Origin of the sequence: Acinetobacter sp. MYb10, from assembly GCF_002980175.2 — a bacterium.
Lineage (GTDB): Bacteria > Pseudomonadota > Gammaproteobacteria > Pseudomonadales > Moraxellaceae > Acinetobacter > Acinetobacter guillouiae.
Genome location: NZ_CP058272.1, coordinates 2882600 through 2940270 on the forward strand (window position 1 = coordinate 2882600; position 57671 = coordinate 2940270).

Here is a 57671-nt window from a genome sequence, read left to right on the forward strand (position 1 = left end):
TCGATAATGCCCAATGATTTTATATTCATGCAAAATATCATTTTCACGTGTTCCAGAACCAATGTTATGAATAACCAAAGGTGTTTTTGATAACATTGTGGTTTTATTTGAAATGATACCAATGTGGGTTAAACCTTTACCTAAATCCCATGCCACGATATCACCTGCTTGATACTTTTGATCATTCACTTGATAACCTTGACGCTGAAAATAGGTCATGATATTTGGAACCCGTCGATGATCAATATTTCGATCGGTTGCTTTTAAACCCCATTTTTGTGGATATTTTTTAAAATTGGCTTTCATATCTTCATGAATACGTTGTTGCAGATCTATACCTTGATGGCGTAAGGCGCGAATAACCACGTCTGTGCATACGCCTTTGATCAATGGAACATCACCCATTGGATAGGACAATTGAGTATAAGCAGGATCATAATAAAGAGTTTTCCAGATCTGAGAACGTGCATCATTTACCAATTTTTCAGATTGAAATGCCCAAATTTGCACACTCTGTAAGCAAAGCAAAACTATTAAAAATAATGAATTGAAAAATTTTATTATCATTTATTAACTCTATATATAAAATTCAAAGAAATAAGGAGCCGTAGCCCCTTAGAATATTAACTTATTGTTTGATCACAAGTAAGCGCTCTTCCTGCATATCACCAATTGCAGACTGGATCCCCTCACGACCTAAACCCGAATCTTTCACGCCACCATATGGCATATTATCAACTCTGAAGGTGGGTATATCATTGATAATTACCCCGCCTACATGTAGATGATCCCATGCATAAAGCATCTTATTGAGATTTTGAGTATATACACCAGCTTGTAAACCAAAGCGACCTTGGTTAATCAGTTCGATACCTTTCTCAAATGTTTTATATTTTTCTAAAATTGCCACAGGGCCAAATGCTTCATTTTGATAAATTTCAAGAGATTCATCGACATTTTCAAGCAAAGTTGGCTCGAATAAAACGCCTTTTAAAGTGCCACCAATTAAGATTTTCGCACCCTTTTTCTCCGCTTTATCTACCCATTTTTTTAAACGAATCGCTTCTGCCTCCTTGATCATTGGGCCCACTATCGTGGTTTCTACATGTGGATCTGCAGCAGATACTTTTTTCAATTTTGCTAAGATTTTTTTTCTAAATTCTATATAAATATCAGCATGGACTAAAATTCGTTGCACACTAATACACACCTGCCCCGCATGCCCATATGCACCACCAATCACTCGATCAATCAATGCATCACTTATTTCTGTATCAGGTTCAATTAAAACAGCTGCATTACCACCCAATTCGAGGGTTACTTTTTTACGACCAGCACGTGCTTTCATATCCCAACCCACTTGATCAGAACCTGTAAAGCTGAGCAGCTTAAAGCGATCATCCGTCACTAACACATCAGCATGTTCTCGTGGACAAGGCAAAATTGAAAATGCGCCTTTTGGTAAATCTGTTTCAGCCAAAATTTCTGCGATTTTTAATGCGGAAATTGGTGTCAAACTTGCTGGCTTTAATACAAATGGACAACCCGCTGCAATTGCTGGTGCAATTTTATGTGCTGTTAAATTCAAAGGAAAATTAAACGGACTGATCAGAGACACTGCACCAATCGGCACATGTTGTACCATTCCCCGATATGCAGAAGCCGCAGCGGTTACAGCCAAAGGCATTAAATGACCATCATTGATTGTGGAGACTGCATCTGCCGCTAGCTGGAAAGTATTTATCAGCCTTTCAACCTCAGCTGCTGCTGCAAGTTTAGGCTTTCCACCTTCGATAATTAAAATTTGGGTTAATTCTTCACGAAGCTCTTTAAAGCGCTGAACACAATGTAACAGTATTTTTTGCTTCTGAAATGGCTTTAAAGCAGCCATTTCTTTCTCAGCTTTCACGGCTGCGCTGATGGCTTTTTCTAAAATTTTTGCATCCGCTAAAGCCACTTTTGCATAAATTTTCCCCGAAAATTTATCATGAACTTCAAGCCATTGTCCTGATTTAACCGCTTTATTGGCGACATAAAGTGGGAATTCAATCACTGCTTGATCAATAGAATCACTCATCCTACACCCTCGATTTAATCTTTTTAATAATGCAAAATTTGATAAACCCCTATATCATGCCTTCTGTTAATACAGTATTGAAATGTATTTAAGTAACAAAAATATAGGATGAAAAATTATTTCATCAAGAAGGACATATGAAATCTATTCAATTACCCTTATTTATCGCTGCATTAGGTCTAAGTTCATTTGCTCAAGCTGATTTTATTGGTTTAAAAGGTGATGTGAATTACTGGTCTTACAATGGAAAAATTGAAAATACTAAGCCACTAAATGGTAATAATGATATTGATCGTGATAATGGCATTCAAGCTTCGATTGCTTTTGAACATCCTGTTCCTCTTTTACCGAATGTAAAAATTAAATACACCAATTTAGATAGCTCAACTAACAATAATGATGGTGCATTTAGCTCAAATACAATTGACCTTACTAATACTGATTATATTTTATACTATGAAATACTCGATAATATTGTTAGTGCAGACATTGGTTTAGGCTTAGCAAATATTAATGGTGATTTTAAACAATATGATGCAATTCAATCTATGGATTATACGATGTCTGGTAATTTACCTATTGCTTATGCCTCTATCGGTGGGAAGCTCCCATTTACAGGTTTAAGTACCAAAGGAGAAATTATCGTTGGTAGTGATGGAGATGCAACACTGACAGATGTACAAGCAGAACTTCAATATAATTTTGTGCAAAGTTTACTTTTAGACCTTGGTGCTAAAGTAGGATATCGCTATATGAGTATTGATGCTGATAAAGATGACATCAAATATAAATTAGATTTTAAAGGGCCTTATATTGGTTTAAATGCCCATTTTTAATAGAAAATATCCGTTTATGATCATGTAAGCTTTTTCTTACATGGTCTGCCGATTTATGCGTATAGGCAGAACAGCTAAATTTTAATATTATAAACACATTAGGAAACAGGAAGTTTCCATTAAAAACAAGAATAAGATAGGACGATAACGCAGGATAGCGAAAGGTACGACAGGAGTTATACCTCAGAACCAATACAAAAAACCTCAGGCATGGATGTCTGAGGTTTTTTTATTTTGAATAGACTAAAACAATTAAAGTAAAAAACTTACCACTTCATAAAAGCCATTCCTTCAATAGCATCAATTTGAATCAGTTCAGTTTGTTTTTGAACCAGTTTAACCGCTTCATGCAAACTTATTGTTTTTGTATAAGAGCCTTTTTGATCAGGAACAGGAATATCTGCATCTAATGAATAATCATCATTGACGATAAACTGTAAAGTACGATCATTTTTATCAACGATCCCTAAAAAGTTTTCTGACCTGATTAACACAGATTGCATTAGGTCTATGATTTCATCGATAGATGCATACTGATTATGAGTGGGTAAAACCTCTTCACCAGCATAATCTGTAAAGAAAAATTGGAAAATCAACATATTATTAACTGTTTTTATCGTAATACTTTAATTTTTAACATAAAGAAACGACTGGTTCAATAGCTCGACTCTTTCTATATCCCTTACTTCAATGATGATCATGATGAGGAATACAGAAAATAAGTTCAGTTTCATCAATACATAAGCTTAATCAGTGATCAATTTTCTCAATATAAATAGATCTCTTCATTTCGCTATAAACACCGTGCATAAAAAAACACCCCGCTCTCGTTAAAGACCGGGGTGTTTTAGATTTAAAAGCTGGCGATGACTTACTCTCACATGGGTAACCCCACACTACCATCAGCGCTAAGAGGTTTCACTTCTGAGTTCGGGAAGGGATCAGGTGGTTCACTCTTGCTATTGTCGCCAGCAAACTGTTATGGACTTGTTCGGGTCTTATTTAAATGCCTTACTTCGTACCAAATGAGTTTAACAGAACATTTGAGTTGGGTATTGTAACTAGCTTTTCAACTAAATCAAGTATGTTTGATCTTTTATGAATCAAATGATGCTTCATATACAACTGCTTGGGTGTTGTATAGTCAAGCCTCACGAGCAATTAGTATTGGTCAGCTTCATGCGTCACCGCACTTCCACATCCAACCTATCAACGTCGTAGTCTTCAACGGCTCTTTAGAGGACATAAAGTCCTAGGGAAATCTTATCTTGAGGTAGGCTTCCCGCTTAGATGCTTTCAGCGGTTATCCCTTCCGAACATAGCTACCCGGCGATGCGACTGGCGTCACAACCGGTACACCAGAGGTTCGTCCACTCTGGTCCTCTCGTACTAGGAGCAGATCCTCTCAAATTTCCAACGCCCACGGTAGATAGGGACCGAACTGTCTCACGACGTTCTAAACCCAGCTCGCGTACCTCTTTAAATGGCGAACAGCCATACCCTTGGGACCTGCTTCAGCCCCAGGATGAGATGAGCCGACATCGAGGTGCCAAACACCGCCGTCGATATGAACTCTTGGGCGGTATCAGCCTGTTATCCCCAGAGTACCTTTTATCCGTTGAGCGATGGCCCTTCCATACAGAACCACCGGATCACTAAGACCTACTTTCGTACCTGCTCGACTTGTGGGTCTCGCAGTTAAGCGCGCTTTTGCCTTTATACTCTACGCGTGATTTCCGACCACGCTGAGCGCACCTTCGTACTCCTCCGTTACTCTTTAGGAGGAGACCGCCCCAGTCAAACTACCCACCAGACATGGTCCTCGTCCCGGATAACGGGACAGAGTTAGAACCTCAATATTACCAGGGTGGTATTTCAAGGATGGCTCCATAGCAACTGGCGTCACTACTTCAAAGCCTCCCACCTATCCTACACAAGTAAGATCAAAGTTCAATGTCAAGCTGCAGTAAAGGTTCACGGGGTCTTTCCGTCTAGCCGCGGGTACACCGCATCTTCACGGCGATTTCGATTTCACTGAGCCTCTGCTGGAGACAGCGCCCCCATCATTATGCCATTCGTGCAGGTCGGAACTTACCCGACAAGGAATTTCGCTACCTTAGGACCGTTATAGTTACGGCCGCCGTTTACTGGGGCTTCGATCAAGAGCTTCGCTTACGCTAACCCCATCAATTAACCTTCCAGCACCGGGCAGGCATCACACCCTATACGTCCACTTTCGTGTTTGCAGAGTGCTATGTTTTTAATAAACAGTTGCAGGGGCCTGGTTTCTGTGGCTGCCAATAGCTCAAGGAGCAAGTCCTATCACCGTCAGCAGCGTACCTTCTCCCGAAGTTACGGTACCATTTTGCCTAGTTCCTTCAGCAGAGTTCTCTCAAGCGCTTTGGTCTACTCGACCTGACCACCTGTGTCGGTTTAGGGTACGATTCCTGTGTAACTGAAGCTTAGAGACTTTTCCTGGAAGCATAGTATCAGCCACTTCGCTAGTAAACTAGCTTGCTATCAGCTCTCAGCATAGAGCACCCCGGATTTGCCTAAGATGCATGCCTACTGCCTTTCACCTGGACAACCAACGCCAGGCTGACTTAACTTTCTCCGTCCTCTCATCGCATTACACAGAAGTATTGGAATATTAACCAATTTCCCATCGACTACGCCTCTCGGCCTCGCCTTAGGGGTCGACTCACCCAGCCCCGATTAACGTTGGACTGGAACCCTTGGTCTTTCAGCGAACGGGTTTTTCACCCGTTTTGTCGTTACTCACGTCAGCATTCGCACTTCTGATACCTCCAGCATACTTCTCAATACACCTTCATCGGCTTACAGAACGCTCCCCTACCACGTATACATAGTATACATCCGCAGCTTCGGCATATAGTTTTAGCCCCGTTACATCTTCCGCGCAGGCCGACTCGACTAGTGAGCTATTACGCTTTCTTTAAAGGGTGGCTGCTTCTAAGCCAACCTCCTAGCTGTCTATGCCTTCCCACATCGTTTCCCACTTAACTATAATTTGGGGGCCTTAGCTGGCGGTCTGGATTGTTTTCCTCTTGACTACGGACGTTAGCACCCGCAGTCTGTCTCCCGGATAGTACTCATAGGTATTCGGAGTTTGCATCGGTTTGGTAAGTCGGGATGACCCCCTAGCCGAAACAGTGCTCTACCCCCTATGGTATTCGTCCGAGGCGCTACCTAAATAGCTTTCGGGGAGAACCAGCTATCACCGAGTTTGATTAGCCTTTCACCCCTATCCACAAGTCATCCCCTGGCTTTTCAACGACAGTGGGTTCGGTCCTCCAGTTAGTGTTACCCAACCTTCAACCTGCTCATGGATAGATCACCCGGTTTCGGGTCTATACCCAGCAACTAAACGCCCTATTAAGACTCGATTTCTCTACGGCTCCCCTATGCGGTTAACCTTGCTACTGAATATAAGTCGCTGACCCATTATACAAAAGGTACGCAGTCACCGAACAAGTCGGCTCCCACTGCTTGTATGCATGCGGTTTCAGGATCTATTTCACTCCCCTCACAGGGGTTCTTTTCGCCTTTCCCTCACGGTACTGGTTCACTATCGGTCAGTCAGGAGTATTTAGCCTTGGAGGATGGTCCCCCCATATTCAGACAAGGTTTCACGTGCCTCGCCCTACTCGTCATCATTATATGTGCCCTTTCGTGTACGGGACTATCACCCTCTACGGTAGCACTTCCCAGAGCTTTCCGCTAAAACACATATAACTTAATGGGCTGATCCCCGTTCGCTCGCCGCTACTGAGGGAATCTCAATTGATTTCTTTTCCTAAGGGTACTGAGATGTTTCACTTCCCCTCGTTCGCCTCGCATGACTATGTATTCATCATGCGATACCTACCTTATGGTAAGTGGGTTTCCCCATTCAGAAATCTCCGGATCACAGGATATTTGCCGCCTCCCCGAAGCTTATCGCAGGCTATTACGTCTTTCATCGCCTCTGACTGCCAAGGCATCCACCACATGCACTTAATTACTTGACTATACAACCCCAAACAGTCGTTAATCCCTACAAGGAGGATCAACAATGTGAACTTAATCACTTCTATTTGTTGCCTGTGAATTTAATCACTATACAGCTTCAATTTAATTCATATACCAAAACGCTTGATTCAGTTTTATCGCTAGTGCTCATTTCACTCAACATTAACAATTGCTTGCTAACATCAACTAAAACGAGTTTAAACAATTATTTCAACTCAAATATATTCTGTTAATGATTCACTACCGCCTCGTCAGCGAGTAGTTAACTGTGATAAATCACAGAACTTAATAAGCTATCAGCTTACTAAGTTCTGTAATCACTTAGTCTTTAATTAGTGGTGGAGACTAACGGAGTCGAACCGTTGACCTCCTGCGTGCAAAGCAGGCGCTCTACCAACTAAGCTAAGTCCCCAGCTTAAGATCTTAATATATCTGCTCTTCTGTGTTCAGTAGACTTGGTGGGTCTGACAAGACTTGAACTTGTGACCCCACGCTTATCAAGCGTGTGCTCTAACCAACTGAGCTACAGACCCTCAGATACATCAATGAAGAACAACTTGTTGTGGATTCTTACCAATCGTCAATCTTTCGTTAAGGAGGTGATCCAGCCGCAGGTTCCCCTACGGCTACCTTGTTACGACTTCACCCCAGTCATCGGCCACACCGTGGTAAGCGTCCTCCTTACGGTTAGACTACCTACTTCTGGTGCAACAAACTCCCATGGTGTGACGGGCGGTGTGTACAAGGCCCGGGAACGTATTCACCGCGGCATTCTGATCCGCGATTACTAGCGATTCCGACTTCATGGAGTCGAGTTGCAGACTCCAATCCGGACTACGATCGGCTTTTTGAGATTAGCATCCTATCGCTAGGTAGCAACCCTTTGTACCGACCATTGTAGCACGTGTGTAGCCCTGGTCGTAAGGGCCATGATGACTTGACGTCGTCCCCGCCTTCCTCCAGTTTGTCACTGGCAGTATCCTTAAAGTTCCCACCCGAAGTGCTGGCAAATAAGGAAAAGGGTTGCGCTCGTTGCGGGACTTAACCCAACATCTCACGACACGAGCTGACGACAGCCATGCAGCACCTGTATGTAAGTTCCCGAAGGCACCAATCCATCTCTGGAAAGTTCTTACTATGTCAAGACCAGGTAAGGTTCTTCGCGTTGCATCGAATTAAACCACATGCTCCACCGCTTGTGCGGGCCCCCGTCAATTCATTTGAGTTTTAGTCTTGCGACCGTACTCCCCAGGCGGTCTACTTATCGCGTTAGCTGCGCCACTAAAGCCTCAAAGGCCCCAACGGCTAGTAGACATCGTTTACGGCATGGACTACCAGGGTATCTAATCCTGTTTGCTCCCCATGCTTTCGTACCTCAGCGTCAGTATTAGGCCAGATGGCTGCCTTCGCCATCGGTATTCCTCCAGATCTCTACGCATTTCACCGCTACACCTGGAATTCTACCATCCTCTCCCATACTCTAGCTTCCCAGTATCGAATGCAATTCCCAAGTTAAGCTCGGGGATTTCACATCCGACTTAAAAAGCCGCCTACGCACGCTTTACGCCCAGTAAATCCGATTAACGCTCGCACCCTCTGTATTACCGCGGCTGCTGGCACAGAGTTAGCCGGTGCTTATTCTGCGAGTAACGTCCACTCATCTTGGGTATTAACCAAGAGAGCCTCCTCCTCGCTTAAAGTGCTTTACAACCATAAGGCCTTCTTCACACACGCGGCATGGCTGGATCAGGGTTCCCCCCATTGTCCAATATTCCCCACTGCTGCCTCCCGTAGGAGTCTGGGCCGTGTCTCAGTCCCAGTGTGGCGGATCATCCTCTCAGACCCGCTACAGATCGTCGCCTTGGTAGGCCTTTACCCCACCAACTAGCTAATCCGACTTAGGCTCATCTATTAACGCAAGGTCACAAGTGATCCCCTGCTTTCCCCCGTAGGGCGTATGCGGTATTAGCATCCCTTTCGAGATGTTGTCCCCCATTAATAGGCAGATTCCTAAGTATTACTCACCCGTCCGCCGCTAGGTCAATTACCGAAGCAATCTCCCCCGCTCGACTTGCATGTGTTAAGCCTGCCGCCAGCGTTCAATCTGAGCCATGATCAAACTCTTCAGTTAAAAATCATTAGTGACTTAAGGTCACAATTCTGGCTCATCAATGTACTGACAAATTCTCTCAAATAAACTTCGAGTAATTTAAACCAATCAATCAATGATAATATTTCGATCAATCAATCAGTAAAAATCCACACAAGTTGTTCTTCATATTCTCTTAATGATTAATTTATCACTTCATCAGTGATAAATAAGACGCAATAAACATTTAACAACTTAACCCTCTAAGCTAAGTTCGTTTGCTGTATCGCGTCGGGATGAGCTCATTATAGGGCAATTTCTTACACACGCAAGTGCTTTTAACTGATTGTTTTATTGAGTGTTGTATTTTTATGCACTGTTTTGGTTCATTTTTAGGCTTTTTGTCGCGTAAGCTTTTAATATTAAAGCAGAAATATGAACAAAATATTTCTGCTTTATTTTTTAACTATTTTTTCACATTTGTTTTTATTGTTTGAATACTGATGATTTTTACAGCTTGTTTAGGTACATCTTGGTGCATACCCACTGTTTGTGTTGGTGTCTGTACGATTTTATCGACGATATCCAGTCCTTGTGTCACCTTACCAAATACGGCGTACCCAGGGTTTCCAGCAGACTTATTTAAAAAGTCGTTATTTGCAACATTAATAAAGAATTGACTGGTTGCAGAGTTTGGCGCATTAGTCCGTGCCATAGCCAAAGTCCCACGAACGTTCTTTAAGCCATTGCTAGATTCATTCTGGATCGCTGGTTGAGTAGCCTTCTCTTTCATGTTGCTATCAAAGCCACCGCCTTGAATCATAAAACCAGGGATAATACGATGGAAAATGGTGCCGTTGTAAAATTGACTATTTACATAGCTCTTAAAATTTTTTACTGATATCGGTGCTTGATCATCATAAAGCTCTATATTGATGTTGCCTAAATTGGTTTTAATTTGCATATCTGTATTGGCGAACGCTTGATTCACCAAAACCACTAAAGCAAGACCGATGCCTATTTTTTTGATCATTCTCTTTTCCTTAAACATTTTAAATTAATAAGCCTCTCATAGTAGTCTGCTTTTATTCTGTTGAAAAATGACATTTAAACACGTTTACCAATACTCAACAGTATTCACGACTATATCTATATAGCTGTCATAAGCCTTACTGGTTGTTGAATATGTTGATGATGCTTTATCAACAAAAGAACTGTATGGATAAATCCGTGTGCTTAGCCTTTATAGAACAATTATTCTTATTTGATTGTTTTTTAATCAATCACTTTTGTTCCACGTGAAACAAAAGTGACTTGTACAAGATGATATTGTGTTATTGCTTATCCCAGAATTTACGGAACTCTTTACTCATCTCTATAACGTATTTTTTAGCTTTACGTGAAACAGGGGTTAAGTTAATAAATCCGTGGGTTTGATCTTCATAATCCTGATAATGAACCTTTACGCCATTTTGTCGTAACTTATAAGCATAAATTTTACCTTCATCGTGCAAAAGATCATGTCCAGCCGTTACTACAAATGCAGGGGCAAGTTTCTTTAACTGCCCATTGGTCGGTGAAATGATTGGATCATCCAATGCCATATTAAAACGTGTTGCATAATAGTCGGTCACATAATCAATATCTGAGCCTGTCAACACCAAGCCATCTTTATAAGCAAAGAAAGATGGATGTCGACTCTTAAAATCAACGGCAGGATAAATCAAGAACTGGGCTTGAGGCGCAAACACTGTATTGACTGTGCGTTGTGCAACAACAGCGCTAATATTTCCGCCCGCACTATCTCCTGCAACCGCAATCCGGTTTTTGAGAATTTTAAATTGACGGCGATTTTGATACACCCAAGCCAAAGCATCTTCACAAGACTGAATTAGGTCACGTGGGCCAACTTCAGGTGCGAGTGGATATTCAATACTTAAAACCTGAACTTTTGCATGAGCAGCAATTAAGCGACACACTTCATCATGGGTGTCTACACTACCCACCACAAAACCACCGCCATGATAAAATACAATCATTGGCAATTTTTTATTTGGTGCAGGATGGTAATGGCGTGCATAGACGCTGCCACTTTGTAGCGGAAGACGAATATCTTCAACAAATTGGATATGGGTCGGTTTGTTTATAATAGATTGCATTTGTGATTCAAATTGCTTTCTAGAGCGCTCTACATCTGCACCAATAAAACCCACTTTGCCCTGTTTAAGTTGAGCTGCCATCAAACATTTGGTGAAACTATCCAATTGAGGAAACTGGTACGGGTAACCCAATAACTTGGTTAATGACTCTTGAGCGAATGTAGGCAAACGATCTAAAGCCCTACCTGCCGAACCCTGCCCTTTTTCGACTAAATCATGAATACTACGTTGAAAAGCAACCATTACGATTCTTCCTTAAATGTTCAAATTCTTCATATTGTCTACATGATCAGGCATCGACTGACTATAATCTTATACAAGTCTCATCATCGATATACAAATATAATTTTTAAATACGCTAATCTGAGTTAAATGACTTGTCATTGACTATTTTGCTATATCTGAATTTTTTTTTGCTATTTTGCTTGTTAAATGGAGACAACTTATGGCTATAAAAGCATTAATTGTTTCATTCATAACATCTATTATTGCTGTTGGTTGTGTTGCATTTCCTGAAGATGGTTATGACTCTCGCGGCTATGGGCAACCCGTATATCGAGATTATGGCTATGGACAACGTTATGATCCAAGATATGACAGAAACAATGATCGCCAACGTTGGGAACGAGAACGAGCTTATCATTTACAACAAATGCGCATTGAACAAGAACGGCGCCAAAACAACTGGGATAAACAACGTTGGCAATATGAACAAGCCAAACGTGATCAAATGAAAAAACAGCAATGGGAACAACATAGAAAAGATTGGAACAATAAATCAAATCGTGACCACCGCTGGGATAACCGACCTGATCAAAAACAGTGGCAACAGCATGATCGTCAAAATCAACAACAGCAACGTGATAAAAGACGTGATGAGCGTAAAAACAGAGATCACAACAAAGATTAATCTTCAAGAATTTGGGGCGAACCCAGATTCTTTTGTCTTTTTAGCAAACAATTTATTCATTTATAAAAGCAAACGTAATGATTTTCCTCAGTAATTAATAGCTTCTAACATTTCTTCTTTGCTGAGGAAATTTTGTCATTTGGGTCATTGCGAACTGACTCATTTCAAGTAATGATTTCAATAACATCAATTCATCATTGAACTCGAACAATTGATTTGGAAAATCGATTGTTCAGAATAGATCATGTTGGGTTTAGCAATAAACGATTTTCTAAACTAAATACATTTTTGATGTCACAAAGTTCTATTGGTCGAGGCTCTTCGATTCAATTGAACATGAATAATATTGATCATGGAAAGGAAAAAAATAATGAAATGGTCTAACGCTCTCATTGCTGCTGCGGGTCTTTTGCTTGCAACATCTGCCACTCAAGCAAAACAAGTCATGTGTGTATTTGATTTAGTAGGCAAAAATGGTGATGTGTTTACCTTAATGAAAGATTATCAACTTGCAGCGAAAAACTGGGGTGCGGATCTGGAATTAAAAGTGAATTCAAATGAATCTGTTATTGCAGAAGATTTTAAAGCGGGTAAATGTGATGCTGTCAGTATCACAGGTATGCGTGGTCGCCAATTTAATAGTTTCACCGGTTCTTTAGATGCAATTGGTGCGATTCCAGATCTCAATCTCGCGGTAAAAGTCATGCAAGGCTTAGCAAATCCAAACTTTGCAAAATACATGACCAGCGGAAAATATGAAGTTGTTGGTGTTATTCCAGTAGGTGATGCTTTCCTGATGGTCAATGACCGCAATATCAATACCGTTGCAAAAGCAGCGGGTAAAAAAATTGCGGTACTCGACTATGATCAAGCACAAAAAATTATGGTTCAACAAATTGGTGCTCAAGCAGTTGCCGCGGATGTTACAAATTTTGGCAGTAAATTCAATAATGGTCAGGTTGATATTATTGGTGCACCTGCAGCGGTATTTAAACCTTTAGAGCTGCATAAGGGTTTAGGGACTAAAGGCGCTATTGTGAATTACCCACTGCTACAAGTCACAGGTAATATCATCATTCGTCCAGATAAATTCCCTGCTGGCTATGGTCAAAAATCTCGTGATTGGATTAAAACGCAATTGCCTCGTGCAAACACCATCATTGGAAAAATGAAAGCAGATATTCCAGCGAAATACTGGATGCAAGTTCCAGATGGTGATAAACCTGGTTATCAAAAACTCATGCGTGAATCTCGTATCAGCTTGACCAAACAAGGCGTTTATAACAAACAAATGATGAAAATCCTTTGGCAATTCCGTTGTAAAAACGATCCGAAAAACTTTGAATGTGCGCTACAAGATGAGAACTACAAATAATTCTAGATTAAATCCGATAAATTTAGTCTGAATTTACTTTAAAGTTCACTCACTGACCATATATTGAGTATGTTATACTGAATATATGGTCTTTTCATTTAAGCCATTTGAAATCTGAGGAACAATATCATGACCGCCCAAGCACTTGAGCTGACTGACAATGCTGCAAATAAAGTTCGCCAACTTCGTGATAGCGAAGGTAATCAAGATCTGATGTTACGTGTCTATGTAACGGGTGGCGGCTGTTCAGGATTTTCTTATGGTTTTAACTTTGCCGAAAGTATGAATGAAGATGATGCTGAATTCATAAATGGTGATGTAAAAATGTTGGTTGACTCGTTGAGTTATCAATATCTCGTCGGTTCTAAAGTTGACTATATTGAAGGCTTAGAAGGTTCACGTTTTATTGTAGAAAACCCGAATGCAACAACAACTTGTGGTTGTGGTTCATCATTCTCCATTTAATTCAAAGTATATTTTGAATCAAATCATGCCCTCTTCTTATGAGGGCATTTTTATGGTTAGGACATCAAGCTTAAATCGTTTCTAAAATATATTGGCTCAATTGTTTTGCATTCTGCACTGGTATCCAATGCGTCGCATCCATCACAATTTCTTTATAAGCTGCTTTTACATAATGATGATTTAAGGCGACGCTTTTAGAACCGATCGCTGAGTCATGTTTGCCCCAAATAAATAAAGTCGGCACACAAACTGGTTGGGTTAAATTTTTATTTGAACTAAATGGAAGTCCCCGATACCAATTTAATGCAGAACTTAGACGCTTTTCCACCACGATGTCTTGTTGGAAATCTTCGAGTTGTTTTGCGGTCATTCCTGAATCTTTTAATAAGCCCAGACCCAACTTTGGTAATTTCTCAAATAATAATTCTGGAATTTTGGGTAATTGGAATAAACCAATATAGTAAGATTTTAACAATTGATTACTGCTGAACATCGAACGCATAAATGCTGCTTTATGCGGTACAGAAATCGTAATCAAATGTTTTATTTTTTCAGGATAACGTTGTGCAACATCCCAAGCAACCACTGCCCCCCAATCATGTCCAACTAAATAAACCTGTTGTTGGATCATATCGATTAAAGCATTTACATCTTCAACCAAAGCAGAACTTCTATAATCACGGCGGTTTTGCGGTTGTGCACCTAAACTATAACCACGTTGATTGACAGCAAAAGTACGATAACCGTTTTGATTCAAGATCTCTGCAGTTTCTTGCCAGCTTTTATTGGTTTCAGGAAAACCATGTAACAAGACAAAAGGCTGCCCATCCAAAGGACCCGAATCTATCACATCAAAGCTAAAACCCTCTCTTTGAAATGATTCTATGCGCTGTTTCTGTATCGCTAAGTTCATTGTGATCTCAGTTTTAATTTTTATTGATAGTGGAAGCTTATGCACTATTTTTTAACAGCAGTAAAGGACAATCTCAGCGCTAAACAGGTCGATCATTGTTCTACAAAATATCTCACACTGCTATACCGCACTTGTTCTTGTTTTAAATATTGATTGCTAAGGTGTATCACTCACCTTAGCAATCATTTCAGTTTTAAACTGCTGTAATCGTGCCTAAGATACGATAGCCTTTTGCCCCCGTAACAGCAGGTAGGTTGCCACTTAACTGTTGGTCAAAACGCATGGCGAGCCACGCAAATGCGGTTGCCTCTACCCATGTCGGTGCTAAGCCTAGTGCAGAAGTCGATTGTACAGACCAATTGTGCTTACGTAGACGCCAACGGAGTTGTTCAAGTAGATGTGAGTTATAAGCACCTCCACCGCAAACATAGACCTCACCCGTATCTAGAGGCGAACGATAAATGGCTTTCTTGATGGCACGTGTCGTGAGTTTCATCAACGTTGCCTGAATATTTTCAGGGGTATCTTCTAATTCATCATATTCTAAATCATTGCGCCAATCTAAAATCTGCTCATCTAACCATTCCAAGTTAAAGTCTTCACGCCCTGTACTTTTTGGCGGTTCTTTAGAGAAGTATTCATTTGCTTGAAGGCGATCTAACAATGAACGTATCGGTTGACCATAAGCTGCCCAATTGCCATTTTCGTCATAAGGTTGCCCAGTATAACGATGACACCACGCATCCATAAGAATATTGGCAGGACCTGTATCAAAACCATAAACATTCTGCTCATCACCAGCAGGCAGCATGCTGACATTGGCAATCCCCCCTAAATTGAGAATCACTCGATGAATGGTTGAATGTTGGAATAAAGCTTGATGAAACGCTGGAACTAGAGGAGCACCCTGCCCACCTGCCGCCATATCACGACGACGAAAATCTGAAATCACAGGAATTTGAGTAATTTCCGTAATAATATTTGGATCACCAATTTGTAAAGTAAACCCGTGTTCTGGGCGATGCCGAATAGTTTGTCCATGACAACCAATCGCTTTAATTTGGCTTTTATCTAAATTATTTTCTTGTATGAGTTGGTTAATGCCATTGCCAATCATGGTTGCAAGAGCGACATCCGCCTTACCCATTCGATCGATTTCATTATCATCAGGTAAGGTCAATGCCATCAATTCATCGCGTAAATGAGGATCAAAAGCGACTGTAAGCGTGGCATGGATATGTAAAGGATCAAATGAAGCAGCAACAAAATCGACGCCATCCATGCTGGTTCCAGTCATTACGCCAATATAGATTGTTGTCATGAGATATTCTTCGCCTGCATTATGCTGAAAAAATGTTAGTATATCGCACAAATAGTCTAACTGAAGTATTTGGGTTTTTGTAATGTCAAATTTCCTGCCGGCTGAAGAACAACTTGCCCTCATTCGCCGAGGCACTCACGAAATTATTTCTGAAGAAGATCTTCTGAAGAAACTAAAAGAAAATCGTCCTTTAAAAATTAAAGCAGGATTTGATCCAACTGCCCCAGATTTACATTTGGGTCATACTGTTTTAATTAACAAATTAAAAGCGTTTCAAGATCTTGGTCATGATGTCACATTCTTGATTGGTGATTATACCGCCATGATTGGTGACCCAACAGGTAAGAGTGCGACTCGTCCACCGCTATCGCGTGAACAAGTTTTAGAAAATGCCAAAACATATCAAGAACAAGTGTTTAAAATTCTTGATCCAAATAAAACCAAAGTTCGTTTTAACTCTGAGTGGTTTGCAACAAAAACCGCTGCGGATTTGATTCAATTGGCTTCGCAGCAAACTGTTGCGCGTATGCTAGAACGTGATGACTTTACTAAACGCTATAATAGCCATCAACCGATTGCTATTCATGAGTTTTTATATCCTTTAGTTCAAGGTTACGACTCTATCGCGCTTGAAGCCGATGTTGAGCTTGGTGGTACAGACCAGACCTTTAACTTACTTATGGGACGTACTCTTCAAGGTCGTTATGATCAAGAAGCTCAAGTATGTATTACCGTACCGATCCTAGAAGGATTGGATGGCGTCAATAAAATGTCGAAGTCTTTAGGCAACTATATTGGTGTATTTGATGCCCCTGGCGCAATGTACCAAAAAGTATTGTCTATGCCTGACAGCTTGATTGAACGCTATTTTGAATTACTCAGCTTTAAGTCTATGGACGAAATTGACGTTCTTCTCAAAGAAATGGCTGAAGGTCGTAATCCGCAAGACATTAAGAAAATTCTTGCACTTGAGTTGGTTGAACGCTTCCACGGCGCAGAAGCTGCTGAACATGCACATAAAGGTGCGGGTAACTTAATCACAGAAGGTGAGCTACCTGAAGGTACGCCTGAAGTGACTATTTCTCGTGGTGAATACAATGGAGAAATCTCGATTGTGTCTATTCTACGTGCCGCAGGTTTAACCAAGAATTCAGCACAATCTAAAGATGCTGTTTCACGTGGAGCCGTAAAAGTAGATTGGGAAGTTGTGGATGCAAACTTCACTGTGAAAGAAAATGTTACTTTGGTTATTCAGGCAAGTAAAAAAGCCATTGCAAAAGTGACCTTTACCGATTAATCCCGTCTAAGCCAATAAAACCAGAAAAGCCATCAACATTGATGGCTTTTTTATTGAATAAATTTATTCACCTGCAAGTGAACATTCAAAGTTGGTGCGATCTACCGTACAGCGTGCTTTTTTCAGTACCGACATCATCACAGGATCGTACACCCCTCTTTTTGTTAACTCAATCCGCCCTTCTCGCAATAATTTCTGATAACGGAGTGCATCGTCCTTGGACACATTTAATTTATATTTTGCTGGAATTTCAGCTTCCATTTTTTCTATTTTCTTAAATGAACTTGGTAGCTGCTTCACAGCCCACTCACGTGACTTAATACCAAAACCTTCTGGAAACTGCTCAGGTTTAATAATTAAATCGGCAGTCACATTCACTACGGGATAAGTAAACATTGCACCATTGCTACCTAAACCTTTATAAATTTCCAATGGTTTATAGGCATAGGCTGGCGAAGCAATCGCATCCACCTCACCATCATTAAATTTTTTCACAAAATTAAAAATATCAGAAGGAACCCCGATTGCCCCTACACGCTCAACGGCAACCTTTTGTGCAAGATCGTAATGCAGATAGGCAAACTTTTTACCTTTGCCCTTTTCCAAAGTATTCATTGCGCGATCTTTAACAAAGATATAAGCAATACCAATCGGGGTAATCATTGCCAATTCATATTTGACCCCATTTTTTTCAGAAACCAATCTTTTTGCATTGCGTTTATCCAAGGCATAGTTGATCGCTCTTCTGGCAATTTCATTGTTGGGAATTCCTCCCAAAGCATCAATAGATCCACCAAATTTATTGTATTCACGTGAGCGCATCGTGGTCATTGCCGCGGCATCACATTTATTGGTTTTAAAATTTTTATCCACAGCTTCTTCTGACTGATACACGGTTAAATTAATATCAGCGTCCCATGCTTTGGCTGCTAAAGCCCATTCTTCCATGAGTTTATAAGATTCACCCGCTTTACCCAGTAAATCAAACACACACACATTTTGTTTTGCCTGTAGCAGAGGTGAAAAAAAAACTGAAAAAACAATCGGTAAATATCCTATTTTATTCATCATCTGACGTCCATATTTTTATAAATAGATTTATCCTTGTAGATGTAAAAGCAATCCAAGTCTTTTACTTTAACTACACATTTTTAGGTGATACTGTGATTAATTCTACATAAATTGGATATTTTTTGTTAGTTTTTTAACCAACTTTTAGATAAGATAAAAAATTCAGGACAAAATTCTGATAAAAATAAGTGACTGATCTGATTTATTGAGCGGTTTTTTTATTGAGTGATTTTAAAATTAAAATATTCTAATTATTGCTGCTGGTTTGGGAGATATACGCATTTTTTTATTGAAGCATTCACAATAAAGCATTGTTTGTTTTTTTGAATTGACCCTATTTACCCAATTTATTGTGCATTTCACTCAAGAAAAGACATTTTGTCACTTCTTTTATCAAATACATTTTTTGAACTCTACCATTTATCCTTTACTATACCGCATCCGATATTCAATAGTCAGTTTCCTATGATTCAGTTAGACCAACTTTCAATTCGCCGTGGTGGACGCATTTTATTCCAAAAAGCGTCTATGCAACTTCATCCTGGTTGGAAAATTGGTTTAACAGGTGTAAATGGTGCGGGTAAATCCACATTGTTCTCAGCACTTTTGGGTGGAATGGAGTCAGACAGCGGTAGCTTAACTCGTCCAAATATATGGACCGTAGCCCATATGGCTCAGGAAATCAAAGCCTTAGATATGAAAGCTATTGATTTTGTGTTATCTGGCGATGAAGAATATTGGCTCATCCAAGACAAACTAAACCATTCTGAAGATTTGAGTAATGATGAGTTAGCGCATTTATATAGCCGTTTTGAAGAAATTCATGGCTATACAGCTGCATCTAAAGCATCTCAACTGATGGCCGGTTTAGGTTTTTTTGAGCATCAATCAGAACTCTTGGTTTCAAGTTTCTCTGGTGGGTGGCGGATGCGTTTAAATCTTGCTCGCACCCTGATGAGTCGCTCAGACTTACTATTACTCGATGAACCGACCAACCATTTAGACTTAGATGCAATTTTATGGTTAGAAGATTGGCTCAAGGCATATGAAGGCACGCTCATTTTAATTTCACATGACCGCGATTTCTTAGATGCAATCACAGATCATATTTTACATATCGAAAATCAAGTACTGACTTTATATACTGGCAACTACTCTACTTTTGAAACCACACGTGCTGAGCGATTAGCACAACAACAACAAGCGTTTGAAAAGCAACAAGAAGCTAAAGCACACTTACAAAAATTTATTGACCGTTTTAAAGCCAAAGCGACTAAAGCACGACAAGCGCAAAGCCGTATTAAACAACTTGAACGTATGCAAGAGCTTGCCCCTGCGCATGTCGATAATCCATTTACCTTTAGTTTCCGTGAACCAAGCAAAATGAGTTCACCGCTGCTCACACTCGAACATGCAGATATTGGCTATGGCGATAAATTAATTGTCACCAATGTAAATTTACAGATTACACCAAGCAGTCGTATCGGCTTACTGGGAATGAATGGTGCAGGTAAATCGACCTTAATTAAATCTTTAGTCGGTGATTTACCGCTGATTCAAGGTTTACGTAAAGATTCTGAGTTACTCAATATTGGTTATTTTGCCCAGCACCAAATGGATGCTTTAGATGGCAATGCCAGCCCGATGTTACAACTTTCTCGCATTGCTGACCCAAAGATCAGTGAAGCAGCATTACGCTCCTTTTTAGGAAGTTTTGGCTTTAGTGGTGAACGTATGGACACCCCAAGCGAAAGCTTCTCTGGCGGTGAACGTGCGCGTTTGGCTTTGGCTTTAATCGTCTGGCTGCGTCCAAATGTTTTAATTCTCGACGAACCGACTAACCATTTAGATTTAGATATGCGCCATGCACTTACGATGGCTTTACAGGATTTTGAAGGTGCTGTGGTTTTAGTTTCCCATGAACGTCAGCTGATCGCTTCAGTCTGTGATGAACTTATTTTGGTTCATGCAGGTCAAAGCAAGGAATTTGACGGGGATTTACAAGATTATGCAACGTGGTTACGTCAAGCACGTATCGATATGATCAAGAATGGACAACAGCCTAGTGTACCTGTTCAATCTCAGGTGGTTGAAAAGCCAAGTATTTCAAAACTCGATAAAGAAGCACAACGTAAAGAAGCAGCTCGTCAACGTGAACTGAGCCGTCCTATTCGTAAAAATATCGAGAAAATTGAAAGTCAAATTGGAAAAATTCAACCTAGACTCGTAGACATTGAAGCATTACTTGCAGACTCAGCCCTTTATGAGGCAAACCGTAAAGATGATTTACTCAAACTCATGAATGAACAGACAGAGTTAAAAGTAAAATTAGAACAAGCTGAAGAAAAAATGCTTGAACTGATGATGGAACTAGAAACATTAGAAAGCTCTTTCGATTAAAAAGTGCTTTTAAATACAGTAAGCCCCTCAAATTAGCTAGAAATAGGCAAATGCCTTTTCTAGCTTTTTAATAAAATATAATTAAAAATCAATAATTTAATTTATAAAAATTATTTTATTTAAAGTTCTAAATGCAACTTCATTGCCTTAACAAAATTTAAAGCTCTATACCTCTTCTCATAAATCATCAGTAATTCAATACATAGCCACGCTATGCAAACACGCTCAGGTATTGTTTCTCATTACTCTAGATTTCCCCAGATCAAAAAGAAGGCTTTTTAACACAATAATCGAATAAAAATCATAAGCTTATTTTATTTAACATCCAAACCACATCCAACAGCCACGTCCAAGCCTAAAAGCATCTTAAAATCGATAAAATACAATCATAACTTTTATTTATAATAGGCAATTTCCACCGTGGAACATATTAGCTCAACTAAATAATAACTAAAAAGGCTTTAAAAAGACAATTCATTTGAATTTAAAAATTTTTTTTATCAATTGCTTGTGGATAAGTTAAAATTTTAAAACAGTTCTTTTGACTCATTCTTTGACAGCATTTTTTAACGATTTTGAAGTTTTATATGCAAATAAATCAGTCTGTATTGATCGAATTTAGGCTTGATTAAAAAGTTACCCACATACTTATCAACATCATTTTGGTTAATAATAGAACAAAATTCAAGTGCAAAATTTAACCGTTCGTCGCTTTTTATAATGAACATTCATCTAATTTTTTTGATTTCAGCAAAATTATTTAAAATTACATAGATCATGAATTTCGAACAATTTGTAATGAAAAAGCATAACTCGGGCTTAAAAAACTGATTTATTTATAAAAAGATTGCCGATGAAATGAGAGTTAAGTCGCTAATTCACAATAATTGTCAAAAAAAAAATAATAAATGGAGTAAATGCTCTATTTTTTTCAAACAAAGCTGATTAATATTGCGCTTATGGAAAAGTTCCTAAAGATGGATAAATAGATAAGGACGAAAATATGAAAAAAATTGCATTCGCTATTGCTGCAACTTCAATCGTTGGATTTAGTTCAGCATCTCAAGCTGCGACAGATGTCTGCGTATTTGACTTATTAGGTAAGTCAGGTGAATCATTTCAAATGGCGCAAGAATGGGCATTATCAGCAAAAAGTTGGGGCGCTGATATCAATCTCATTCCAAAACAAGATGAAGCTGTTGCAGATAACGACTTTAAAGCAGGCAAATGCGATGGCGTGTTTATGACTGCAATGCGCGCGCGTCAATACAATAAATTTGTGGGTTCAATCGACTCTATTGGTGGTGTGCCAAGTAATGCGATTGCACAAAAAGCCATTACTTTTGCCTTAGATGCGCGTAATGCTGCAAAAATGACCACAACCTTGGGTGGTAAAAAATACGAAGTTGCTGGTATTGCACCACTTGGTTCAGCATTTATTTTTGTACGTGATAAAAATATCAACTCGATTGAAAAAGCCGCTGGTAAAAAGTTTGCTGTGTTAAGCTATGACAGCGCTCAAAAAATTCTAGTACAACGTGTTGGTGCACAAGCAGTTCCTTCAGATATCACCAACTTTGTTGCAAAATTCAACAATGGTCAAGTTGATATGGTCGGTGCGCCTGCTTATGCCTATAAACCGCTTGAAATTCAAAAAGGTTTAGGTGCAAATGGGGCAATGTTTAACTTCCCTGTATTACAAGTAACTGCTGACTTTGTCATCCGTCCTGAAAAATTCCCTGCAGGTTTTGGTCAAAAATCTCGTGATTATTTTGTGAAAAACTTGCCAAAAAGTTTTGCTATGATTAATCGCCTAGAAGCGACTATTCCAGCAAAATACAAAATGAATTTAACCGCTGAAGATAAGCTGAAATATCAAAAGTTAATGCGTGATGGCCGTTTAGAACTGACTAAACAAGGTATTTATGATGCAGGCATGATGTCTGTGTTGAAAAAAGCACGTTGTTCAGTAGATAAAGCCAACTTTGAATGTACGCTAGGTGGTGAATAATACTTTAGCTGAAATAAGCTAAAGTCTACAAAAAACCAGCTTTGAGAAGCTGGTTTTTTTGTTTTAAATAGAAGCAGTAGCACTATCAAAATTAAAATAAGGGCTATAAAAAAGGGAATAAACCGAGGTTTATTCCCTTTTATTGATTAAAATGAGTTTAATTAAGCATCAATATCTGCATTTAATGCATTTTCTTCAATGAACGCACGACGTGGTTCTACATCATCGCCCATTAAACATGCAAACATACGATCGGCTTCAATCGCATCATCAATGGTCACTTGCAGCATATTACGGTTTTCAGGATCCATTGTGGTTTCCCAAAGCTGTTCAGCATTCATCTCACCCAAACCTTTATAGCGTTGGATCATCATGCCACGACGTGAATCTGTCAGAATGTGTTGCCAAACTTGATGGAAAGTCGAAACGTTGATTTTACGTTCGCCTTTTTGCAGATAAGCACCTTCTTCTAACAAGGTGAACCAGCTCTTCGAGTTCTGCAATAAACGCTTATATTCGCCCGATGCCAATAAACCCGCATCTAATAAATAGCTATGCGGTAAATTGTGCACATAAATCGTTATACGCGGGAAATAAATCGTCGTTTTAAGCCCATCAGCAGTTTCTTTATCAAAGGGTTCCAAGCTCAACACTGGACGTAAACTCGGTTGCGTTGTTTCAATCGCAGCACGAAGTTTCTCACCCCATTGTTGTACATAATCTTGGTCATGATTTTGATCAAGTTTAAAATGCTCAAGACTTAATAAACCATCCAGCAAGGTCGCAGGATAACGTACAGTTAAACGCTGCAAACTCTTTTGAGAGGTTTGATAATCAGCAATTACTTTCTCTAATGCTACGCCACGAATTGCAGGCGCTTCAGCATTGACACGTAATTCAAGTTCATCAATCGCATTTGAAATCAAATAAGTTTCTAAAGCATCATTGTCTTTAATGTACTGCTCTTGCTTACCTTTTTTCAGTTTATACAATGGTGGTTGTGCAATATAAATATAACCACGTTCCACAAGTTCTGGCATTTGACGGAAGAAGAAAGTCAAAAGCAGGGTACGAATGTGTGAACCATCCACGTCAGCATCGGTCATGATAATGATTTTATGATAACGCAACTTGTCTGGGTTATATTCTTCACGGCCAATACCACATCCTAATGCAGTAATTAGCGTACCCACTTCCTGTGATGAAATCATCTTATCGAAACGTGCACGTTCCACATTCAGGATTTTACCTTTGAGCGGAAGAATGGCTTGCATTTTACGGTTACGGCCTTGTTTTGCAGAACCGCCCGCAGAGTCACCCTCGACTAAGTATAATTCTGAAAGTGCTGGATCTTTTTCCTGACAGTCTGCCAACTTACCTGGAAGACCGGCAATATCAAGCGCACTCTTACGACGTGTCATTTCACGTGCTTTACGAGCAGCATCACGCGCACGTGCAGCATCAATGATCTTGCCTGCAATAGATTTTGCAGCCTGAGGATTTTCTAATAAATACTCAGAAAAGGCTTTGTTCATTGCCTGCTCGACAGCAGGTTTAACTTCACTCGACACCAATTTTTCTTTGGTTTGAGATGAGAATTTAGGATCAGGTACTTTAACTGAAACAATTGCTGTTAAGCCTTCACGCGCATCATCACCAGTAACTGCAACTTTCTCTTTTTTGAGTAAGTTTTCATTTTCCATGTAGCTGTTTAAGCCACGTGTCAACGCTGCACGGAAACCAGCTAAATGCGTTCCACCATCTTTTTGTGGAATATTGTTGGTAAAGCAACGAACATTCTCTTGATAGGTATCATTCCATTGCAAAGCAACTTCAACACCTATGCCATTTTCAGCTTGAGTGGTGAAATGGAAGATTTCATTGAGATGGGTTTTACCTTGGTTAATATATTTTACAAACTCAGATAAACCACCTTCGTAATCGAAGACATGTTCTAAGGCAACACGTTCATCACGTAGGACAATACGAACACCCGCATTCAAGAATGAAAGTTCACGTAAGCGACGTGCCAAAATATCGACATTAAAAATCGTTTGGCTAAACGTTTCAGTACTTGGCCAGAAACGAACAATGGTCCCTGTGGTTTCGACATCACCCACAATTTTTAACGGATAAACCGGATCACCATGTTTATATTCTTGTTGATGAATATGACCAGCACGATGAATCGTAAGTTCAAGTTTGCTTGAAAGTGCATTAACTACAGATACACCTACGCCGTGCAAACCGCCTGAAACTTTATAGCTATTATCATCAAACTTACCACCTGCGTGCAGAATCGTAAGAATTACTTCTGCAGCAGAGACACCTTCTTCTGGGTGAATATCAGTTGGAATACCACGTCCATTATCTGCAACGCTGACTGACTCATCTTCATGAATCGTCACTAAAATTTCATCACAATGACCAGCTAAAGCTTCATCAATCGCGTTATCCACGACCTCAAATACCATATGGTGTAAGCCTGAACCATCATCAGTATCACCAATATACATACCTGGGCGTTTACGAACTGCATCTAGACCACGTAATACTTTGATACTAGAGGAATCATAAGCCTTTTCAATGGTTGGTTCTGTTTGAGAAGCTATTTGATCTTCTGAACTCATGGTTTCTCCCTAGTGAAAAATAGGTCTTTCCAAAATTGGCTAAAATCTAAAATCATGTTGCAACAACACTTACCTGACCTTGGTCAACATTGAATAACTGGTAGGAAATAGACAAATCATGTAAATGTTTTTTTACTGATTCATGGTCTAGTGTGGTAATAAAAACTTGACTACCAAGTTGGCTCAATCGCTCAATTAAACGTTGTTGTGCACTTAAATCTAATTCTGCTGTCACATCATCTAATAATACCACAGTTTCTTTATTACAGGCATGTAACATGGCAATTTGTGATAGTTTTAAAGCCATTATCAACAACTTTTTCTGCCCTCTAGACAGTACCACATCCGCTTCGCCTAAAGGGGTTTTTAATCGGATATCTGCACGATGCGGTCCATACTCGGTATAACGTCGATCAACATCTTTTTGGTGATATTGAATCAGGTCATTGGCCAAACCATGTTCCACATGGAACCCTGCACTGTATTCCATTTCAATCTTTAAATCGGGCAGCAACTGCGCCAAATCTTCTTGCAAATATAACTTCCATTGCTCTACTATTTCGACCCGTTGAGAATGCAACATTTCACCATAATCACTGAGCATTTTGTTCCACGGCTCTAAATCAAGCAAAGTCAGATTACGTTTGGTTTTAAGTAAGCTATTTCTTTGCTTTAAAGCGCGTGAATAATATTGCCACGCATGATAGAAATCTGGTTCCACGTGAAACATGAGCCAATCCAACAATTGGCGACGTGGTTTTGCCCCATGATCAATAATATCGGTACTTAATGGGTCAATCAGTTGCAATGGCAAGATTTTGGCAAGCTGCCCTTGGGTTGCAACAGTATCACCATTGACTTTAATTAACTGCTCACCACTTTGCAGCTTTTGCATACCAATCTTTTCAGTTAAAGATTGGGCAAAAACAATGGCGTCTGATTGATTATTTTGAATGTAATTTTTCGGGATATGTGTTCGAAAAGATCGACCTGTTGCCAATAAATGAATGGCTTCTAAAATCGAAGTTTTGCCTGAACCATTTTGTCCATAAAAAACATTAAACGGTTGCAACTCATGCAGAGCAACCGTCTTGAGGTTTCGAACACGTTGTATATTTAAACGCGTAATATGCATGGCTATGATTTAAAAATAAATCAATTAAACACGCATCGGCATCACAACATAAGTTTGATTAGATTGGGTTGGATCTTGTACCAATACCGACTGATTCGCTTCAGACATGGTCATTGCGACATCATCACCATCTAAAACACTTAATACATCTAAAATATATTGCGCATTAAACGACATTTCCATCGGTGCATTGGCATATTGAATAGCTAAATCTTCAATCGCTTCATCTTGCTCAGGGTTATTGGCACGTAATTGCAAAGAATCAGCATTAAAGTTTAAGAATACGCCACGTAATTTTTCATTACTTAAAATCGCAACACGTTGTAAGGATTGCTTAAATACATCATGTGGAATATTTACAACTTTGTCACCGCCACGTGGAATCACACGACGATAATCAGGGAATTTCCCATCAATTAATTTTGTTGTGAAACGTACCGTAATATCGCCTTGTTCTTTGTCGCGGCTAGAGGTTTGAATGGTAACATTTAACAATTCACGACCAATTAACAAGGTCAGTTGCTCATCTTCAATACTTAAAAGACGTTGTAACTCACCGACTGCTTTACGTGGAACAATGGCTTGAACCAATTGTGCAGCGGTTGAAGACGCTAATGTTTCACACAATGCTAAACGGTGCCCATCGGTAGTGACTGCGCGTAATTGATTTTCATCAATTTCCAATAATGTACCTGTCAGGTAAAAACGTACATCTTGCACAGCCATGGCAAATGAAGTTTTTTCAAATAAACGTTTTAATTCACGCTCAGTGACTTGAACTTGAGTGCCTTGGCTATTTTCATTGGTTAACAATGGATAATCTTCAGCAGGTAAGGTTCCTAAAACAAAGCGGCTGTTTCCAGATTTTAAAATACAGCGTTGATCTTCAGTGATCTGCAAATCAATCAAAGCTGCTGCTGGTAAAGATTTACAAATATCGACCAACTTACGTGCAGGAACTGTGGTTTCCCCTGCTTGTAAACATGCACCTTCAGCTAGAGTTGTACTTGCCACAAGCTCCACTTCCAAATCTGATCCTGTAATCGTAAGGGCTTGATTTGTAGCTTGAATTTTCACGTTTGAAAGAATGTTTAAAGTATGGCGACGTTCAACTGCTCCAACCACATGGGACAAAACATTAAGTAAGCTCTCTTTCGCGATTTTCAAACGCACGGTGGAATTCCTCTAACTAAATATGACAAAAATGTGGGTAATAAATTTTTTTTAATGACGTACTATGCGGCAGTTTATGCCGCATTGCAAGCGCATAATTTGTACAAATTTTAACTTTGTAACAGGCGCATGAGGTTTTTATAATCCTCATTAAAAATTGGATCTTCATCGCGTAAACTTTGCACTTTTTCACAGGCATGCATGACCGTACTGTGGTCACGACCGCCAAAAGCCATCCCAATTTCAGGGAAACTGTCTCCAGTAAGCTCACGTGCAAGCCCCATCGCCAACTGACGTGGTCGTGCGTAAATACGTGTGCGTTTTGGCCCCACCAACTCTTTCAATGGTATACGGAAGTATTCGCTCACTACGCGTTGAATGTTTTCAGTACTGATGGTACGGGCACGAATCGCCAAAACATCTTTCAATGATTCACGAACCACTTCTAGATCAATTGCAGACCCCTTAAAGCGTGAGATTGCTACAACTTTGTTTAAAGCGCCTTCAAGCTCTCGCACATTGGCAACAACCTGTTGTGCAATAAATAAAGCGCAATTTCGCGGCAGATCGATGCCACTGCTTTCGGCTTTTTTCAGCAAAATTTCGATACGTGTTTCAATATCTGGTGGTTCAACCCCAACCGATAATCCCCATGAAAAGCGCGAGACTAAACGCGGATCCAATTCGGTTAATTCTTTTGGATAACGGTCAGAGGTTAAAATAATTTGTTTAGATTCATCCAATAAAGCATTGAATGTATAGAAAAATTCAACGAGACTGGCTTCTTTACCCGCCAACAAATGAATATCATCAACCAACAATAAATCTAAAGAACGGCAATTCTTTTTAAATTCTTCAACCTTGCCTTTTTGCAGAGAGCTGACAAAGTCTTGGACAAAGCTTTCCGCAGTCATATACATCACACGCGCATTTGGCTTTGCTTGTAATAATGCATTACCAACGGCTTGCATTAAATGCGTTTTACCTAAGCCTGTAGGGCCGTATAAAAAGAGTGGATTATGTTGAGATTCACCCAATTGTGTTAAAACTTTGCGGCAAGTTTCAGCCGCCATTTGGTTTGAACGACCTTCAACAAATAAAGCAAAGTTAAATAATGGGTTAAGTTGTCGTTTCTTCACATTTTTTGCAGAAACAACTTCATATTCTTTGTCTTTTTTGGCTTTGACATGCTGTGTAGGCATTGGAGAACTTTCAAGCGCTGCCGTTGTGGTAGCAGGCTGTTCAGCAGCAGAAAGAATTGCACCAGGACGCGAGTCGACTAAAATTTCGACTTTACGAATACGACCTTCAGATAATTGTTCTGCCAAAATAGAAATCAGTTCTAAATGATGTTCTTGAATGTAGCGAGTCCAATATGGATTGGGTGCATACAGTTTTAAAGTATCTTCGACTTCTTCTGCAACCAAAGGACGAATCCACATGGCAAAGACATTATCAGAGAGCTCTTGTCGCAAGCGAGTTAAGCAGTCCGTCCAAAGCATGTGAAACCCCTTCATTCAATTTTAAATTCAAAAAAGACTATTTACCCCTACCCTGTAGGTGAAGGGGTCGCCATTCTAACCAAGTTATCCACATCTGTCATGGTTAATTCAATCTAATTCGCTCAAAAAAGCAACCTTCTGTAAATAAATTCAAATTCAAAGCAGTTGTGGATAAGGTTTTCCACAAGCTGTGGATAAATTATCACAGAAAGTTATCCACAATCCATCAAATTAATAGAAACATGGATACTCACAGGGTAAGTTATTATTATTTATCTTAAAAAAGCGGTTTTCCACAGAAAAAATGCTCCCTAATAATAATAAATATAAATTTTAAATTTGAATTTATTTATAAGGATCAGGATTTCTGTGGATAAAGCTTCAGTTATGAATTTAAATTCAAAACAACACGATTTTTAAATTTAAAATTGAGAAATTAAATTTAAATTGTGAATCAGCCTATGGATAACTTTGAGGATATATCTGTGCGTAACTCTTATTTGTATTATAAAAGAATAAGTTATGCTGTGAATATATATTTTTGATAATTTATTCAATTTAATCTATATAAAGTTGTTGTCTGGGTAAAAATAAAGCGTCTATATAAAAGAAATGTGTATATTTATTGACAGAATAAAGAATGCACAATACAATCGCGAACCTTTAGAAAAGATCAATTTTGGAGTTTCGATATGAAACGTACATTCCAACCATCTGAATTAAAGCGCAAGCGTGTTCATGGTTTCCGTGCTCGTATGGCTACTAAGGCTGGTCGTCAAGTATTAGCTCGCCGTCGTGCAAAAGGCCGTCATAGTTTAACTGTTTAATTTTTTAGACAGTTGATAGACGACTTGGGTGTTATGTCTCTTTATAGTTTCAGTCCAGAGGTGAGAATCCACTGCGCTGCTGATTACAAAGATGTATTTGATGGTGCGCTTTTTAAAGTGCATCAACCCCATTTTATATTCTTAGCAAAAGTCACCGAACAGCCTAAAAGCCGTTTGGGTATTGTTGTTGCAAAGAAGAAAGTGCGCCGTGCGCATGAAAGAAATCGAATAAAACGTTTAACGCGTGAAAGTTTTCGCTTAAACCAGCAAAATATAGATTTATTGGATATTGTGGTGATGCCTAAAGTAGGTATAGAAGCAGTTCCAAATGCTGAGCTTTTTCAGCAATTACAATTTGCTTGGTTGAAATTGCAGCGCATTGTTAAAAAGCACCATAAAATAGCTCAATCTTCCCCTCAAAAATAGAGGATACCAATGATTCGTTTATTGCATTGGTTGATTCGTTTCTATCAAATTGCGATTAGTCCTCTCATTGGACCTCGTTGTCGTTATATTCCGACTTGTTCTCAATATTCGTTAGAAGCGATCCATACGCACGGCGCATTAAAAGGTAGCTGGTTAGCGACCAAACGCGTGTGTCGTTGTCATCCTTGGGGTGGGTATGGTTATGATCCTGTGCCAAAAAAAACAATTCGTTTTATTTCATTTCAGCAAATAGATTCTCAAACGCTTCATGTTCCTGTACCCTTGCGTGAACGTTTATTGAACCAAAATCACTCTAACCACTTGGGGTAATAGATATGCAACAATGGGCCAGGTTTGCAATCCTTGGGGCCATGTTAGTCACCGCATATTTGCTCATTTTGGCTTGGCAAAAAGACTATGGTCATGACAATACATCGAAGGCTGCGACACCGCAGGCTGTTGTAGCGCATGATGTGTCTGCCGATCTGCCAAAAGGTCAAGCAACTGCGGCCACTAGCGATGTTCCACAAGCAAATATAGCTGCTGCACAACAGAATACAGCTGCACCAGCCACAGCAAATCAACAATTGATTTCAGTACAAACTGACCTTTATCATCTTTGGATTAGTCCTAAAGGTGGTGATATTGTTCGTATTGAATTACTGAATCATGACAAGAGCAAAGACAGTGATCAGCCTTTTGTTATGCTTGAAAGTGATGCAAAACGTACCTATGTTGCGCAATCTGGGTTAATTGGATTGAATGGTCCGGACAGTAAGCCAGATCGTCCAAACTATGCGTTTGAAAAAACTGCTTATACTATTGCAGATGCCAAAGCAGCCAAAGACAAAGATGGCAAGACATCTCAAGTTTTAGCTGTACCAATGGTATTTAAAACAGCAGATGGCGTTGAAATCATCAAAACATTTACCTTTAAACAAGGTCAATATCCAATCGATGTAAGCTATCAGGTTGTCAACCGTAGTGCGCAAAATTGGCAAGGACAAATGTTTGGTCAAATTAAGCGTGATAACTCAGATGATCCAGGAAAAACCTCTCAAGGGATTTTTACACTTGGAACATATTTGGGTGGCGCTTGGGGTACACCTGATGAGCATTATAACAAGCTAAAATTTGCAAACTTTACTGATGAAAAACTCAACACTGAAGCAAAAGGCGGATGGGTTGCGATTGTTCAGCATTATTTTGTAAGTGCTTGGATGCCTGGTCATTTTGGCGGTCAAGAATACACAGCAAAATTGGAATCTCGTAAATCTGCAGATGGTATGAATATCATCGGATTTACTTCTCCAACCATCAATGTTCCAGCTGGAAAAGCAATGAGCATTGATGCAACGTTCTACTCTGGTCCAAAAATTCAATCTGAATTAAAAGACTTGGCTGTTGGTTTAAACCAAACTGTAGACTATGGTTGGTTATGGCCAATTGCAAAATTATTATTTGCTGGCTTACAGTTCTTCCATAATCTTGTAGGTAACTGGGGTTGGTCAATTATCTTATTGACTGTATTGGTTAAGCTTATTCTTTGGCCATTGTCGTCTAAGAGCTATCGTTCTATGGCGAAAATGCGTGTGATTGCACCTGAAATGCAACGCATGAAAGAAGAGTTTGGTGAAGACCGCATGCGTTTCTCACAAGAAATGATGGCGCTTTACAAACGTGAGCAAGTCAATCCACTTGCGGGTTGTTTACCATTGTTGTTGCAAATGCCAATCTTCTTAGCATTGTATTGGGTATTGATGGAATCTGTAGAGCTTCGTCATGCGCCATGGATGCTTTGGATTCAAGATTTATCTGCAATGGATCCTTGGTTTATTTTGCCGTTGATCATGGGTGTAACGATGTTTGTTCAACAAATGTTGAATCCACAACCTACTGATCCAATGCAAGCTAAAGTCTTCAAAATCATGCCGATCATGTTTACAGTATTTATGCTGTTCTTCCCTTCTGGCTTGGTTTTATACTGGATTGTGAACAACTCGATCACGATTCTGCAACAATGGTTTATCAACAAAAATGTTGCTAAAGCCAAAGTCGCAAGCGAAGTGGTTTAATCTTCATAGATTAAGCAATAGCTGAAAAAATCCGCTTAAGATGGTAATCTTAGGCGGATTTTTTTATTGTCAAAGTTTGAGTAATTTAGATGAGCAACCCTGTAAGCCAAACCACAATTGCAGCAATTGCGACTCCACCTGGACGTGGTGGTGTAGGTGTGATTCGTCTATCTGGTCCTAAGGCTTATGCGATTGCACAAGCTTTAACTCAAAAAGCGCTTCCCCAAGCGCGCTTTGCTGGTTTTCGTCAGTTTTTTGATGAAAAAGGTGAAGTGATGGATGAGGGGCTAGCAATTTGCTTTCCAAATCCAAACTCGTTTACGGGTGAAGATGTGGTGGAATTGCAGGGACATGGTGGTCCTGTAATTCAAAATGCACTTCTTGCACGATTGTTCGAGCTGGGTGCTATTGCCGCCAAAGCAGGCGAGTTTTCCATGCGAGCCTTTGAAAATGGCAAAATGGACTTGGTTCAAGCTGAAGCGATTGCAGATTTAATTGATGCGACTTCACAAGCCGCTGCGCGTTCTGCAGTACGTTCTTTGCAAGGTGCATTTTCCAATAAAGTGAATACTGTATTGGAAAAACTGATTCATTTACGTTTGCATGTTGAAGCGGCGATTGATTTTCCTGAAGAGGAAATCGACTTTTTGGCAGATGGAAAAATTCTTCATCTGCTTGAAGATGTGCAGGCTTCAGTCTCTGCTGTACAACACTCTGCGCGTCAAGGGCAATTATTACGTGAAGGTCTGCAAGTGGTGATCGCAGGTAAGCCAAATGCGGGTAAATCTTCGTTATTGAATGCCTTGGCGGGAAATGACCGTGCCATTGTTACGGATATTGCAGGAACGACGCGTGATGTACTGCATGAGAAAATTACTTTAAATGGCTTGCCTATCACACTGACCGATACTGCGGGCTTACGTGAAACAGGTGATGTGGTCGAAAAAGAAGGCATTCGCCGAGCAATTAAAGAAATTGAGCAAGCGGATTTATTACTTTTGGTTTATGACCTGAGCCAAGGCGAAAATCCTTTAGCATTGGCTCAGCGCTATTTTGAAGATCATTTAGAAACTAAACGCTTGATGTTGATTGGTAACAAGTGTGATTTAACTGCGCAATCACCTGAATTAAGTGATTTTCAAGGTTTTCGCCATATTAGCGTGTCGGCCAAACAGGAAATGGGCGTACAAGCGCTTATAGATGCGATTACAGCGCATGCTGGCTTCCATCCTGAAGAAGATACCTTTATTGCACGGACACGCCATTTAGACGCAATGAAGCGTACTCAGCACTATCTTGCAGAAGCACATGAGCAACTTGAGGTCTATCATGCGGGTGAACTGGTCGCTGAATCGTTACGTTTAGCACAGAATGCCTTAGCTGAGATCACAGGCGATTTTAGTGCAGATGATCTATTAGGGGTAATTTTTGGCTCGTTCTGTATTGGAAAGTAATCCTTTACTCTAAAAGCTTAAAAGCGGACATTAGTCCGCTTTTTTTGATGAAAAGTTGTGCTTTTGTAAGCTGAATTTACATCAATCTTAGAATTGTTTACTGTAAGATCAATTACATATTCAACAAAGGCTTCTTTTCATGAAAAAAACTCCTTTATTGCTTGCGGTTGCTGTTTTAGTGATGACATCAAATGTTTGGGCGGCGGGTAAAGATGATCATGTGATTATTCAAGAAGCTGCCAAAAACAAGATCACCATTGGACAAGCAATACGTGCCAATGATGAAACAGCTGTCACCTTGACGGGGACAATTGTTCGTCAAATAAAACATGAACATTATGAGCTAAAAGACAGCACGGGCACCATTGGGATCGAAGTGGATGACGATCTTATCGATTTAAAAAAGTTAAAACCGGGTACCAAAGTTAAAGTTGTGGGGGAAGTCGATACCCATCGTTATAAACCCACAGATATAGAAGTGGTTAAAATTGAGATTATTCAATAATTGCTTTTAACCAACATCTAGGCGCACAGCGCCTAGATGTTTGATCCAACTTTAATTTTTAAATGACTGATCAATAAATAAATACATAAGATACCAATTCCTGCACAAAAGCCTAAAACACCAACCATTAAACCGAAATGATCAGATAAAAAGCCTGCGCTAATGATCGGCACAATGGTGCCAAAATAGGCAATAAACAAATAAGTGGAAACCACAGCTGCCCGATTTTCAACATTGGTCATGTGGTGAATCAATGCAAAAGCACTCAGTAACGTTAAACCATGCCCCATTCCAACCAAAACCACACTCAAAAAGAATAAGAAACTCCAATGCATGGTCATACAGATCGATAAAATAATATAGCTGGAAATCAATAAGACTAAGCCGGTATTCAATGCTTTATGCATATCAAAAGACTTTGCGATAAATTGGACGATCGCAGAAACCATTAAGATACTGGCAATGGTTGCACCACTGACCAATGGTCCATGCCAAGGAATCACATCTCGAATAAAGGAAGGTGCTAATGAAGCAAATAAACTAAATGAGCCAAAAGCACAGAATGCGGTAAAACTGGCGATATAAAACAGTTTTTTAAATTGAGCTTCTGGCAGTTGTAAGTGGGGTGCAATAGAAAATGGCTGCCTTTCAAACCTCATGGTTTTAATCGTAAATAAACTCATCAAACTGATGATTGCTGCAACAATTACGGGTAAATAAGGTGTGACAAGTGGGCGATCAGAAAATTGTGCGATTGCGCCACCAATAAACGGGCCCAGTCCAAAGCCAATCACGGTAATAATTGAACTTAACTGTGCGGCATTCTGCTTATGTGAGTCAGGAATGGTATAAATCAAACCTAACATTGCAGAGGTGCTGATCAACCCAGAGGCAATGCCAATGATAAAGCGGCCAAATCCAAGCAAATAGGTGGTTGATGCAAACACCGACAGTGTTAGGCCAATCACAGCAAACAATAGCCCGATTTGTAAGGTACGAATAAAACCAAAACTATTACTGCTACGTCCTAAAAATAATAATGTGGTTAAACAACCAAACATATAGGCCACGAAAATATAGGTGATCTGGCTTGGGAGTAATTGCCAAAGTTGTTGATAAATTGGATATAAGGGGCTAGCGAGCGCCGTACCAATCGTACCAATACATAAGGCTAGGCTGATCATTAAAAATGAACGCCATGATTGTTGATTCATAAATATAGGACTTCAAATGCAAATGTTTTGCAGATAAAAATGCCAAACCTGTTCAATACAAAGTTCGGCATGGAAGGAATTGAGTATGGAAAGATTAAAACTTAATCAGTAAAGGGTCAATGGAAACTTGAACATTCAAGCATAGATGACTGTGAATTGAGTTATGAGTAGCGTTTTAGCAGCTTTAAAAATTCTTGTAATTCAGCTTCATCCACGGCTTGAGCGTCTTTAATCACATGCTCAGTTAAATGCTGCTCAATCAATTCATTCATTAAGCCATTCACGGCACCTTTAATTGCCGCAACTTGCTGTAAAACGCTGATACATGAGCTGCTTTGATCAGCTAAAGCTTCTTCAATCGCATGAATTTGTCCTTTTAGTCGTTTCACACGATTGAGGACTTTTTTATCTTGATGTAAATGACTCATAAATTAATCCGCTATTTAATATACTCCCTTATAGTATATTTTAAATTGAAATTATATACTCAGGGAGAGTATACAGGATCATGCCTCATGCAATTCAAAACCATTCAGCGAAAGCATAGCCATCAATTTGATCAAGGTAATCCTTTAGCACAAAAGAAAATCTTATGGGCGACCATTTTGACTGGATTGATGATGATTTTTGAGATTGCGGGAGGCTGGATTTTTAATTCCATGGCCTTACTCGCAGATGGTTGGCATATGAGTTCGCATATGCTGGCATTAGGTTTGGCTTATGCTGCTTATCGAGCTGCTCGTTATTATGCGCAGGATTCTCGTTTTAGTTTTGGCACATGGAAAATTGAAATTCTTGCTGGCTATAGCAGTGCAATTCTATTGATGGTGGTGGCCTTATTTATGGCCTTCCAGTCGCTAGTGCGTTTATTCCATCCTGTACAGATTCATTATAATGAAGCAATTTTGATTGCTATTTTAGGTTTACTGGTCAATTTGGTTTGTGCATGGTTATTACACGATCATGCTGACCATCACCATCACCATCACCATCATTCACATAGACATAATGACCATCATGGACATGATTTAAATCAAAAAGCTGCGTTTTTACATGTGGTTGCAGATGCAATGACCTCTGTCTTGGCGATTATTGCTCTTTTTGCTGCAAAGTATTTGGGTTGGGATTTTTTAGATGCTGTATTGGGGATTGTTGGGGCAATTTTAGTCCGGCGTTGGTCATATGGTTTAATCAAAGAAACGGCGCAAACATTGTTAGATGCGGAAATGGATCATCCTATAGTTGAAGAAGTACGTGAAGTGATTGAGCGTCTAAATGTTGAAGCCCAAATAACCGATATTCATGTATGGAAAGTGGCTAAAGGCAAATTTTCAGTGATTTTGGCGCTTGAATCCAATGATAAAAATTTAAATGCAGATCAGGTACGCCAGGCTTTATCTATTCATCAACAATTGGTGCATATTTCTGTTGAAATCAACAAAACCGCGATGTTTAGTTGGGTTTCACGTGAAACCTGAGTAAGAATAAAGTACAGCTTTTTTAACAGTTAAGGTACTGCGATTGGTAGAGAACCATTGCAAACAGAGATAAGGATCAATCACAGTTTTTAAACAAGTCAGCTGATGAATTATGCTTTAATGCATCTCAATATTTATTTTGATTTTATCGATTTATGTTAAAGCAATTTATCGCATTGAGCTTAAGTCTGGCTTTTTGTACAGCTGGTTTTGCCAGTGTCGAGACTGTGAAAGCAAAATTAGCACAGCAGTATCCCAATGTAAAAATTAATAATCTGCAAACAACAGAAATGCAGGGTTTATATAGTGGGACCTTGGATAATCAAATTGTTTATGTCAATGAGGATGCCCAGCATTTATTTATTGGTTCAATGATTCGTTTGAAAGATCAGCATAATTTAACCAAAGATTTAGCAGTTAAAGGAAATACGATAGATTTTAAAGCATTACCTTTGAATGATGCGGTAAAAACAGTCAGGGGGAATGGAAAGCGTCAGCTTGCAATCTTTTCTGACCCAAATTGCCCATATTGCAAGACGCTTGAAGGGAATTTAGCCAAGCTCAATGATGTGACAATTTATACATTTATCTATTCCATCAAAGCACAATCGATTTTGCCATCTAAGCAAGTATGGTGTTCTGCAAATAAAGAATATGCATGGAAAAATTTGATTCAAAATGGGATCAAACCAACTGCACCAGCAAATTGTGCAACGCCAATCGAGCGTAATTTGGAATTGGGTAAAAAATTAGGTTTGCATGGAACACCAGCAATTATTTTCTCAAATGGTTATAAGGTGATGGGTGCCTACCCTGCCGAAGAAATTGAGAAAATATGGAAAAATTTTGGATTATAAACAGCGCTTAGAATGCTGACAGCGTAAAAAAGCACCCATCGAGGGTGCTTTTTATATTGATGAGAAAATTTAAGTACGTTTGGCAATCATGTTATAGATAAAGAGTACCACTATTGCACCAATGACTGAGGCAATAAATCCAGCTGATGCACCTTTTGGATATAGGCCGAGTAATTGACCTCCATAGGTTGCAACCAATGAACCTACAATACCGAGTGCTGTTGTTACAATGAAGCCAGCTTTATCATCACCTGGGTGAATTGCACGTGCAATCAAACCTGCAATAAAACCAATCACAATTGCACTAATCAGTGACATCATAATCTTTCTCCTTTTTCTTTATTTTGTCGTGAGTTACTGCATCGAATTAGTTTAATAATCAAATATTCTCTAGTGAAGTAAAAGCGCTTATTTGCTACAAGTTGTTGCATTTTTGTTCACTACAACAGCTAAAAAAATAAAAAAAGCGACCGAAGTCGCTTAACTCATTTTAGTTAAAATGATGTGATGAGGTCTCAATTAAAGACCAATTTCTCCAATAAATGGAATGTGACGATATTTTTGATCATAGTCTAAGCCATAGCCCACAATGAATTTATCTTCAACTTCAAAGCCAAGAAATTTCACATCTAAGTCGATTTCACGGCGCGACGGTTTGCTGACTAAAGTACACAGCTCGATCGAGTTGGGATGACGTGTACTTAAAATTTCCAATACTTTGCTTAAGGTATTGCCAGAGTCAATAATATCTTCCACGACTAAGATATCCTTACCGCGAATTTCGCCGTCTAAATCTTTGAGGATTCTGACATCACGAGAAGATGTTGTACTGCCACCATAGCTTGAAACGGTCATAAAATCGAGTTCATGAGTCTTACTGATTGCACGACATAAATCAGCCATAAAAATCACTGAACCACGCAATAAACCAATTAAGACAAGCTCTTTATCGCTATTGGCATAATGCGCATCAATTTTTTTACCAAGTTCCTGAACTTTTGCATGAATTTCTTCAGCAGAAATCATCACTTTCATTTCAATAGTCATGGGAAATACCTAAAAACCTAAACATCAAATTCTAAAATTAAAAAAGGTGTTGACTAGCAACACCCTAAAAGATGGCATAATTTTAAAACATATCAGATCAAGATGCATCTTTTTTGACATTTGAAAATGTAAATGCCCTAATTTAAGCCGAAATGATCAATGTGCATCACGTTTTAAAACGAACGCACAGATCACAAAAACTGTACCAATCAAAATCAGTTTTTTCTTTGATTTACGTGGTTTTTGTTTGGTTTTGCTCATAGGCTTTTTGTCCATAAATATAGGTGGCTTGAATATTGCGATCATCCCCCATGGTAAATAAGGCAAATAATGCATCGTCTATGTTTTTAGCACGTTCCTGACGCAGTTGTTGTAGCGGCGTTGCTTTTAAATCTAGCACAACAAAATCGGCTTCTTTACCGATGTTGAAATTGCCCAATTGCTCATCTAAATGCAGCGCTTTCGCCCCACCAAGCGTTGCATGGTAAAGCGATTCCATTGCCGAAAGTTTATCACCTTGGAGTTGTTGCACTTTGTAGGCTTCATTGAGGGTTTGTAATTGGCAAAATGCTGTTCCTGCACCAATATCTGTTCCTAAGCCGACTTTGACCTGCTTTTCCCAGGATTTTTTTAATGGGAATAAACCACTTCCCAAAAATAAGTTTGAAGTCGGGCAAAATGCAATCGCTGAATCAGTTGCATGCATGCAATCCCATTCATGCTCTTCTAAATGAACACAATGTGCAAAAACAGAACGCTCTCCTGTTAAACCATAGTGGTGATAGACATCCAGATAACCTTTCTGCTCTGGGAATAAGTCTTTGACCCATGCAATTTCATTTTTATTTTCACTGAGATGGGTATGCACATATACCGTTGGATACTCTGCTTTTAACTGCCCTGCTTTTGCCAATTGCTCAGGTGTAGAGGTTGGAGCAAAACGCGGAGTAATGGCATATAGGTTACGACCTTTACCATGCCATTTTTCAATCAGTGCTTTAGAGTCAAGATATGCGCTTTCAGCAGTGTCTGTCAGTGCTTCAGGTGCATGACGATCCATCATGACTTTACCTGCAATTAAACGCATCTGATGCTGTTCTGCCACTTCAAATAAGGCATCGACTGATTGGGGATGTACCGTACAAAAAACCAGTGCTGTTGTGGTGCCATTTTTAAGTAATTCTTGGACAAAAAACTGTGCGATTTTGTCGGCATAGTTTTTATCTGCAAACTGAATTTCTGTTGGAAAAGTATAGGTATTTAACCATTCTAAAAGTTGTTCACCATATGCACCCACCATTTCTGTTTGTGGAAAATGAATATGGGTGTCAATAAAACCAGGCACAATCAGTTGTTCTGGGTAGTGATCAATTTGAATATCATCTGTCAGGTGAGACTGTGCATCTTCCCAAGGGCCAAACCATGTGATTTTGCCTTGCTCTGTGATCAGTAAACCATCTTCGATATAACGAACTTGATCTAATATTTGAGTTGCTTGAGAAACGGTATTTTTAATATCAAGAAAACGCCCACGAACCGCTGTTTTCTGTACAACACAAGACATGTAGAACCTGCAATTTATCCTTTTTTCGATTGATTGTACCTGAAATTTGTATCAGGTGCTGTATGCAGTTTTGCGTGAAAGCATTCTAAAAAATTGAATAACGTTATTTTTTATTGTTTTAGCGCAGGGAAATTTTTATCGAAATATAACTAAAATTAGTGGCTAAAGGCATATTCTATATTGTGAGTTTATCTTGATAGCAACAATCGCTACAGTCTTGGAAAATGGTGAAATAAGACAACAATGGACAATACTAAACAGTTAAAACAGATCATCTATTCATGCCCTGAATTGATGCTTCGGTTACAGTATTTGCGAGATATTCATGCACATGCATACTTGAGTGCAGGTGTAATTCGTAACTTGGTATGGTCTATTTTACATCATCAGGGTTATGGATTTGATCAGATTGAAATCGATGTCATTTTCTATGATTTAAATGATCAACAAGGCCTTAAAGAACAACATTTGACTAAATTGTTAAAGCAAAAATTTCCCAATAATGAATGGGATGTGGTCAATCAAGCCTATGTGCATTTGTGGTATAAAACAGATGATGGAAGCTCTATCCCTCAATACCAATCCTTATTCGATGCTTTATCCGTATGGGTTGAAACGGCAACCGCAATTGCAGTACGTTTACTTGAAAATGATGATATCGAAATTATTGCGCCGTTTGGGCTAAATGATTTGTTTGAATTAAAATTGAGATGGAATAAACGTTTGGTCAGTTATCCAGTTTTTTTAGCACGGATTCAGGCTAAAAAGTTTTTGACCAGATGGAAAAAGCTGGTTGTTGTGGATGATTAGGGGATCAGATTTAAATAAATCAAACCATAGTGAAGATCATACTCCAAGACAACAGATGGCTATTACAACAGATGACTAGGCTGATGGATAAAGATTTCATTTCAATACTGTCCATATAATTTAAATCGTTGAGTATTATTGAGCATAAAAAAGCCTTCCAATTGGAAGGCTTGATCTAGTGTTTATAAGGTTGTTTCATGGTGCTTTTTGCTATGGCGAATAGAGAGCCAAGCGGTAATTGCCAAGACAATCACAATGAAACCTAACGAAATCCAAATCGGCATATGGAAGACATCCAGCATTAACATTTTAAAGCCAATGAAGACTAAGATGATGCCTAGGCCATAAGGCAAGTAATGCATTTTAGACGCGGCACCCGACAATAAGAAAAACATTGCACGTAGACCTAAGATCGCCATTAAATTCGCAGTTAATACAATAAATGGATCACTGGTCACCGCAAAAATCGCTGGAATAGAATCGACCGCGAAAATTACATCTGAAGCTTCGACTAAAATTAAGACTAGGAATAACGGGGTTGCCCACAACACACCATTTTGACGAACAAAGAATTGAGCACCTTCTAATTTTGGGGTGATTCGCATATGTTTACGTAGCCACTTTAGAATAGCCATATCTTCGATATTGGTTTCTTCTTCATCCTGTCCTTTAAGGAATTTATAGCCTGTATAAACCAAGAAAGCACCAAAGAGATAAAGCACCCAAGAGAATTCTTGAACGAACCATGCGCCAATAAAAATAAAGATGGTACGTAAAATAATTGCACCTAATACACCATAGAGCAGAATTTTACGTTGTAAGCCTTGTGGAATCGCAAATGCAGCAAAGATCATCAACCAGACAAAGACATTGTCGATCGCTAATGATTTTTCAAGTAGATAACCTGCAAAGTATTCCATGACTTTGCTATTGGCAATTGAAACACCCGCGGTTTGTTGTAGATATAGCCATAAACCACCACCAAATAACGCTGCAACACTGACCCATGCAATGCTCCAGTAGGCAGCAGTTTTAATTTTGACTTCTTGCCCTTCTTTTTGTTTAAAGCCTAAAAAGTCGATCAGTAGCATGACAATAACAATAGCGAAGAACGCTAGATACAGCCATGGATTGCCAATAGTTTCCATAAAACTCTCCGAATCTGGCAATCAGGCATAAAAAAACCTTGACCTGTTGCCAGATGATTAAACATCTGTGTCAACATGATCAAGGTCTTGCCTACATTTGAGTTATGTACATCAATCTCAAATGCTCAGATACCGGCTTTTTTCAAAGCGTAATGACGATATTCTGATAAAGGAGGCTACTCCCCTTGTTCAATATACTGTGTAAGAAATCTTTCATTTCTTAATATCTAGTGAGAATCGCATATTTATTAAAAATGTGCAAATTTTGAATGTATTTTTATGTAGTTTATTTTATGTACAAAATTCAGCGCTGGTTTTTAGCACAACAAAAGCTTGATTGAGCGTTGAATTATGATGCTGAATAATACGGTCAGCATTGAGAACCTTTGAATCTATTGTGCTGTGCGCATCTGAAATTAATGTCACTTTATAATTTAAGTCTTTCGCTGCACGGCTTGTGCTATCGATACAAAATTCAGTTTTTAAACCACAGATGATCACTTCTTCAACATTTAAAGATTCTAATTGTTGTGCTAAATCTGTTTGGAAAAAGCAATTTGGCCGTGTTTTTTCTAAGATGTAATCTGTATTGGGATCAATATTTAATTCAGCAATGAGTTGAGTCATTGGACTATTTGGTGCGAGTCCTGTGCCAGCTAAACCAACATGACGTATCGCAAAAATCGGAATGTGTTTAACACGCGCATATTCAATGAGCTGATTGACGTTTTTCAACAATTGATCAGCTTGAAATGGAGGATGCTGTGCATGAAATAGGCCATTTTGTAGATCAATAACGAGTAAGGCTTGTTTATTGTGATACTCAGACATGAGTTTCTCCGTAAATATTGACCAAATCACGGAGCAAAAAATAACCCCGCTCATTGGCAGGGTTGGTTTATACATTTTATTTTAAATGTATACGTCCACACTGCCGATGCAGTGTGGTGGTTAATAATTTAAATAAAATGATTGGTTGCATTGATGATCATTGTTTTATCAAAGTACTTTAATTAAGTTAAAGTTTTTAACTCAGCATGTCACTTTAAAACTTGTAAAAAGATATTTATATTTTTTGAATAAAATCTTTACGTTGTACAAGCACTAAAGCTAACAGGGTCCCAAGAACAGCGATTATACCGCCAACGATGCCGATATGATTGAGCCCATAACTGGTGGTCACTAGGCCACCAAGCAAAGCGCCACCACCAATACCCACATTATAGAGCCCTGAATAAATCGCCATTGCGACATCAGTAGCATCAGAAGCTAAAGCTAAGGTTTTGGCTTGTTGAGCTAAGCTAAAGCAAATAATCGCCATGCCCCAAAATAAACTCAGTAGACTAAAACTGGTAAAATCAGTACTCAGTGAAGTCAACAATAACATCGAAACAGCCAATATCGCACTACTTAACGGTATCGGAAGTTTTGGATATTTTTTGGCAAATTTACCGAATAAATAAGAGCCAAAGAAACCCGCTGCGCCATAGATCAATAATAAGGTTGTGGTCTGTGTCGAGCTAAAATGCGCAACATTCAAAGCAAAAGGTTCGATATAACTGTATGCGGTAAATTGCGCGGTAATCACAATAATGGTTAGAGCAAAAACAATCATCAGGCTTGGGCGTTTTAAAAATACCTTTAAACTACTCAGAGAGCCTGAATTGACGCTCGGTAAGCGTGGCAATGTTTTGGCTAAGATGACGCAAACTATAGCCGCACCAATTGCAATTAAAGCGAAAGTATTACGCCAACCATAAGATTCACCAATCATTCGTCCAAATGGAATACCTAAAACCATCGCCAATGCTGTACCTGTGGCCAATAGCCCCAAAGCTTGAAATTCTTTACCTTTGGGTGCGACTCGCACTGCCAGTGATGCAGTGATTGACCAAAATAAAGCATGAGAAAATGCGATACCAATTCGACTGATCAAGAGTACATCGAAACTCCATGCAAAATAAGATAATGCATGACTGGCCACAAAAACCATAAATAGAATGATCAGTAAAAAGCGCCGTTCAATATTTTTGGTCAATAACATGATCGGCAATGAAATGGGTGCAACAACCCATGCATATAGAGTAATCATGATACCAACATCAGTTGCAGGCATCGCAAAGCTTTTTCCAATGTCACTCAGTAAAGCAACAGGAACGAATTCTGTGGTATTGAAAATAAATGCTGCAAAAGCAAGGCTAATCACACTGATCCATTGCTGGGATTCACTGGGGGCAGATTGTGGTGCTGGAGTTTGGGGAGATAAGGCAGACATGGTCAATATTAAAAGAGGTTAGCGCTAAATTTTAGGCTGAATTGTGGATAAAGTTAAGCTAAGTTTGTTGTATAAAAAATAGAACTGTCAGACAAAATTTAACAATAATTCAAATATAGTTATGGCATTTTGAATAGGCCTATAAATTTAAACGTATATAAGAGTAAATAAAATGTTAGAAATCAGACATAAAGATGATGGTAAAAAAGGTGAATTTTATATTGGTGAAGAAGGTCACCATTTGGCTGAAATGGCATACACATGGGCGGGTGAAAATATGTTGATTATTGACCATACAGTTGTAGAAGATGAATTGCGTGGTCAAAGTGTAGGTCGAAAATTATTAGATCAAGTTGTAGAGATGGCTCGTTCAAAGAATGTGAAAATTATTCCACTCTGCCCTTTTTCAAAATCAGTGTTTGATAAAGATCAATCGATTCATGATGTTTTGAAATCTTAAGTTTGCTTTGCTACAGTGGAATTGTGTTATAGAACATCCATGAGAAAGAATATATGCAATTCCAACATGTAGATAATCAACAAAAAGGTGAATTTTACTTCGATAATGAGCAAGGTAAGCGAATTGCTGAGATCAGTTATTTATGGCATGGTGAGCATCAGATCATTGCGAACCATACTTGGGTAGATGACTCCTTACGTGGTCAAGGAATTGCGCGTCAGTTGTTAGATACTTTGGTTGAATTTGCGCGTGAAAAGCAGCTTAAAATTGTACCAACTTGTTCCTATGTCGAAGTCATGTTTAGACGGGATAAAAGTTTTGTTGATGTGAAAGCTTAGCTTTATTGTGTACCCAATGCTCATTGGGTCATTCAGATTCGGTTAGAAGATTAAACATGTTTAAAAAAATGATAATCACTGTATTGTTATTGAGCAGTTCATCGTTCAGTTTAGCAATGAGTTGTTTTGAATTAAATTTACAAAGCTATAAAAAAGAGCAAGAAATACAGCCACGTTGGGAGTTGTTAGGCAAATCTAAACATCATATTTATTTTTATTCAGCACCCAAAAACATCTGTAAGATGAATGATACTTTTGTGCTTCAAAATGATAATGTCACGGCTTATTCAATCTATAAAGACAGAAAAAAACAAGACTGGGTTTATGTGATATTTAATGATCCAAATCAAAATATAGAAGATGATCTAGTCGAAGGCTGGGTCAAGCTTAAGGATTTTAAATTTATTGAAAAGACACCTACAGTAAATCAATAAAAAACCCACAAAAATTTGTGGGTTTTTTACACTTTATTTTGGCTTATTTTGCTTTTAATGCTGCAATCAATTTTTGATGTAATCCACCAAAACCACCATTGGACATAATCACCACAGCATCGCCCTCACCTGCTTGTGCAACAACGGTACTGATAATGTCATCCAGTGTACGAGCCACAACGGCTTTATTGCTTGCAGCGTCAATGACCGGCTGTAAATCCCAGTCCAGACCTTCAGGTTGATACCAAATCACTTCATCTGCAAGACGTGCAGAATGTGCCAAGCCATCTTTATGACTGCCCATACGCATGGTGTTTGAACGAGGTTCAATAATCGCCCAAAGCTTACGCTCACCTAAACGTTTACGTGCACCTTCAAGCGTTGTATCAATCGCAGTTGGGTGGTGGGCAAAGTCATCATATATCTCAATACCATTTACAGTATCAAGTAATTCCATTCGACGTTTCACCCCACCAAAATTCGATAAGGCTTCACATGCTGTTTCAATTGAAACACCGACATGTTCAGCTGCTGCAATGGTTGCTAAAGCATTGGCAACACTGTGTTGTCCTGTCATATTCCATTTCACTTCACCTTTTACTACGCCGTGTTGAAGCACTTTAAAATGTGAACCATCCGTAGAAAGCTGTTCAGCATAAACTTCAGCATTGTTATTGGCGTCAAGTGAAGTCCTTACGACAGGTGTCCAACAACCCATTTGCAACACTTCATCAATATTGGTTTCGCTAATAGGGGCAATGATACGACCTTCACTTGGAATAGTACGAACCAAATGATGGAACTGTTTTTGAATCGCTGCTAGATCATCAAAAATATCGGCATGGTCAAATTCAAGATTATTTAAAATCGCAGTTTTTGGATGGTAATGTACGAACTTAGAGCGTTTATCAAAAAAAGCAGAGTCATATTCATCTGCTTCTACACAGAAATATTTTCCACCACCTAAACGTGCGCTTTCACTAAAGCCTAAAGGTACACCACCAATTAAAAAGCCAGGATTTAAACCTGCTTGATCCAGTACCCAAGCCAGCATTGTTGTTGTGGTAGTTTTACCATGGGTACCGGCAACACCAAGCACATGTTTGCCTTGTAAAACATGGTCAGCAAGGAATTGTGGACCTGAAATATATGCTAAACCTTCATTGAGCATATATTCCACCGCATCTATACCACGCTTCATTGCATTGCCTACAATGACAAGATCTGGATGTGGCTGTAAATGGCTACGGTCATAGCCTTGCATTAAGGTAATGCCAGCATTTTCAAGTTGGGTCGACATCGGTGGATAAACGTTCGCATCTGAACCGGTGACCTTATGTCCTAAATCACGCGCCAATAGCGCCAATGAACCCATAAAGGTGCCGCAAATACCCAAAATATGCAGATGCATTTGTGTTAACTCCAGTGCTTTTATAGACACATCACTTTGTTGTTGTGGTGTAGCCGTTTCATTTGATTTGAAAGCAACGATAGCAAGGGTTAAGGCGAAAAGATAGTTTTTCTTGTTACGATTTTAAAGGTGGGTTTTTATTGAAAATAATGAACTCTCACTTGGTATTTTTATTCTTCTATCAATGCTAATATCGATTGAACACTCTGAATTATCTATTAAAAATGGATATACATGATTTTATCTTTCTGCTGATTAAAAATATCGCTTATTTTATTTTTTTGATTATTGTTTCTGCTTTGATAGCAGGCATTGCAAAAATAATATCCATACCTTTAATGGTCGCAGCTGTAATTTTAATCTTCTTCCAATATTTTGCGTTCATTTGGATGGGATACCTCAATACAAAAGACTCAAAAGATCACAAATTAAAAAATGGATTAATTTTTCATCTCATTTGGGTTGCTTTAATTGGTATATTGAGTTCATTTTATGATGATCAATCGCTATTGAAACAAGTATTCGATACTGTATTGTTGTTTGGTACTTTGGAAATAGGCTCGCTCATTTATTATTTCAAAAAACGTAAAAAAATTGCCTTAGCGCTTTAATGTTCAGACATTGAATGTTCAAAAATATATCTTGATAATTTAATTGGTATCAATATGGCTTTATCTCTCCCCCTTTTATTACTAATTATCTCCAACTGTTTTATGACCTTGGCTTGGTATGGGCATTTAAAATTCTTACATGATGCACCACTGTGGCAAGCGATCTTGTTTGGTTGGATCATTGCCTTACTTGAATATAGCTTTATGATTCCCGCAACACGTCTATTGGCGCAACATGGTTGGTCGTTGGGGCAAATGAAAATCACCCAAGAAGTGGTGACACTGTTGGTGTTTGTTCCATTTATGATTTTCTTGTTTAAACAACCATTTAAATTAGATTATTTATGGGCGGGTTTATGTTTAATGGGCTGCGTGTTTTTTGTGTTTAGAAGCCAGTAAATGAGTTGCCATGGTGTGAATTAACAAGGATTTTACTCAGACAGCATATTCATCTCATGTCCCTATCTTTAGCAATTTTCCTGCTGTTTATGAGTTCGAGATCATAATTATTCTCAAGTTAAACGGCTTTTAGGCTGCTCCTTTAAAAAAAATTGACTTCCTACGTCTGTTAAATTTTCGTGAGATGAAAAATCAGTCTATAATAGCGAGCTTCTTGATATTCATTTAAACACTGATCACCAGTATTTAAACTTCCTTACATTCGTTTATGGAATATATGCAATGAATGCGGCCGCTGTACAAGACGCTCCTCTCGTTGGAATTATTATGGGTTCTCAATCAGACTGGGCAACTCTCGAAAACACTGCCAATATGCTGAAACAGCTTGGTGTTCCTTTTGAAGCCGAAGTAGTTTCTGCGCATCGTACGCCAGACCGCTTATTTGAATATGCTGAAACAGCACGTGAACGTGGTATTCAGGTGATTATTGCTGGTGCTGGTGGTGCAGCACATTTACCAGGAATGTGCGCAGCAAAAACAGATTTGCCTGTGCTGGGTGTTCCTGTGAAATCTTCAATTTTAAATGGCGTTGATTCTTTATTGTCTATTGTACAAATGCCTGCAGGTATTGCAGTCGGCACATTGGCAATTGGCCCTGCGGGTGCAACCAATGCAGCAATCATGGCTGCTCAAATTTTAGGTTTAACTCGCCCTGAAATTGCAAAAAATGTTGCAGATTTCCGTGCCGCTCAAACCGATAAAGTGGCAAGTAAAAATATTCCGGGTCAAGCTTAAAAACGGGACACAGGTTATGAATAAAACCATCGGTATCTTTGGTGGTGGTCAACTCGGCCGTATGATGGCGCAAGCTGCGCTCCCATTAAATATCCAATGCACATTTTTTGAAGCTGATGCTGATTGTCCATCTGCAATATTGGGACAAGTTTTTAGCACCAAAGCTGAAAATGGGTTACAAGATTTTATTGCCAGTGCAGATGTTTTTAGTCTGGAATTTGAAAATACGCCATTGATTGATGTTGATGTATTAACCAAGCAAAAAGATCTGTATCCGCCACGCCAAGCTTTAGCAATCGCCCAACATCGCCTTTCTGAAAAAGCTTTATTTGATGAGCTGGAAATTCCTGTTGCGCCGTATAAAGCAGTCGATTCATTGGAGATGCTTAAGCTTGCAGTGAGTGAATTAGGCTTACCAATCGTACTTAAAACTGCGACAGGTGGTTATGATGGTAAAGGTCAATTTGTACTGCGTTCAGTCGATCAAATTGATCAGGCATGGGCTGAGTTGGGGCCAGCAGGATCATTAATCGCTGAAAGTTTTGTGATTTTTTCTCGTGAAGTGTCAATTATTGCAGTGCGTGGTATTGATGGTGATGTAAAAACTTGGCCTTTGGCTGAAAATCATCATCACAATGGTATTCTCTCGCATTCAATTGTTCCTGCTCCAAACAGTGCTGATTTACAGCCCGTTGCGCAGGAATACATCACACGTTTGTTAAACCATTTGAACTATGTTGGTGTGTTAACACTTGAATTGTTTGTGACTGAAAAAGGCTTATATGCCAATGAGATGGCACCACGTGTGCATAACTCTGGGCATTGGTCAATTGAAGGCGCAGTATGTTCGCAATTTGAAAATCACATTCGCGCAGTGGCAGGTTTACCACTCGGTTCAACCGAAGTGGTTCGACCAACAGTGATGGTAAATATCATTGGGCAACACCCTAAATCCGAAGATGTTTTAGCGTTAAAAGGTGCACATTTACACCTTTACAATAAAACAGAACGTGAAGGTCGTAAAATTGGTCATATCACCCTGATGCCAAATGATGCTGCTGAATTAACGACTTTATGTCGTCAATTGGCGAAGATTTTACCGAATCCATTGTCATTAAGCGAAGATATGAACATTTAAGCTCGATTTTGTATGTAAAAAAAGCGGTCAAACTATTGCCCGCTTTTTTCTACTCTGCTGTTCTGTATCATGATGCTCCCCCTATTTTATCGCTAAGCAATGACCCAAAAATGGATCATTTTCTGGGGCTATAAAAATAAGAATGATGAAAAAACAGCTTCAATAAACAGAAAAACAAGCATCTATTTTTAAATTCAAAGTTCAAATTTAAAGGGTTTAGAACATTTGAATTCAAAAGTATTAACAGCAAAACCCAAAAAGTTATCCACTTTGAATTTAAATTAACTTGAGGGTGTTTTTTGAATTTAAAACTTTAAATTTAAACTTTTGATTGCTCGAAGTGAAAATAACGACTGTGGATAAGTTTTGACTCACCAATCCAAAATCCAAATTGTGGATAAAAATAAACACTTAAGCGAGTTTTGATGGGATTGAGTGGAATTTTAAATTTAAATCTAAGGTTGCTAAAATAATGATGTTTTTGAATTCAAATTTGTGTGAAAGTTTTGAATTTAAAAAATGATAAGTTTACTGGGGTGTGGATAACTATATTTAAATTCAAAACAGTGAACTGGGAATTATGAATTTAAAATCAAACAATGAATTCAAAATTTACGTTTTTACATCTGTCATTTTATTCACAGACTGCTATGGTATTCACATAATTTAAATTTAAAACTATTTTGTGGATATTATGCGTCATTTAACTTTGATTTGTGGATCTGTTTTGTTGGCAGCATCGCATGCCAATGCTGAATTAATCATTAACGGTCAGGCTGTGTCTAGCTCACCAATCACAACAACACCGAATACAAGCTATACACCCAATTCTAATTTTCAAAGCTGTATTGCAAATTTACGTTCGCAAGCGATCAGTTCAGGTGTTAGTGGCACAACATTTGATCGTTATACGCAAAATCTAACGCCTGATTATTCGGTCATCAGTAAACTGGATTATCAACCTGAGTTTTCAACACCGATTTGGGATTATCTTTCAGGTTTGGTCGATGAAGAGCGGGTAGAGAAAGGCCGTCAAATGCTGGCTCAGCATCGTGAAGTTTTAAACCGTGTCTCAGCGGCGTACGGTGTTCCAGCAGAAACGGTTGTTGCTGTTTGGGGTGTGGAAAGTAATTTTGGTGACATTTCAGGAAAATATCCTTTATTGCAAGCGTTGGGAACTTTAAGTTGTGAAGGGCGTCGACAAAGTTATTTTCGAGGTGAATTCTTTGCCACAATGCGTATTTTACAGCGAGGTGATTTACGCGAAGAACAGTTAAAAGGTTCATGGGCAGGGGCATTTGGTCATACTCAATTTATGCCTTCAACGTATGAAGAGTTGGCCGTAGATTTTGATGGTGATGGTCGACGTGACTTGGTTTCAAGTACTTCGGATGCTTTGGCATCAACAGCAAATTTTTTGAAAAAACGTGGCTGGCAAACGGGAATGCCGTGGGGCTTTGAAGTAAAAATTCCAGCTGGTGCCTCTGTAGGTGGAGAAAGTCGTCGTAATAAAAAATCGTTGAGCACTTGGGTAGATCGTGGTTTTACTCGTGTTGACGGTACTCCAATCATTCAAGGCAATTTATCGGAGGGCTCTCAGGCTGGTTTAATGATGCCTGCGGGTGCAAATGGTCCAGCATTCTTGGTGTTTAAAAACTTTGATGCAATTTATTCGTACAATGCTGCGGAAAGTTATGCACTGGCAATTGCACATTTGTCTGATCGTTTACAAGGCAAGGGCGGTTTTCAAACCGCATGGCCAACTGACGATGCAGGAACATCTCGTACAGAACGCCGAGAAATTCAAAATTACTTATTGAAAAAAGGCTATGCGATTGGCGATGCAGATGGTTTGATTGGCGATAAAACGCGTCAGGCTATTCAGCAAGAGCAAGTGAAGTTAGGGTTGAGCCCAACAGGTCGAGCAGGGCAACAGATTTTAAAAGCTTTTAGAAATGAAGCGGCAAAGAATATGATGCAATAAACGTTTGATCTCATTTAAAAGGTCTGCATAAGCAGACCTTTTTTATGTGGATTATTCAATTGCGAAAGGGTCAATTTTGACTGCTTCTAAGACATCTAAAATGACAGCGGTAACATCCTGCGTATGATCACGATCATTAAAGATTTCATAGGCTGTAATGGTCACATCGGTATCGCTAGGTAACTGTTTTTGTTCTTCTTCAATTAAATGTTGAATTGGCAATAAGGTCTGTTTAATTTCAAGGTGTAGAACGTCTTTAAACTCGACATTGTCGTCTTCTAGTTCAATAATTTGTTCGTTGAAATAAGGCAGCAGAATTGAATGGAGATAAGGTTGAAGTTCAGTAATATCAAAAATTTCAATATCACGAGTTTGCTCAATCGTGCTGATATGATCATTTACTTCTAAAATAATATGATAATAGCTCACAGTCATCTCCTCAATTTATTGCTTCAGGGATTCACAATAACATGATTTTGCATAAAACAGATTTAAATACATAAATAAATTATGGATTTAAAATTGATAATCATCGCTAAATTTTGCTTATCGTTGTCTTGAGTTTAGCATGGCTAAATCCGCTGTGGTTAATCTAAAATTTTTCAAATCTTGTTCTTTCATCATTGGGTACATGAGTGCTTTAGGATCATTATTGTGTGCTAAGCCCAAAGCATGCCCAAGTTCATGTGCAATCGTGACACGTAAATCTTCGTCTGAAGCAAATTCATAGATATTAATGGTTTTACCATCGAATACGCCTTTATCAAATTGGCGTGGTTGGAAACGGCTATTAAAGTGATCCACAGATTGATTGTATTGTTGATTAACAGCGTTGAGCTGTCCAACTTGACGGTTTAATTCATAGACTTTTTGATTATAAATATCTAACTGTTGTTTGAGTTGGTTCTGCTCGATGATCAGTTGATTTTTCTGCTGATCTAACTGCAATCTCGCTGAGGCATCTAAATTTTGATGGGATTGATTAAGGGTGTTGATCAACTGATTATACTGGTCAACATTACTTTGATAATTGGTTTTTTGCAGATCCAATTCATCATTGGTACGATCTAATTCAGCGTGAAGTTGCTGAATTTTTTGTTTTTCACTTTGTGTATATTGTTGAGTATTTTGCAAAATACGCAACTCTTGGTTTCTGGCGCTAGATTCCGCTTGGCGTTCATCATAAATTAAGTTAATCGTCAGTTTGGCATGATCATCATAAACAAAGAGACTTTTCATGGTTCCTAAATGCCAAATATCGGTAGCTTGTTGTGCCAAATTTTGTACTTGCTGTTTACTGACATGAAAACGCGGATCTATTTCGCCAATACGATAACGTAAACGGGTATCTAAAGGATGCGTGATACGATCAATGGCAGAATTATGATTCAATTGCGGATACATCATGCGTTGTATCGCAAAATAAGCAGTAAAGGCAATTACACAGAGTAGAATCCAAAAACGCATGATTGATTTAAAAATAATTGTTGTAGTGGATAATTTATCTGAAAATATAAGAATCGCAAATGCTTAAGCTAGTAAAGCTTGCGTGATCAATACAAATATTGATTTCAATTGATGATGTTTTTAGCAGTCAGCTTTAGGTGGAAAGCAGTAATATGAATGGAACGCTGATTTTAGGCTGGATTTCTCTAATCCTTGGTATCGCTTTTTTGATAAGGGCTTTCTACAGTCTATTTCTTATATTTCGATCACGTTTAGTGCTGGACTTAGCCTTAAATCAAAAAATTAAAAATTTTAAAATCAGCAAAAAGGGTGGCTATGCAATTTGGCAAGAGGGTCCATTATTTAAACTTGCACCTATGCTATTGATTCATCCACAAATCACCAACACAGATCTTCAGCAGATTGTGAAGCTATCACCAAGTATTGCAAGAGCAAGTAAAAATGGTTTTTCTCGTGCTTCAATGCTAATGTTTTATTGTGAGTTGGATGTTGGACACTATTGTTTAGAGGTACTCGATGGTTCGTCATTAAATCCTATCGAAGATAAAATTTCTCAGGCGATCACCGATCATTTATCCATTCAAAAACAACCTGACAGTCTATACAATTTACAGATACGTGAAAGCCTGAGCAAAAAGCAAAGAATCATCATGATCATTTGCATATTTGCAGGATTATTTTTGTTGATGAAAGGATTATTTACCATCATAACGCTGAGTTTGGGCATCGCGATGGAAGGTTCATTCACATAATCAGTTGATTTAAACGTTAAACAGGACTTGGATATCAATAAATAAGAGAATAAAAGCAAAAACACTGAGTAATCGATTCATCCAAACAGATCTTTTTAAATAGTCAGGGCTGATATATAAAGCTTTGAATTGTAAAGGATGCAACATGATATAGCTGATTTTCTGTTTAAATACTGGAGTGACGGATTGTTGTTGTTGCTTTAAAACCACTTGGCGCAGAATAAAAGCATTTAGCCACCAGAGTATAAACAGAATGAGTAAAATAATGCTGATACTCAATGTCAAACGAATCCAAACATTCTGTTCAAAATAGGCAATTTCAGTATAGAAATGGCTCATCAGTACAATACTGACCAGTAACATGGTGCGATAAAAAGTTTGCCGTGTAAATTCAAGGTGCAGAGGATGATTGAGCTTTTGTTTATCCGCTTTACTCACGATTTTCCCTGCAAAAAATGCAAAACCATGACATAGAATTTCTAAAAAGAGATATAAGCCAATGCTGATGGCAAGCGTTTTATACATGATTAATCGTGTTCAAAAATAGGTCGATATAGTGATGGAGTCACTAAAATCATCAATAGAATTCCAGAACAAACAAAGGCCAGATCGTTAAAAATAGCTGCATAACTGGTCATGTAAATCCAGTGCATAAAGGGCATAAAATAAATCAGAAATATTGGGAAAAATGTATAGAGATAAGCTTTTCTTGCCCATTCTTTTTTTAAACATAAACCAAAAGTGATGATGAGGATGATTAAACCTGCAATCGACATCACTCCCAATTCCCAAGCTTGTGGGTCTTGGTAAAGTGTTTTATCCAGAAGTTCTAACTCGGGTTCAGTACTGTATATATCGATGACTGCTGCAATGATAGGCAATATAAATTGCGCTATGATCAAGCTGTAATACACAGTATTGGATACAGCAGGAGAGTTTTTCATCATTTGACTCATTATTATTGTGATAATTAAGATAAAAGATTTAGTGAAGATTGGCAATTGATCAATAAGAAAAACCACTCAATGACTTGAGTGATTTTTCGAGCTTTTTTATAGCACAATATCACTGACGAAATGTTGCACCACTTCAGTTAAATCTTTGGAAAGATAGTTTTGTGTATAGGGCTGTTTAAAATGCGCATGGTAAGCCTGTTCCGAGTCGAAGCGTTCCCAAAGTAGTAAACGGGTTGGCTGTTGTTGGCATTGATGCAGTTGAAATAAGCTACATCCCGGTTCTTGTTGAAGAGTGAGCTTACATAATGCTTGTAGGGCTTCACGGGTTTCTAAGATTCTGTCTTTATCTTTAATTTTTAATTCTGCGGTGATGTAAAAACCTGAACTTAACATTGTCTACTCCTAACTCAAATCGTGAGTCAAAAATATTAACTGCTCGAGTTCACTCTAGCTCAAGCATTTTTTGTGCATATACTTCAATTTTATAGTCGACAATGCTTTGTTCTTGCTTGAGTCTTTGAATTTCTTGTTTTAATTGAACGGAATGGGCAATAAGAAGATCTTGTCTTTGTTTTAAGGTTTGCTCTCCTTGTAGTCGAAATTGGGCAAAATCTTGCATTTTTTCTAAAGGCATGCCTGTTGATTTTAAGCGTTTTACCCATTCAAGCCATTCCAGATCAAGTTTGGTATATACACGTCGCCCAGATTGATTACGATGGATATTTTTCAGCAAGCCTATTTGTTCATAATAACGCAGGGTATGGATAGAGAGCCCAGTTTTTTTAGAGATATCAGAGATAAACAAAAGTGACTCCATAGCTTTACGGATAAAAATAGATCATATAAAAAAACCGCCCAATCTCTTGAGCGGTTTTTTAAGATTAAAGTGACAAATTATTTTTTGTCATCTTTAACTTCAGTGAATTCTGCATCTACAACGCCATCATCAGCTTTTTGCTGTTGTTGGCCTGCATCACCACCGAATTGGTTAGGATCGAAGCCTTCAGCGCCGCCTTGACCTTGAGCTGCTTCATAAGCACGTTGAGTGATCGGCATAATGATGTTTTGTAAAGCTTCAGTTTTAGCTTTAATTGCATCAACATCATTTTCTTTTGCAGTCACTTCTAACTCAGAAACTGCTGCTTCAATTGCAGTTTTTTCATCAGCAGTGACTTGTTCGCCAAGATCTTTCACAGCTTTATTTGCAGAAGCAACTAAAGCATCAGCTTCGTTACGTGCTTTTGCAAGCTCTTCAAACTTACGATCTTCTTCAGCATTTGCTTCAGCATCTTTGATCATTGCTTCGATTTCAGCATCAGACAAACCAGAGTTTGCTTTGATCTGGATCGATTGTTCTTTACCAGTGCTCTTGTCTTTTGCTGATACTTTTAAGATACCATCAGCATTGATGTCGAACGATACTTCAATTTGTGGCACACCACGTGGCGCAGGTGGAATGTCGCCTAATTGGAAGTTACCCAACAATTTGTTTTGTTGAGCCATTTTACGTTCACCTTGGTAAACTGAAATATCTACCGCTGGTTGGTTATCTGCTGCTGTAGAGAACACTTGAGATTTCTTCGCAGGAATCGTGGTGTTTTTCTCAATAATAGCAGTTAATACGCCACCCATGGTTTCGATACCAAGTGTTAATGGTGTTACGTCAAGTAAAAGTACGTCAGTTTTGTCACCAGACAATACCGCACCTTGAATTGCCGCACCAATCGCAACAGCTTCATCCGGGTTCACATCTTTACGAGGTTCTTTACCGAAGAACTCTTGTACTTTCTGTTGAACCATTGGCATACGTGATTGACCACCAACCAAGATCACGTCAGAGATGTCAGAAG

General features: G+C 38.8%; 53 protein-coding genes, 2 tRNA genes and 3 rRNA genes (2 of these 58 running past the window's edge). 25 read left to right on the top strand and 33 right to left on the bottom strand.

Features of this window, described 5'->3' with window-relative positions; genetic code table 11:
- Both CQZ96_RS13465 and CQZ96_RS13470 read right to left on the bottom strand, forming a co-directional pair.
- Positions 1–567: the 5' portion of a DUF1287 domain-containing protein gene (locus tag CQZ96_RS13465; protein ID WP_105714789.1), read on the bottom strand. Its footprint begins 21 nt before the window's first position; only the first 567 of its 588 coding nucleotides appear in the window; it begins with the start codon at positions 565–567; its stop codon lies beyond the left edge, outside the window.
- Between the two features lie 61 nt (positions 568–628).
- Positions 629–2077, bottom strand: coding sequence for an aldehyde dehydrogenase family protein (locus CQZ96_RS13470; RefSeq protein ID WP_105714790.1), 1449 nt, complete (start codon positions 2075–2077; stop codon positions 629–631).
- Between the two features lie 137 nt (positions 2078–2214).
- Here CQZ96_RS13470 and CQZ96_RS13475 point away from each other — a divergent pair, with 137 nt between their 5' ends.
- Positions 2215–2913: a TIGR04219 family outer membrane beta-barrel protein gene (locus tag CQZ96_RS13475; protein ID WP_105714791.1), complete on the top strand. Its 699-nt coding sequence runs from the start codon at positions 2215–2217 to the stop codon at positions 2911–2913.
- Positions 2914–3179: 266 nt separating this feature from the next.
- Here the strand turns inward: CQZ96_RS13475 and CQZ96_RS13480 are convergent, their stop codons facing one another.
- The 8 genes from CQZ96_RS13480 to CQZ96_RS13515 form a co-directional block, all read right to left on the bottom strand.
- Positions 3180–3512: a hypothetical protein gene (locus tag CQZ96_RS13480; RefSeq protein WP_105714792.1), complete on the bottom strand. Its 333-nt coding sequence runs from the start codon at positions 3510–3512 to the stop codon at positions 3180–3182.
- Between the two features lie 259 nt (positions 3513–3771).
- A 5S ribosomal RNA gene (gene rrf, locus CQZ96_RS13485) occupies positions 3772–3886 on the bottom strand.
- A gap of 167 nt (positions 3887–4053) precedes the next feature.
- Positions 4054–6944, bottom strand: a 23S ribosomal RNA gene (locus tag CQZ96_RS13490).
- Positions 6945–7281: 337 nt separating this feature from the next.
- Positions 7282–7357 (bottom strand) — tRNA-Ala (locus CQZ96_RS13495).
- 44 nt (positions 7358–7401) lie between these two features.
- Positions 7402–7478: transfer RNA gene (locus CQZ96_RS13500), tRNA-Ile, on the bottom strand.
- Between the two features lie 59 nt (positions 7479–7537).
- Positions 7538–9076: ribosomal RNA gene (locus CQZ96_RS13505) — 16S ribosomal RNA — on the bottom strand.
- Together the 16S, 23S and 5S rRNA genes with 2 tRNA genes alongside form the textbook arrangement of a ribosomal RNA operon.
- Before the next feature lie 424 nt (positions 9077–9500).
- Positions 9501–10067, bottom strand: a complete 567-nt coding sequence (locus CQZ96_RS13510) for a peptidylprolyl isomerase (protein WP_105714700.1) — start codon at positions 10065–10067, stop codon at positions 9501–9503.
- Between the two features lie 301 nt (positions 10068–10368).
- Positions 10369–11436, bottom strand: coding sequence for an alpha/beta hydrolase (locus CQZ96_RS13515; protein WP_004718910.1), 1068 nt, complete (start codon positions 11434–11436; stop codon positions 10369–10371).
- Between the two features lie 202 nt (positions 11437–11638).
- Between CQZ96_RS13515 and CQZ96_RS13520 the strand changes: the two genes are divergently transcribed.
- From CQZ96_RS13520 to erpA, 3 genes are all read left to right on the top strand, one after another.
- Entirely contained in the window at positions 11639–12103 is a 465-nt protein-coding gene (locus CQZ96_RS13520) for a hypothetical protein (RefSeq protein WP_105714701.1), read from the top strand.
- A 370-nt stretch (positions 12104–12473) separates the two neighbouring features.
- Positions 12474–13478: a putative solute-binding protein gene (locus tag CQZ96_RS13525; protein WP_004818193.1), complete on the top strand. Its 1005-nt coding sequence runs from the start codon at positions 12474–12476 to the stop codon at positions 13476–13478.
- A gap of 129 nt (positions 13479–13607) precedes the next feature.
- Positions 13608–13943, top strand: a complete 336-nt coding sequence (gene erpA / locus CQZ96_RS13530) for an iron-sulfur cluster insertion protein ErpA (protein ID WP_004718915.1) — start codon at positions 13608–13610, stop codon at positions 13941–13943.
- Positions 13944–14013: 70 nt separating this feature from the next.
- On the opposite strand, the gene CQZ96_RS13535 is transcribed toward erpA, so the two are convergent.
- On the bottom strand, positions 14014–14856 hold the full coding sequence (locus CQZ96_RS13535; protein WP_056515544.1) for an alpha/beta fold hydrolase: 843 nt from the start codon (positions 14854–14856) through the stop codon (positions 14014–14016).
- 193 nt (positions 14857–15049) lie between these two features.
- Positions 15050–16177, bottom strand: coding sequence for an anhydro-N-acetylmuramic acid kinase (locus CQZ96_RS13540; RefSeq protein WP_035370790.1), 1128 nt, complete (start codon positions 16175–16177; stop codon positions 15050–15052).
- Between the two features lie 82 nt (positions 16178–16259).
- Here CQZ96_RS13540 and tyrS point away from each other — a divergent pair, with 82 nt between their 5' ends.
- A complete protein-coding gene (gene tyrS / locus CQZ96_RS13545; protein ID WP_004718921.1) occupies positions 16260–17474 on the top strand; it encodes a tyrosine--tRNA ligase in 1215 nt (404 codons plus the stop codon).
- 63 nt (positions 17475–17537) lie between these two features.
- On the opposite strand, the gene CQZ96_RS13550 is transcribed toward tyrS, so the two are convergent.
- A complete protein-coding gene (locus CQZ96_RS13550; RefSeq protein ID WP_218619759.1) occupies positions 17538–18542 on the bottom strand; it encodes a putative solute-binding protein in 1005 nt (334 codons plus the stop codon).
- Positions 18543–19010: 468 nt separating this feature from the next.
- Here CQZ96_RS13550 and CQZ96_RS13555 point away from each other — a divergent pair, with 468 nt between their 5' ends.
- Positions 19011–20945, top strand: a complete 1935-nt coding sequence (locus CQZ96_RS13555; RefSeq protein WP_105714703.1) for an ATP-binding cassette domain-containing protein — start codon at positions 19011–19013, stop codon at positions 20943–20945.
- Between the two features lie 1003 nt (positions 20946–21948).
- Positions 21949–22956, top strand: coding sequence for a putative solute-binding protein (locus CQZ96_RS13560; RefSeq protein WP_004718925.1), 1008 nt, complete (start codon positions 21949–21951; stop codon positions 22954–22956).
- Between the two features lie 161 nt (positions 22957–23117).
- Here the strand turns inward: CQZ96_RS13560 and gyrB are convergent, their stop codons facing one another.
- The 4 genes from gyrB to dnaA all read right to left on the bottom strand — a co-directional run bounded on the left by gyrB (position 23118) and on the right by dnaA (position 29396).
- Entirely contained in the window at positions 23118–25586 is a 2469-nt protein-coding gene (gyrB, locus tag CQZ96_RS13565; RefSeq protein WP_004718929.1) for a DNA topoisomerase (ATP-hydrolyzing) subunit B, read from the bottom strand.
- 52 nt (positions 25587–25638) lie between these two features.
- Positions 25639–26721: a DNA replication/repair protein RecF gene (gene recF, locus CQZ96_RS13570; RefSeq protein ID WP_004718931.1), complete on the bottom strand. Its 1083-nt coding sequence runs from the start codon at positions 26719–26721 to the stop codon at positions 25639–25641.
- Between the two features lie 24 nt (positions 26722–26745).
- Positions 26746–27894, bottom strand: a complete 1149-nt coding sequence (gene dnaN, locus CQZ96_RS13575; protein WP_004718933.1) for a DNA polymerase III subunit beta — start codon at positions 27892–27894, stop codon at positions 26746–26748.
- A gap of 110 nt (positions 27895–28004) precedes the next feature.
- Positions 28005–29396, bottom strand: a complete 1392-nt coding sequence (dnaA, locus tag CQZ96_RS13580; RefSeq protein WP_004818188.1) for a chromosomal replication initiator protein DnaA — start codon at positions 29394–29396, stop codon at positions 28005–28007.
- A 692-nt stretch (positions 29397–30088) separates the two neighbouring features.
- Between dnaA and rpmH the strand changes: the two genes are divergently transcribed.
- From rpmH to CQZ96_RS13610, 6 genes are all read left to right on the top strand, one after another.
- Positions 30089–30223 carry a 50S ribosomal protein L34 gene (rpmH, locus tag CQZ96_RS13585; RefSeq protein ID WP_000831329.1) on the top strand — a complete coding sequence of 45 codons (135 nt, stop codon included), beginning with the start codon at positions 30089–30091 and terminating at the stop codon, positions 30221–30223.
- Positions 30224–30256: 33 nt separating this feature from the next.
- Entirely contained in the window at positions 30257–30649 is a 393-nt protein-coding gene (gene rnpA, locus CQZ96_RS13590) for a ribonuclease P protein component (RefSeq protein WP_004718937.1), read from the top strand.
- Between the two features lie 9 nt (positions 30650–30658).
- Entirely contained in the window at positions 30659–30979 is a 321-nt protein-coding gene (gene yidD, locus CQZ96_RS13595) for a membrane protein insertion efficiency factor YidD (RefSeq protein WP_004718939.1), read from the top strand.
- Positions 30980–30984: 5 nt separating this feature from the next.
- Positions 30985–32724 carry a membrane protein insertase YidC gene (gene yidC, locus CQZ96_RS13600; protein ID WP_004718941.1) on the top strand — a complete coding sequence of 580 codons (1740 nt, stop codon included), beginning with the start codon at positions 30985–30987 and terminating at the stop codon, positions 32722–32724.
- An 89-nt stretch (positions 32725–32813) separates the two neighbouring features.
- Positions 32814–34178, top strand: a complete 1365-nt coding sequence (gene mnmE, locus CQZ96_RS13605; RefSeq protein ID WP_034613331.1) for a tRNA uridine-5-carboxymethylaminomethyl(34) synthesis GTPase MnmE — start codon at positions 32814–32816, stop codon at positions 34176–34178.
- Between the two features lie 139 nt (positions 34179–34317).
- Positions 34318–34683, top strand: coding sequence for a NirD/YgiW/YdeI family stress tolerance protein (locus CQZ96_RS13610; RefSeq protein ID WP_105714704.1), 366 nt, complete (start codon positions 34318–34320; stop codon positions 34681–34683).
- 32 nt (positions 34684–34715) lie between these two features.
- On the opposite strand, the gene CQZ96_RS13615 is transcribed toward CQZ96_RS13610, so the two are convergent.
- Positions 34716–35897, bottom strand: a complete 1182-nt coding sequence (locus CQZ96_RS13615) for an MFS transporter (RefSeq protein ID WP_004718946.1) — start codon at positions 35895–35897, stop codon at positions 34716–34718.
- A gap of 161 nt (positions 35898–36058) precedes the next feature.
- Positions 36059–36325, bottom strand: coding sequence for a metal/formaldehyde-sensitive transcriptional repressor (locus CQZ96_RS13620; RefSeq protein WP_105714705.1), 267 nt, complete (start codon positions 36323–36325; stop codon positions 36059–36061).
- An 87-nt stretch (positions 36326–36412) separates the two neighbouring features.
- Between CQZ96_RS13620 and dmeF the strand changes: the two genes are divergently transcribed.
- Both dmeF and CQZ96_RS13630 read left to right on the top strand, forming a co-directional pair.
- Entirely contained in the window at positions 36413–37375 is a 963-nt protein-coding gene (dmeF, locus tag CQZ96_RS13625) for a CDF family Co(II)/Ni(II) efflux transporter DmeF (RefSeq protein ID WP_105714706.1), read from the top strand.
- A 155-nt stretch (positions 37376–37530) separates the two neighbouring features.
- Positions 37531–38232 (top strand): DsbC family protein, encoded by a 702-nt coding sequence (locus tag CQZ96_RS13630; RefSeq protein WP_105714707.1) that lies wholly within the window; start codon positions 37531–37533, stop codon positions 38230–38232.
- A gap of 69 nt (positions 38233–38301) precedes the next feature.
- Here the strand turns inward: CQZ96_RS13630 and CQZ96_RS13635 are convergent, their stop codons facing one another.
- The 3 genes from CQZ96_RS13635 to guaD form a co-directional block, all read right to left on the bottom strand.
- Positions 38302–38553 carry a GlsB/YeaQ/YmgE family stress response membrane protein gene (locus CQZ96_RS13635; protein WP_004718955.1) on the bottom strand — a complete coding sequence of 84 codons (252 nt, stop codon included), beginning with the start codon at positions 38551–38553 and terminating at the stop codon, positions 38302–38304.
- A gap of 198 nt (positions 38554–38751) precedes the next feature.
- Complete coding sequence (gene hpt / locus CQZ96_RS13640; RefSeq protein ID WP_004718958.1) at positions 38752–39279, bottom strand: hypoxanthine phosphoribosyltransferase; 528 nt, start codon at positions 39277–39279, stop codon at positions 38752–38754.
- 232 nt (positions 39280–39511) lie between these two features.
- The gene (guaD, locus tag CQZ96_RS13645; RefSeq protein WP_105714708.1) at positions 39512–40843 is read right to left on the bottom strand and encodes a guanine deaminase; all 1332 of its coding nucleotides are present in this window, start codon (positions 40841–40843) and stop codon (positions 39512–39514) included.
- A 243-nt stretch (positions 40844–41086) separates the two neighbouring features.
- Here guaD and CQZ96_RS13650 point away from each other — a divergent pair, with 243 nt between their 5' ends.
- Positions 41087–41653 (top strand): nucleotidyltransferase family protein, encoded by a 567-nt coding sequence (locus tag CQZ96_RS13650; protein ID WP_105714709.1) that lies wholly within the window; start codon positions 41087–41089, stop codon positions 41651–41653.
- A gap of 182 nt (positions 41654–41835) precedes the next feature.
- On the opposite strand, the gene CQZ96_RS13655 is transcribed toward CQZ96_RS13650, so the two are convergent.
- The 3 genes from CQZ96_RS13655 to CQZ96_RS13665 form a co-directional block, all read right to left on the bottom strand.
- Positions 41836–42801, bottom strand: a complete 966-nt coding sequence (locus CQZ96_RS13655; RefSeq protein ID WP_004718969.1) for a TerC family protein — start codon at positions 42799–42801, stop codon at positions 41836–41838.
- A gap of 291 nt (positions 42802–43092) precedes the next feature.
- Positions 43093–43632 (bottom strand): cysteine hydrolase family protein, encoded by a 540-nt coding sequence (locus tag CQZ96_RS13660; RefSeq protein ID WP_105714710.1) that lies wholly within the window; start codon positions 43630–43632, stop codon positions 43093–43095.
- Positions 43633–43867: 235 nt separating this feature from the next.
- Complete coding sequence (locus CQZ96_RS13665) at positions 43868–45076, bottom strand: sugar transporter (RefSeq protein ID WP_004718972.1); 1209 nt, start codon at positions 45074–45076, stop codon at positions 43868–43870.
- A gap of 172 nt (positions 45077–45248) precedes the next feature.
- Between CQZ96_RS13665 and CQZ96_RS13670 the strand changes: the two genes are divergently transcribed.
- Genes CQZ96_RS13670 through CQZ96_RS13680 form a run of 3 tightly spaced genes read left to right on the top strand, consistent with a single transcriptional unit; the run spans position 45249 to position 46308 of the window.
- Entirely contained in the window at positions 45249–45536 is a 288-nt protein-coding gene (locus CQZ96_RS13670) for a GNAT family N-acetyltransferase (RefSeq protein WP_004718974.1), read from the top strand.
- Positions 45537–45589: 53 nt separating this feature from the next.
- Positions 45590–45874 (top strand): GNAT family N-acetyltransferase, encoded by a 285-nt coding sequence (locus CQZ96_RS13675; RefSeq protein WP_004718976.1) that lies wholly within the window; start codon positions 45590–45592, stop codon positions 45872–45874.
- 56 nt (positions 45875–45930) lie between these two features.
- Positions 45931–46308 carry a hypothetical protein gene (locus CQZ96_RS13680; RefSeq protein WP_105714711.1) on the top strand — a complete coding sequence of 126 codons (378 nt, stop codon included), beginning with the start codon at positions 45931–45933 and terminating at the stop codon, positions 46306–46308.
- A gap of 43 nt (positions 46309–46351) precedes the next feature.
- Here the strand turns inward: CQZ96_RS13680 and mpl are convergent, their stop codons facing one another.
- Entirely contained in the window at positions 46352–47719 is a 1368-nt protein-coding gene (gene mpl / locus CQZ96_RS13685) for a UDP-N-acetylmuramate:L-alanyl-gamma-D-glutamyl-meso-diaminopimelate ligase (RefSeq protein ID WP_105714712.1), read from the bottom strand.
- Positions 47720–47943: 224 nt separating this feature from the next.
- On the opposite strand from mpl, the gene CQZ96_RS13690 reads away from it, so the two are divergent.
- From CQZ96_RS13690 to CQZ96_RS13710, 5 genes are all read left to right on the top strand, one after another.
- Positions 47944–48330: a hypothetical protein gene (locus CQZ96_RS13690; protein WP_105714713.1), complete on the top strand. Its 387-nt coding sequence runs from the start codon at positions 47944–47946 to the stop codon at positions 48328–48330.
- Between the two features lie 54 nt (positions 48331–48384).
- A complete protein-coding gene (locus tag CQZ96_RS13695; RefSeq protein ID WP_034613299.1) occupies positions 48385–48729 on the top strand; it encodes a DMT family protein in 345 nt (114 codons plus the stop codon).
- A 282-nt stretch (positions 48730–49011) separates the two neighbouring features.
- Complete coding sequence (purE, locus tag CQZ96_RS13700) at positions 49012–49524, top strand: 5-(carboxyamino)imidazole ribonucleotide mutase (protein ID WP_004718991.1); 513 nt, start codon at positions 49012–49014, stop codon at positions 49522–49524.
- A gap of 16 nt (positions 49525–49540) precedes the next feature.
- Entirely contained in the window at positions 49541–50662 is a 1122-nt protein-coding gene (locus CQZ96_RS13705) for a 5-(carboxyamino)imidazole ribonucleotide synthase (RefSeq protein ID WP_105714714.1), read from the top strand.
- A 694-nt stretch (positions 50663–51356) separates the two neighbouring features.
- Positions 51357–52646 (top strand): lytic murein transglycosylase, encoded by a 1290-nt coding sequence (locus CQZ96_RS13710; protein ID WP_105714715.1) that lies wholly within the window; start codon positions 51357–51359, stop codon positions 52644–52646.
- Between the two features lie 51 nt (positions 52647–52697).
- On the opposite strand, the gene CQZ96_RS13715 is transcribed toward CQZ96_RS13710, so the two are convergent.
- Both CQZ96_RS13715 and CQZ96_RS13720 read right to left on the bottom strand, forming a co-directional pair.
- Complete coding sequence (locus CQZ96_RS13715; RefSeq protein WP_154130490.1) at positions 52698–53081, bottom strand: hypothetical protein; 384 nt, start codon at positions 53079–53081, stop codon at positions 52698–52700.
- 111 nt (positions 53082–53192) lie between these two features.
- Positions 53193–54113 carry a matrixin family metalloprotease gene (locus tag CQZ96_RS13720; protein WP_105714716.1) on the bottom strand — a complete coding sequence of 307 codons (921 nt, stop codon included), beginning with the start codon at positions 54111–54113 and terminating at the stop codon, positions 53193–53195.
- A gap of 152 nt (positions 54114–54265) precedes the next feature.
- Between CQZ96_RS13720 and CQZ96_RS13725 the strand changes: the two genes are divergently transcribed.
- Positions 54266–54865 carry a hypothetical protein gene (locus CQZ96_RS13725; RefSeq protein WP_004719002.1) on the top strand — a complete coding sequence of 200 codons (600 nt, stop codon included), beginning with the start codon at positions 54266–54268 and terminating at the stop codon, positions 54863–54865.
- A 9-nt stretch (positions 54866–54874) separates the two neighbouring features.
- Here the strand turns inward: CQZ96_RS13725 and CQZ96_RS13730 are convergent, their stop codons facing one another.
- The 5 genes from CQZ96_RS13730 to dnaK all read right to left on the bottom strand — a co-directional run.
- The gene (locus CQZ96_RS13730) at positions 54875–55390 is read right to left on the bottom strand and encodes a hypothetical protein (RefSeq protein ID WP_105714717.1); all 516 of its coding nucleotides are present in this window, start codon (positions 55388–55390) and stop codon (positions 54875–54877) included.
- A gap of 2 nt (positions 55391–55392) precedes the next feature.
- Entirely contained in the window at positions 55393–55809 is a 417-nt protein-coding gene (locus CQZ96_RS13735; RefSeq protein ID WP_004719005.1) for a hypothetical protein, read from the bottom strand.
- Between the two features lie 108 nt (positions 55810–55917).
- A complete protein-coding gene (locus CQZ96_RS13740) occupies positions 55918–56214 on the bottom strand; it encodes a putative quinol monooxygenase (RefSeq protein ID WP_105714718.1) in 297 nt (98 codons plus the stop codon).
- Between the two features lie 49 nt (positions 56215–56263).
- Complete coding sequence (locus CQZ96_RS13745; protein WP_105714719.1) at positions 56264–56626, bottom strand: MerR family transcriptional regulator; 363 nt, start codon at positions 56624–56626, stop codon at positions 56264–56266.
- Between the two features lie 89 nt (positions 56627–56715).
- Positions 56716–57671: the end of a molecular chaperone DnaK gene (dnaK, locus tag CQZ96_RS13750; RefSeq protein WP_004719012.1), read on the bottom strand. It continues 988 nt past the right edge of the window; the window shows 956 of its 1944 coding nt (coding positions 989–1944); its start codon lies beyond the right edge, outside the window; it ends in the stop codon at positions 56716–56718.

What these genes read in the sequence shown, in the direction of transcription:
- mpl (WP_105714712.1), bottom strand. Translation starts at nt 47,719, where the DNA reads ATGCATCTGCATATTTTGGGTATTTGCGGCACCTTTATGGGTTCATTG.
- CQZ96_RS13675 (WP_004718976.1), top strand. Translation starts at nt 45,590, where the DNA reads ATGCAATTCCAACATGTAGATAATCAACAAAAAGGTGAATTTTACTTC.
- CQZ96_RS13715 (WP_154130490.1), bottom strand. Translation starts at nt 53,081, where the DNA reads ATGACTGTGAGCTATTATCATATTATTTTAGAAGTAAATGATCATATC.
- CQZ96_RS13615 (WP_004718946.1), bottom strand. Translation starts at nt 35,897, where the DNA reads ATGAATCAACAATCATGGCGTTCATTTTTAATGATCAGCCTAGCCTTA.
- tyrS (WP_004718921.1), top strand. Translation starts at nt 16,260, where the DNA reads ATGTCAAATTTCCTGCCGGCTGAAGAACAACTTGCCCTCATTCGCCGA.
- rpmH (WP_000831329.1), top strand. Translation starts at nt 30,089, where the DNA reads ATGAAACGTACATTCCAACCATCTGAATTAAAGCGCAAGCGTGTTCAT.
- yidC (WP_004718941.1), top strand. Translation starts at nt 30,985, where the DNA reads ATGCAACAATGGGCCAGGTTTGCAATCCTTGGGGCCATGTTAGTCACC.
- dmeF (WP_105714706.1), top strand. Translation starts at nt 36,413, where the DNA reads ATGCAATTCAAAACCATTCAGCGAAAGCATAGCCATCAATTTGATCAA.
- CQZ96_RS13630 (WP_105714707.1), top strand. Translation starts at nt 37,531, where the DNA reads ATGTTAAAGCAATTTATCGCATTGAGCTTAAGTCTGGCTTTTTGTACA.
- CQZ96_RS13560 (WP_004718925.1), top strand. Translation starts at nt 21,949, where the DNA reads ATGAAAAAAATTGCATTCGCTATTGCTGCAACTTCAATCGTTGGATTT.
- hpt (WP_004718958.1), bottom strand. Translation starts at nt 39,279, where the DNA reads ATGACTATTGAAATGAAAGTGATGATTTCTGCTGAAGAAATTCATGCA.
- CQZ96_RS13710 (WP_105714715.1), top strand. Translation starts at nt 51,357, where the DNA reads ATGCGTCATTTAACTTTGATTTGTGGATCTGTTTTGTTGGCAGCATCG.
- CQZ96_RS13535 (WP_056515544.1), bottom strand. Translation starts at nt 14,856, where the DNA reads ATGAACTTAGCGATACAGAAACAGCGCATAGAATCATTTCAAAGAGAG.
- CQZ96_RS13480 (WP_105714792.1), bottom strand. Translation starts at nt 3,512, where the DNA reads ATGTTGATTTTCCAATTTTTCTTTACAGATTATGCTGGTGAAGAGGTT.
- CQZ96_RS13650 (WP_105714709.1), top strand. Translation starts at nt 41,087, where the DNA reads ATGGACAATACTAAACAGTTAAAACAGATCATCTATTCATGCCCTGAA.
- CQZ96_RS13655 (WP_004718969.1), bottom strand. Translation starts at nt 42,801, where the DNA reads ATGGAAACTATTGGCAATCCATGGCTGTATCTAGCGTTCTTCGCTATT.
- CQZ96_RS13725 (WP_004719002.1), top strand. Translation starts at nt 54,266, where the DNA reads ATGAATGGAACGCTGATTTTAGGCTGGATTTCTCTAATCCTTGGTATC.
- CQZ96_RS13735 (WP_004719005.1), bottom strand. Translation starts at nt 55,809, where the DNA reads ATGAAAAACTCTCCTGCTGTATCCAATACTGTGTATTACAGCTTGATC.
- CQZ96_RS13620 (WP_105714705.1), bottom strand. Translation starts at nt 36,325, where the DNA reads ATGAGTCATTTACATCAAGATAAAAAAGTCCTCAATCGTGTGAAACGA.
- guaD (WP_105714708.1), bottom strand. Translation starts at nt 40,843, where the DNA reads ATGTCTTGTGTTGTACAGAAAACAGCGGTTCGTGGGCGTTTTCTTGAT.
- yidD (WP_004718939.1), top strand. Translation starts at nt 30,659, where the DNA reads ATGATTCGTTTATTGCATTGGTTGATTCGTTTCTATCAAATTGCGATT.
- mnmE (WP_034613331.1), top strand. Translation starts at nt 32,814, where the DNA reads ATGAGCAACCCTGTAAGCCAAACCACAATTGCAGCAATTGCGACTCCA.
- CQZ96_RS13525 (WP_004818193.1), top strand. Translation starts at nt 12,474, where the DNA reads ATGAAATGGTCTAACGCTCTCATTGCTGCTGCGGGTCTTTTGCTTGCA.
- CQZ96_RS13515 (WP_004718910.1), bottom strand. Translation starts at nt 11,436, where the DNA reads ATGGTTGCTTTTCAACGTAGTATTCATGATTTAGTCGAAAAAGGGCAG.
- CQZ96_RS13470 (WP_105714790.1), bottom strand. Translation starts at nt 2,077, where the DNA reads ATGAGTGATTCTATTGATCAAGCAGTGATTGAATTCCCACTTTATGTC.
- CQZ96_RS13510 (WP_105714700.1), bottom strand. Translation starts at nt 10,067, where the DNA reads ATGATCAAAAAAATAGGCATCGGTCTTGCTTTAGTGGTTTTGGTGAAT.
- CQZ96_RS13730 (WP_105714717.1), bottom strand. Translation starts at nt 55,390, where the DNA reads ATGTATAAAACGCTTGCCATCAGCATTGGCTTATATCTCTTTTTAGAA.
- CQZ96_RS13695 (WP_034613299.1), top strand. Translation starts at nt 48,385, where the DNA reads ATGGCTTTATCTCTCCCCCTTTTATTACTAATTATCTCCAACTGTTTT.
- CQZ96_RS13670 (WP_004718974.1), top strand. Translation starts at nt 45,249, where the DNA reads ATGTTAGAAATCAGACATAAAGATGATGGTAAAAAAGGTGAATTTTAT.
- CQZ96_RS13610 (WP_105714704.1), top strand. Translation starts at nt 34,318, where the DNA reads ATGAAAAAAACTCCTTTATTGCTTGCGGTTGCTGTTTTAGTGATGACA.
- CQZ96_RS13680 (WP_105714711.1), top strand. Translation starts at nt 45,931, where the DNA reads ATGTTTAAAAAAATGATAATCACTGTATTGTTATTGAGCAGTTCATCG.
- CQZ96_RS13635 (WP_004718955.1), bottom strand. Translation starts at nt 38,553, where the DNA reads ATGATGTCACTGATTAGTGCAATTGTGATTGGTTTTATTGCAGGTTTG.
- CQZ96_RS13555 (WP_105714703.1), top strand. Translation starts at nt 19,011, where the DNA reads ATGATTCAGTTAGACCAACTTTCAATTCGCCGTGGTGGACGCATTTTA.
- CQZ96_RS13705 (WP_105714714.1), top strand. Translation starts at nt 49,541, where the DNA reads ATGAATAAAACCATCGGTATCTTTGGTGGTGGTCAACTCGGCCGTATG.
- CQZ96_RS13475 (WP_105714791.1), top strand. Translation starts at nt 2,215, where the DNA reads ATGAAATCTATTCAATTACCCTTATTTATCGCTGCATTAGGTCTAAGT.
- dnaA (WP_004818188.1), bottom strand. Translation starts at nt 29,396, where the DNA reads ATGCTTTGGACGGACTGCTTAACTCGCTTGCGACAAGAGCTCTCTGAT.
- CQZ96_RS13690 (WP_105714713.1), top strand. Translation starts at nt 47,944, where the DNA reads ATGGATATACATGATTTTATCTTTCTGCTGATTAAAAATATCGCTTAT.
- CQZ96_RS13540 (WP_035370790.1), bottom strand. Translation starts at nt 16,177, where the DNA reads ATGACAACAATCTATATTGGCGTAATGACTGGAACCAGCATGGATGGC.
- CQZ96_RS13665 (WP_004718972.1), bottom strand. Translation starts at nt 45,076, where the DNA reads ATGTCTGCCTTATCTCCCCAAACTCCAGCACCACAATCTGCCCCCAGT.
- purE (WP_004718991.1), top strand. Translation starts at nt 49,012, where the DNA reads ATGAATGCGGCCGCTGTACAAGACGCTCCTCTCGTTGGAATTATTATG.
- rnpA (WP_004718937.1), top strand. Translation starts at nt 30,257, where the DNA reads ATGTCTCTTTATAGTTTCAGTCCAGAGGTGAGAATCCACTGCGCTGCT.
- gyrB (WP_004718929.1), bottom strand. Translation starts at nt 25,586, where the DNA reads ATGAGTTCAGAAGATCAAATAGCTTCTCAAACAGAACCAACCATTGAA.
- erpA (WP_004718915.1), top strand. Translation starts at nt 13,608, where the DNA reads ATGACCGCCCAAGCACTTGAGCTGACTGACAATGCTGCAAATAAAGTT.
- CQZ96_RS13550 (WP_218619759.1), bottom strand. Translation starts at nt 18,542, where the DNA reads ATGAATAAAATAGGATATTTACCGATTGTTTTTTCAGTTTTTTTTTCA.
- CQZ96_RS13740 (WP_105714718.1), bottom strand. Translation starts at nt 56,214, where the DNA reads ATGTTAAGTTCAGGTTTTTACATCACCGCAGAATTAAAAATTAAAGAT.
- recF (WP_004718931.1), bottom strand. Translation starts at nt 26,721, where the DNA reads ATGCATATTACGCGTTTAAATATACAACGTGTTCGAAACCTCAAGACG.
- CQZ96_RS13720 (WP_105714716.1), bottom strand. Translation starts at nt 54,113, where the DNA reads ATGCGTTTTTGGATTCTACTCTGTGTAATTGCCTTTACTGCTTATTTT.
- CQZ96_RS13660 (WP_105714710.1), bottom strand. Translation starts at nt 43,632, where the DNA reads ATGTCTGAGTATCACAATAAACAAGCCTTACTCGTTATTGATCTACAA.
- CQZ96_RS13520 (WP_105714701.1), top strand. Translation starts at nt 11,639, where the DNA reads ATGGCTATAAAAGCATTAATTGTTTCATTCATAACATCTATTATTGCT.